Annotated in this window: 54 protein-coding genes (2 of these 54 cut by a window edge); 28 read left to right on the top strand and 26 right to left on the bottom strand. The window is 44.2% G+C overall.

Annotation, left to right across the window (positions count from 1 at the left end; genetic code table 11):
* Window positions 1-359, bottom strand: the 5' portion of a protein-coding gene (locus tag J4N23_RS03540) for an outer membrane beta-barrel protein (RefSeq protein ID WP_207425620.1). Its footprint begins 322 nt before the window's first position; only the first 359 of its 681 coding nucleotides appear in the window; it begins with the start codon at window positions 357-359; the stop codon falls past the left edge of the window.
* Window positions 360-495: 136 nt separating this feature from the next.
* On the opposite strand from J4N23_RS03540, the gene J4N23_RS03535 reads away from it, so the two are divergent.
* The 8 genes from J4N23_RS03535 (at window position 496) to J4N23_RS03500 (ending at window position 5,725) form a co-directional block, all read left to right on the top strand.
* Window positions 496-897 carry a hypothetical protein gene (locus tag J4N23_RS03535; RefSeq protein WP_207425619.1) on the top strand — a complete coding sequence of 134 codons (402 nt, stop codon included), beginning with the start codon at window positions 496-498 and terminating at the stop codon, window positions 895-897.
* A gap of 167 nt (window positions 898-1,064) precedes the next feature.
* Window positions 1,065-1,571 (top strand): GbsR/MarR family transcriptional regulator, encoded by a 507-nt coding sequence (locus J4N23_RS03530; protein ID WP_207425618.1) that lies wholly within the window; start codon window positions 1,065-1,067, stop codon window positions 1,569-1,571.
* A gap of 70 nt (window positions 1,572-1,641) precedes the next feature.
* The gene (locus J4N23_RS03525) at window positions 1,642-2,457 is read left to right on the top strand and encodes a DUF393 domain-containing protein (protein WP_207425617.1); all 816 of its coding nucleotides are present in this window, start codon (window positions 1,642-1,644) and stop codon (window positions 2,455-2,457) included.
* Window positions 2,458-2,466: 9 nt separating this feature from the next.
* Complete coding sequence (locus J4N23_RS03520; RefSeq protein WP_207425616.1) at window positions 2,467-3,393, top strand: TIGR01777 family oxidoreductase; 927 nt, start codon at window positions 2,467-2,469, stop codon at window positions 3,391-3,393.
* Window position 3,394: 1 nt separating this feature from the next.
* A complete protein-coding gene (locus tag J4N23_RS03515) occupies window positions 3,395-3,850 on the top strand; it encodes an SRPBCC family protein (protein WP_207425615.1) in 456 nt (151 codons plus the stop codon).
* Between the two features lie 57 nt (window positions 3,851-3,907).
* Window positions 3,908-4,372, top strand: coding sequence for a hypothetical protein (locus J4N23_RS03510; RefSeq protein WP_207425614.1), 465 nt, complete (start codon window positions 3,908-3,910; stop codon window positions 4,370-4,372).
* Complete coding sequence (locus J4N23_RS03505) at window positions 4,365-5,276, top strand: hypothetical protein (RefSeq protein WP_207425613.1); 912 nt, start codon at window positions 4,365-4,367, stop codon at window positions 5,274-5,276. The genes J4N23_RS03510 and J4N23_RS03505 overlap by 8 nt, the downstream gene beginning before the upstream one ends.
* Window positions 5,276-5,725: a luciferase family protein gene (locus J4N23_RS03500; RefSeq protein WP_370527231.1), complete on the top strand. Its 450-nt coding sequence runs from the start codon at window positions 5,276-5,278 to the stop codon at window positions 5,723-5,725. Before J4N23_RS03505 ends, J4N23_RS03500 begins: the two co-directional genes overlap by 1 nt.
* Window positions 5,726-5,791: 66 nt before the next feature.
* Here the strand turns inward: J4N23_RS03500 and J4N23_RS03495 are convergent, their stop codons facing one another.
* From J4N23_RS03495 to J4N23_RS03485, 3 genes are all read right to left on the bottom strand, one after another.
* Complete coding sequence (locus tag J4N23_RS03495; protein WP_207425612.1) at window positions 5,792-7,528, bottom strand: alkaline phosphatase; 1,737 nt, start codon at window positions 7,526-7,528, stop codon at window positions 5,792-5,794.
* A 534-nt stretch (window positions 7,529-8,062) separates the two neighbouring features.
* Window positions 8,063-9,778, bottom strand: a complete 1,716-nt coding sequence (locus J4N23_RS03490; protein ID WP_207425611.1) for a RagB/SusD family nutrient uptake outer membrane protein — start codon at window positions 9,776-9,778, stop codon at window positions 8,063-8,065.
* Window positions 9,779-9,783: 5 nt separating this feature from the next.
* Window positions 9,784-12,903, bottom strand: a complete 3,120-nt coding sequence (locus J4N23_RS03485) for a TonB-dependent receptor (protein ID WP_207425610.1) — start codon at window positions 12,901-12,903, stop codon at window positions 9,784-9,786.
* 553 nt (window positions 12,904-13,456) lie between these two features.
* On the opposite strand from J4N23_RS03485, the gene J4N23_RS03480 reads away from it, so the two are divergent.
* Complete coding sequence (locus tag J4N23_RS03480; protein ID WP_207425609.1) at window positions 13,457-14,371, top strand: alpha/beta hydrolase; 915 nt, start codon at window positions 13,457-13,459, stop codon at window positions 14,369-14,371.
* Window positions 14,372-14,490: 119 nt separating this feature from the next.
* A complete protein-coding gene (locus J4N23_RS03475; RefSeq protein WP_207425608.1) occupies window positions 14,491-16,098 on the top strand; it encodes a family 43 glycosylhydrolase in 1,608 nt (535 codons plus the stop codon).
* Window positions 16,099-16,379: 281 nt separating this feature from the next.
* On the opposite strand, the gene J4N23_RS03470 is transcribed toward J4N23_RS03475, so the two are convergent.
* Entirely contained in the window at window positions 16,380-17,759 is a 1,380-nt protein-coding gene (locus tag J4N23_RS03470; protein ID WP_207425607.1) for a glycosyl hydrolase 53 family protein, read from the bottom strand.
* A gap of 477 nt (window positions 17,760-18,236) precedes the next feature.
* Here J4N23_RS03470 and J4N23_RS03465 point away from each other — a divergent pair, with 477 nt between their 5' ends.
* The 3 genes from J4N23_RS03465 to J4N23_RS03455 all read left to right on the top strand — a co-directional run bounded on the left by J4N23_RS03465 (window position 18,237) and on the right by J4N23_RS03455 (window position 22,988).
* The gene (locus tag J4N23_RS03465; protein ID WP_207425606.1) at window positions 18,237-20,660 is read left to right on the top strand and encodes a DUF4982 domain-containing protein; all 2,424 of its coding nucleotides are present in this window, start codon (window positions 18,237-18,239) and stop codon (window positions 20,658-20,660) included.
* A gap of 454 nt (window positions 20,661-21,114) precedes the next feature.
* The gene (locus J4N23_RS03460) at window positions 21,115-21,708 is read left to right on the top strand and encodes a TetR/AcrR family transcriptional regulator (protein WP_207425605.1); all 594 of its coding nucleotides are present in this window, start codon (window positions 21,115-21,117) and stop codon (window positions 21,706-21,708) included.
* Between the two features lie 20 nt (window positions 21,709-21,728).
* Window positions 21,729-22,988, top strand: coding sequence for an MFS transporter (locus J4N23_RS03455; RefSeq protein WP_207425604.1), 1,260 nt, complete (start codon window positions 21,729-21,731; stop codon window positions 22,986-22,988).
* Window positions 22,989-23,044: 56 nt separating this feature from the next.
* On the opposite strand, the gene J4N23_RS03450 is transcribed toward J4N23_RS03455, so the two are convergent.
* From J4N23_RS03450 to J4N23_RS03430, 5 genes are all read right to left on the bottom strand, one after another.
* Complete coding sequence (locus J4N23_RS03450; protein ID WP_207425603.1) at window positions 23,045-24,220, bottom strand: hypothetical protein; 1,176 nt, start codon at window positions 24,218-24,220, stop codon at window positions 23,045-23,047.
* Between the two features lie 14 nt (window positions 24,221-24,234).
* Entirely contained in the window at window positions 24,235-24,456 is a 222-nt protein-coding gene (locus J4N23_RS03445) for a hypothetical protein (RefSeq protein ID WP_207425602.1), read from the bottom strand.
* Window positions 24,457-24,480: 24 nt separating this feature from the next.
* Window positions 24,481-25,269 carry an SDR family oxidoreductase gene (locus J4N23_RS03440; protein WP_207425601.1) on the bottom strand — a complete coding sequence of 263 codons (789 nt, stop codon included), beginning with the start codon at window positions 25,267-25,269 and terminating at the stop codon, window positions 24,481-24,483.
* A gap of 133 nt (window positions 25,270-25,402) precedes the next feature.
* Complete coding sequence (locus tag J4N23_RS21185) at window positions 25,403-26,281, bottom strand: diacylglycerol kinase family protein (RefSeq protein WP_207425600.1); 879 nt, start codon at window positions 26,279-26,281, stop codon at window positions 25,403-25,405.
* A gap of 16 nt (window positions 26,282-26,297) precedes the next feature.
* Entirely contained in the window at window positions 26,298-26,633 is a 336-nt protein-coding gene (locus J4N23_RS03430) for a MerR family transcriptional regulator (protein WP_207425599.1), read from the bottom strand.
* Window positions 26,634-26,774: 141 nt separating this feature from the next.
* On the opposite strand from J4N23_RS03430, the gene J4N23_RS03425 reads away from it, so the two are divergent.
* Window positions 26,775-28,166: an exonuclease domain-containing protein gene (locus tag J4N23_RS03425; protein WP_207425598.1), complete on the top strand. Its 1,392-nt coding sequence runs from the start codon at window positions 26,775-26,777 to the stop codon at window positions 28,164-28,166.
* Between the two features lie 74 nt (window positions 28,167-28,240).
* Window positions 28,241-29,302 (top strand): metallophosphoesterase, encoded by a 1,062-nt coding sequence (locus tag J4N23_RS03420; protein WP_207425597.1) that lies wholly within the window; start codon window positions 28,241-28,243, stop codon window positions 29,300-29,302.
* 54 nt (window positions 29,303-29,356) lie between these two features.
* Here J4N23_RS03420 and J4N23_RS03415 read toward each other — a convergent pair whose 3' ends face one another.
* Entirely contained in the window at window positions 29,357-30,973 is a 1,617-nt protein-coding gene (locus J4N23_RS03415) for a catalase (RefSeq protein WP_207425596.1), read from the bottom strand.
* A gap of 439 nt (window positions 30,974-31,412) precedes the next feature.
* Here J4N23_RS03415 and J4N23_RS03410 point away from each other — a divergent pair, with 439 nt between their 5' ends.
* The 3 genes from J4N23_RS03410 (at window position 31,413) to J4N23_RS03400 (ending at window position 36,915) form a co-directional block, all read left to right on the top strand.
* The gene (locus J4N23_RS03410) at window positions 31,413-32,912 is read left to right on the top strand and encodes an FAD-dependent oxidoreductase (protein ID WP_207425595.1); all 1,500 of its coding nucleotides are present in this window, start codon (window positions 31,413-31,415) and stop codon (window positions 32,910-32,912) included.
* Between the two features lie 184 nt (window positions 32,913-33,096).
* Entirely contained in the window at window positions 33,097-33,396 is a 300-nt protein-coding gene (locus J4N23_RS03405; protein WP_207425594.1) for a hypothetical protein, read from the top strand.
* A gap of 117 nt (window positions 33,397-33,513) precedes the next feature.
* Window positions 33,514-36,915, top strand: coding sequence for a response regulator (locus tag J4N23_RS03400; protein ID WP_207425593.1), 3,402 nt, complete (start codon window positions 33,514-33,516; stop codon window positions 36,913-36,915).
* 30 nt (window positions 36,916-36,945) lie between these two features.
* On the opposite strand, the gene J4N23_RS03395 is transcribed toward J4N23_RS03400, so the two are convergent.
* The 3 genes from J4N23_RS03395 to J4N23_RS03385 form a co-directional block, all read right to left on the bottom strand.
* Window positions 36,946-37,182 (bottom strand): hypothetical protein, encoded by a 237-nt coding sequence (locus J4N23_RS03395; protein WP_207425592.1) that lies wholly within the window; start codon window positions 37,180-37,182, stop codon window positions 36,946-36,948.
* A gap of 135 nt (window positions 37,183-37,317) precedes the next feature.
* Window positions 37,318-38,061, bottom strand: coding sequence for a metallophosphoesterase (locus J4N23_RS03390; RefSeq protein WP_207425591.1), 744 nt, complete (start codon window positions 38,059-38,061; stop codon window positions 37,318-37,320).
* A gap of 3 nt (window positions 38,062-38,064) precedes the next feature.
* Complete coding sequence (locus J4N23_RS03385) at window positions 38,065-38,808, bottom strand: nucleotidyltransferase (protein WP_207425590.1); 744 nt, start codon at window positions 38,806-38,808, stop codon at window positions 38,065-38,067.
* A gap of 167 nt (window positions 38,809-38,975) precedes the next feature.
* Between J4N23_RS03385 and J4N23_RS03380 the strand changes: the two genes are divergently transcribed.
* From J4N23_RS03380 to J4N23_RS03360, 5 genes are all read left to right on the top strand, one after another.
* On the top strand, window positions 38,976-39,488 hold the full coding sequence (locus J4N23_RS03380; protein ID WP_207425589.1) for a YdeI/OmpD-associated family protein: 513 nt from the start codon (window positions 38,976-38,978) through the stop codon (window positions 39,486-39,488).
* A gap of 54 nt (window positions 39,489-39,542) precedes the next feature.
* The gene (locus J4N23_RS03375) at window positions 39,543-39,923 is read left to right on the top strand and encodes an SRPBCC domain-containing protein (protein WP_207425588.1); all 381 of its coding nucleotides are present in this window, start codon (window positions 39,543-39,545) and stop codon (window positions 39,921-39,923) included.
* A gap of 436 nt (window positions 39,924-40,359) precedes the next feature.
* Window positions 40,360-40,707 carry a hypothetical protein gene (locus J4N23_RS03370; RefSeq protein WP_207425587.1) on the top strand — a complete coding sequence of 116 codons (348 nt, stop codon included), beginning with the start codon at window positions 40,360-40,362 and terminating at the stop codon, window positions 40,705-40,707.
* Between the two features lie 307 nt (window positions 40,708-41,014).
* On the top strand, window positions 41,015-42,127 hold the full coding sequence (ald, locus tag J4N23_RS03365; protein ID WP_207425586.1) for an alanine dehydrogenase: 1,113 nt from the start codon (window positions 41,015-41,017) through the stop codon (window positions 42,125-42,127).
* Between the two features lie 11 nt (window positions 42,128-42,138).
* Window positions 42,139-42,618 carry a cytochrome c gene (locus J4N23_RS03360; protein ID WP_207425585.1) on the top strand — a complete coding sequence of 160 codons (480 nt, stop codon included), beginning with the start codon at window positions 42,139-42,141 and terminating at the stop codon, window positions 42,616-42,618.
* A gap of 2 nt (window positions 42,619-42,620) precedes the next feature.
* Here the strand turns inward: J4N23_RS03360 and J4N23_RS03355 are convergent, their stop codons facing one another.
* The 4 genes from J4N23_RS03355 to J4N23_RS03340 form a co-directional block, all read right to left on the bottom strand.
* On the bottom strand, window positions 42,621-43,097 hold the full coding sequence (locus J4N23_RS03355) for a BLUF domain-containing protein (protein WP_207425584.1): 477 nt from the start codon (window positions 43,095-43,097) through the stop codon (window positions 42,621-42,623).
* Between the two features lie 99 nt (window positions 43,098-43,196).
* Window positions 43,197-43,553, bottom strand: coding sequence for a LiaI-LiaF-like domain-containing protein (locus J4N23_RS03350; RefSeq protein ID WP_207425583.1), 357 nt, complete (start codon window positions 43,551-43,553; stop codon window positions 43,197-43,199).
* Between the two features lie 473 nt (window positions 43,554-44,026).
* Window positions 44,027-44,560: a DinB family protein gene (locus J4N23_RS03345; protein WP_207425582.1), complete on the bottom strand. Its 534-nt coding sequence runs from the start codon at window positions 44,558-44,560 to the stop codon at window positions 44,027-44,029.
* Window positions 44,561-44,648: 88 nt separating this feature from the next.
* Window positions 44,649-45,086 carry a DUF2147 domain-containing protein gene (locus tag J4N23_RS03340; protein ID WP_207425581.1) on the bottom strand — a complete coding sequence of 146 codons (438 nt, stop codon included), beginning with the start codon at window positions 45,084-45,086 and terminating at the stop codon, window positions 44,649-44,651.
* A gap of 228 nt (window positions 45,087-45,314) precedes the next feature.
* On the opposite strand from J4N23_RS03340, the gene J4N23_RS03335 reads away from it, so the two are divergent.
* On the top strand, window positions 45,315-45,755 hold the full coding sequence (locus J4N23_RS03335) for a PepSY-like domain-containing protein (RefSeq protein WP_207425580.1): 441 nt from the start codon (window positions 45,315-45,317) through the stop codon (window positions 45,753-45,755).
* Window positions 45,756-45,815: 60 nt separating this feature from the next.
* A complete protein-coding gene (locus J4N23_RS03330; protein WP_207425579.1) occupies window positions 45,816-46,628 on the top strand; it encodes a hypothetical protein in 813 nt (270 codons plus the stop codon).
* Here J4N23_RS03330 and J4N23_RS03325 read toward each other — a convergent pair.
* The 3 genes from J4N23_RS03325 to J4N23_RS03315 are packed head-to-tail and all read right to left on the bottom strand — an operon-like array spanning window position 46,625 to window position 48,908.
* Window positions 46,625-47,023: a hypothetical protein gene (locus J4N23_RS03325; protein WP_207425578.1), complete on the bottom strand. Its 399-nt coding sequence runs from the start codon at window positions 47,021-47,023 to the stop codon at window positions 46,625-46,627. The genes J4N23_RS03330 and J4N23_RS03325 overlap by 4 nt on opposite strands.
* Before the next feature lie 31 nt (window positions 47,024-47,054).
* Window positions 47,055-47,516 (bottom strand): DUF4268 domain-containing protein, encoded by a 462-nt coding sequence (locus J4N23_RS03320; RefSeq protein ID WP_207425577.1) that lies wholly within the window; start codon window positions 47,514-47,516, stop codon window positions 47,055-47,057.
* Between the two features lie 21 nt (window positions 47,517-47,537).
* A complete protein-coding gene (locus J4N23_RS03315) occupies window positions 47,538-48,908 on the bottom strand; it encodes an APC family permease (RefSeq protein ID WP_207425576.1) in 1,371 nt (456 codons plus the stop codon).
* 212 nt (window positions 48,909-49,120) lie between these two features.
* On the opposite strand from J4N23_RS03315, the gene J4N23_RS03310 reads away from it, so the two are divergent.
* Window positions 49,121-50,185 carry an endonuclease/exonuclease/phosphatase family protein gene (locus J4N23_RS03310; protein ID WP_207425575.1) on the top strand — a complete coding sequence of 355 codons (1,065 nt, stop codon included), beginning with the start codon at window positions 49,121-49,123 and terminating at the stop codon, window positions 50,183-50,185.
* Window positions 50,186-50,258: 73 nt separating this feature from the next.
* Here J4N23_RS03310 and J4N23_RS03305 read toward each other — a convergent pair whose 3' ends face one another.
* Entirely contained in the window at window positions 50,259-50,456 is a 198-nt protein-coding gene (locus J4N23_RS03305) for a DUF3606 domain-containing protein (RefSeq protein ID WP_207425574.1), read from the bottom strand.
* Between the two features lie 287 nt (window positions 50,457-50,743).
* Between J4N23_RS03305 and J4N23_RS03300 the strand changes: the two genes are divergently transcribed.
* Entirely contained in the window at window positions 50,744-52,054 is a 1,311-nt protein-coding gene (locus J4N23_RS03300; protein WP_207425573.1) for an aspartate kinase, read from the top strand.
* A 63-nt stretch (window positions 52,055-52,117) separates the two neighbouring features.
* The gene (gene lysA, locus J4N23_RS03295; protein ID WP_207425572.1) at window positions 52,118-53,275 is read left to right on the top strand and encodes a diaminopimelate decarboxylase; all 1,158 of its coding nucleotides are present in this window, start codon (window positions 52,118-52,120) and stop codon (window positions 53,273-53,275) included.
* Here lysA and J4N23_RS03290 read toward each other — a convergent pair.
* The 4 genes in view from J4N23_RS03290 to J4N23_RS03275 are tightly spaced (at most 5 nt apart) and all read right to left on the bottom strand, a layout consistent with a single transcriptional unit that may run on beyond the window.
* Window positions 53,253-53,864: a chemotaxis protein CheB gene (locus tag J4N23_RS03290; RefSeq protein ID WP_207425571.1), complete on the bottom strand. Its 612-nt coding sequence runs from the start codon at window positions 53,862-53,864 to the stop codon at window positions 53,253-53,255. The two genes, lysA and J4N23_RS03290, sit on opposite strands and share 23 nt — an antisense overlap.
* The gene (locus J4N23_RS03285) at window positions 53,846-54,670 is read right to left on the bottom strand and encodes a protein-glutamate O-methyltransferase CheR (protein ID WP_207425570.1); all 825 of its coding nucleotides are present in this window, start codon (window positions 54,668-54,670) and stop codon (window positions 53,846-53,848) included. Before J4N23_RS03285 ends, J4N23_RS03290 begins: the two co-directional genes overlap by 19 nt.
* Window positions 54,671-54,673: 3 nt before the next feature.
* Window positions 54,674-55,042 (bottom strand): response regulator, encoded by a 369-nt coding sequence (locus tag J4N23_RS03280; protein ID WP_207425569.1) that lies wholly within the window; start codon window positions 55,040-55,042, stop codon window positions 54,674-54,676.
* 5 nt (window positions 55,043-55,047) lie between these two features.
* Window positions 55,048-57,671, bottom strand: the 3' portion of a protein-coding gene (locus tag J4N23_RS03275; protein WP_207425568.1) for a response regulator. The gene runs 1,411 nt beyond the window's last position; the window shows 2,624 of its 4,035 coding nt (coding positions 1,412-4,035); its start codon lies off the right edge, out of view; its stop codon occupies window positions 55,048-55,050.

The raw sequence follows: 57,671 nt of genomic DNA, 5'->3' as shown, positions 1-57,671 counted from the left end.
TGTACATTGATGAATTGGTTGCGTAAGACCGTATTCCCTTGTTCCTCAATAATCATGTCATCAATTATGATTTCGTTGATCTTTATATTACTTGCCAGCGACTCGTAGCCCAGCTGAATTCCCAAAATTTGGTTTCTCCTGGTAGCCTTTTTTAGCTCAGCAGCCAGGCCATAAGAGAGTCCGCTTCCTTTGCCGTAGGGATTATTTGTACGTGTATTGTATATAAAACTGACTCTTTCGGCTGATTCACCACCAAAGGAAAACAGGCCAGTGTTTGCTTGTAACGATAGTTCTGTGTGTTGAGCGCATGCAGTTGATGCAGCAATACAGGTAAAAGCAAGTAAGGCATAGATTTTCATACCGGCTATTTTACAAAATAGGACCTGACATAACAAGACCGGGTTTGTTAAATTATTGATTTTCTGTTAAGACGACTTCCGCGGGCGACGCTGCAAAAGAGCTAAAAAGAGTATATTCACACGTAAAATAAACTCGATGAAAAAATCTATACTCTTTGCCTTTCTATTATCGTTTTCGATGATCTCTTTCGCTCAGAAAAAATTTAACGGAACTTTCTCTAATGGATATAAAGGAGCCAAAATCTCTTTTGAGCTTTCTAAAGATGGAAAAACGATTAAAAATCTCACCTTTAATGGTTACTGGCGATGTGGTTCAAGTACAGAACAGATAACTGCTGGTCCGGAAAAACCAATATCCGTAGCGAATGGAGTGATAAAATCAGTAATTACTGATCCCGAAAACGGAGGAGCTTCCGCATTCAGATTTGATATTCAGGGAACGGTGAAAGGCAACACAGCTAGTGGGACCTTCAGGATGAGCATAGCGGGACTGAGCTGCGATACCTACCTACTGAACTGGACAGCGACGGGGAAGTGATGAAGGTGGGAGTATAAAGACCGTTTTTCTGATCAAGTTTCGTCGTCAGGTAGGCTTTTGCTTCCTTTTTACCTATGCGTTTCAGACCTTTCCATTAGTATAAACGTTTTCGTTATTAAACTTTCAATATATTTTGAAAGTTTAATAACTTTTCATAGGTTTGTTGCATGGAGTTAGCAGAAGCAAAACAAAAATTCATAGAGGCTTGGGGTAAGTTAGGATCAGAGTGGGGGATAAACCGCACTATGGCACAGGTGCATGCACTGCTATTGATATCACCCGAGGCTCTTACCACAGAAGAGATTATGGAAGCGCTGAGCATCTCCAGAGGAAATGCCAACATGACTTTAAGAGATCTTATTGGCTGGGGACTGGTAGAGAAGCAACATAAAGCAGGTGAACGGAAGGAATATTTCTACGCGGACAAGGATACATGGAACATTGCCCGGCAAGTGGCGAAAGAGCGTAGGAAGAGAGAACTAGATCCAGTATTGAAGGTGCTGGACGAGCTATCGAAGGTAGATGGAGATGTAAATGACCCGGAATACAAAACTTTTAACAAATCAGTAACGGATATCAATATGCTGGCAAAGAATGTCGACAAGACCTTAGATACCATGCTGAAAGCCGAAGAGAACTGGTTCTGGGGCTCCTTATTTAAAATATTCAAATAGAATATTTTTTTGAGTAGTATTTTCAATATTTTCTGAAAATTCAGGAATAATAAAAGAAGAACAACAAGCTATGAGCAGGTTAAAAAATCACCTTATCCTTTTCGATGCGGATTGCCCGATGTGCCGGTTGTACACGGAGGCAATGGTAAAAGGAGGCATGCTAGACCCAGACGGGAGAGCGCCTTACCAGGACCTTACAGAACAAGCTTGTCCTATGGTTGACAGGCAGCGGGCAGCAAACGAGATAGCGCTTGTAAGCTTGGAAAGCGGAGAGGTAAGTTATGGCATACAAAGCCTTTTCAAAGTTTTTGCTTCATCTTTTCCTGTGTTAAAGCCCTTATTTCTCTTTAAGCCTTTCGTTTGGGGGATGACGAAGCTCTACGCTTTTATATCTTTCAACAGACGGGTGATCATTCCAGCACCTCTCGCCACCGGGACCTTTCAAATCCAGCCCTCCTTGAGATTAGAGTATCGGATAGCTTACCTGATTTTTAGCTGGTTTATTACTGCCAGTATTCATTCTGCTTACTCGCCATTGTTAAAGGGACTGGCCCCAGCAGGAAGTGCGGTGATGGAATACCTGATATGCGGAGGCCAGGTATTTTTTCAGGGAGCAATCATTGGACTTATTGACAGGAGTAAACGCTGGGATTACCTCGGAAATATGATGTCCATCTCGCTGGCAGGGGCGCTCCTGTTATTGCCGGCGGTGTTTAAGGCCAATTGGCTTCATCTTCCCGCCGGGTTCTACGCCGCATGGTTTTTGGCGATAGCCGGAGCTATGCTGCTGGAGCATATCCGAAGGACGAGGCTGCTGCAGCTTGGCTGGACACTTAGTGCCAGCTGGGTCTTATATCGAATTCTTGTGCTTTTATTTATCCTTTAGTTACCTGTTATGAAATACGAAAAGATCATACTTGCCGGAGGTAGCGGCTACCCGGGTGGCGTGTTAGCTAACCATTTCAAGCCTTTGGCAAAGGAGGTGATTATTTTGAGTCGTAAACCAGCACCTGCAGATCATAACATACGGACGCTAGTATGGGATGCTAGAACAGAAGGAAAATGGTGCGAAAGCCTGGATGACGCGGAGCTTCTTGTGAACCTTTGCGGAAAGAACGTCAACTGCCGCTATAACAGCCGTAACAGGGCAGCTATTATTCAATCCCGGGTAGATCCGACTCAGCTGTTGGGCAGGGTCATCGGAAAGATGAAACAGCCTCCGCAACTCTGGATCAACGTGACTTCCGCCACCATTTACCGGCATGCTGAAGACTGGCCGCAGGACGAGGAAAGCGGTGAAGCAGGCTATGGATTTTCCGTAGATGTTTGTCGCCAATGGGAAGAAACGTTCTTCAACAGCCATACTCCTCAAACCAGGAAAATTGCATTGCGTATGGGAATTGTATTGGGACAAAAAGATGGGGTGTTTCCGCGCCTATTGAACCTCGTTAAGCTGGGTCTGGGGGGAAAGCAGGGAGACGGCAAACAATATGTTTCCTGGATTCATGAGCAAGATGTTGCCAGGTGTACGGAGTGGCTGATCGGTCAACGGGAATTAGAGGGGGTGATCAACTGTACTGCTCCGGAACCTCTGAAAAACGACGAATTGATGGATCCCCTTCGCAGCGCCTACGGGATCCCCTTTGGCTTACCTGCTCCTGCCTGGCTATTAGAAATTGGAGCAAGGCTTATCGGGACGGAGACGGAACTGATCCTTAAGAGCAGGTGGGTTTTACCCAAGCGACTGATCGACGATGGTTTTACTTTCTCTTTCCCTACAGCAGGTTTTGCTATTAAAGACATTCTAAGTACCCGAATTTGATATGCCCCGATTTATCTTAACTACCCGAATTAAAGCCCCTGCTGCACACTGCTTTGATCTTGCCAGAAGCATCGACCTTCACCTGGAGACCATGCAGCATAGCGAAGAGAAGGCTATTGCCGGCGTCACCAGCGGACTGATTGGACTGGGAGAAACGGTGACCTGGGAAGCAAGGCATTTCGGAATCAAAATGAAGTTGATCAGCAAAATTACTATCTGCGAGTTTCCTGTACTTTTTTGTGATGAAATGCTGGAAGGGCCCTTTAAAAGCCTGATCCACCGGCATTTCTTCGCGGAAAGGGGTGCATTTACGTTGATGATAGATGAGTTTGCGTATGAGTCGCCTCTTGGGATACTTGGCTGTTTGGCCGACCTGGTCTTTCTGGAAAAGTATATGCGAAAGCTCATCCTACACAGAAACGCAGTAATTAAACAAAAAGCAGAATTGCCAACCTAAAAAAACTCAACAATGAAAACCGAAGAAGCACAACTAAAAAGTAAAATCAGGAGATAGATGATCTTCTTTATTACAGCCCTTATCCTGAGTGGAATTACTGCCTTCCCAATTGAGAGCCAGCTGGCCATAGCTGTGCAGTTAAAAGATTTCTTTCCTTTATCCCTGGCCAATTGGTTCGATACCATTTACACGGCCGTCAAAACTACCAACGATCGGTTTCCTTACCTCGCTTACGGAACAGACTGGCTGGCCTTTGCTCATATCGTCATCGCTACGGCCTTTATTGGTCCCCTTCGTGATCCTGTTCGGAATATCTGGGTCGTTCAATTTGGGATGATTGCCTGTGCGATGGTTATCCCCCTTGCCTTTATCGCTGGAAGGATTAGAGAAATCCCATTTTTCTGGCAGCTAATTGACTGCTCATTCGGCTTGTTTGGGATGATCCCGCTTTATATCTGCCACAGCCATATCAAGAAGTTAGAAGTCATCCACTTTAATACCTTATCAAAAAAATATGAATAACAAGATTTATAATTTTAAAGTACTTAAAGGGATTCTCCTTTCCAATCTTTTCGCTTTTGTATTGATTGGAATTACCCGCTATCTCGAATTGCATCCGGGGGTGTTTGTGTATGCTGAGTTTGTTATTATTCCACTGGTGATGGGAATAATAAGTACCTGGTGCTGGAGAGATCTGCAGTTGAAAAGTAGAAGCTTGACGGGCTTGTCTTGCGTTAACGGCCTCTTAGCCATTGTCCTTAGTTCAGTTTTTTTAGGCGAAGGAATGATCTGTCTCCTAATCGTTTCGCCCCTGATTCTGGGTTTTGTAATCACCGGCACTGTTATCGGGAAAGCGATGTTTAAAAGGGATAACAAGAATCTAAATATGAGCGTTCTTTCCCTGCTTTTGGTTCTTTTTGTTGCAGATTCGGTCTCTGATCATCAGCATGAGCGCATGGTTTCCGACATCGTCGTCATCGATGCTCCTACAAAAGAGGTCTGGAAACATGTAGTCGCGTTCGAGCGGATCGATGAAGAAAACAAGTATTGGCTATTTCAGATCGGAATGCCGAGCCCTGTAGCTGCCACGGTCGAGGGTCACCGAGAAGGAGCAGGTAGGAAGTGTATCTTTAGTAATGGTTATGTTTTCGATGAACGAATCGCGGTATATAACCGGGAGCGGGATTTAACATTCGACATTGTCAGCCAGCCGAAGGATCCGGAGATTATGGGGCATATTGACATTCTCCGTGGACAATTTCTTTTAAAGGACAATGGTGATGGAACCACTACGCTGACCGGAAACAGTTGGTATCGACTATACGTCTTCCCGCTCTGGTACTATGATATCTGGGCGGAAAGTATTACCAGGAATGTCCATTTACGAGTGATGGACCACATCAAGTCCCTAAGCGAGAAAAAATAGTGTTTGCTTTTACCGTAAAGTGGCTTGGCTTTCTCAAGGGAATTCCCGGATTAGCCTTATTCTTTGATGCATTATTAAAATTGCAGCTTTTTTTGCTTAGGCCCCAACTGCTATCGATGCTGGATGAGATAGAGTTGGAGGTTACGAGTTGGGAGGGAATAAGCGCAAGGACGCATAAATACGGGGGACTGCAGTTTGATTACCTTGATAAAGAAATAGGGCATCTTCACAGTAACGGCCTATTGGATATTCTTTTCAGCTTCAAAATTAAGGAACAATTGCGCGAAGAAGGACGGATCCAGGATCATCATGTATTTGTGAACACCGGTTGGATAACGTTTGGCATTCGATCAAAGCAAGATATCCCTTATGCGTTATGTCTGTTGAAGCGGAGCTATTTACAAAAGATTAATGGTCGCCCAGCCCAGGGTTATCGCAGCGACCATTAATCTTAACGTGTAGCGGATTCTCTTCGACTCGCCTTCCGAAGCGGAGTTTAGGAGCAAAAGTACAGCTTAACTTTCTGTAACTCTTTTTCCGGTAGTTGTGCTTGTATTGGGAGTACTAATTGTGCTGACATATCGCCATTCAGCTTTTGCTTCATTGTTTGTAAAGGAGACCAGCACATAACCTCTTTGAGATGCGTTGAGATAGTTTAGGTCGTCAATTAGAAGTTGGTTAGCTTGTTCGAAGGCTGCTATGGTTGCCGGATTTGCGCCGAAAATGGCTTCGAAGCCTGGAGAGGACACAGAAGCAGTTGCAAATTCGGTCCCTACCTTATTTCCGTTAGCATCTTTTAAATCAGAATGCCATGCATTGTGAGTATCTCCGGCAAGGGACACCAGTTTTTTTCCTGCAGCAGAGGCGTAGATCCTCTCTCGCTCCGCCGGGTAGCCATCCCAGGAATCCAGGTTGTAAGGAAGCACATTCTGTACTCGTGCTTTTTCTGCAGCCGTTAATGTAGGGTCGTTCTGTAGAATTCTGCTTTTTATGGCAACCAACTGGGTAACAGATGCCTGGTATTCGGCTAAAAGGGAAGGGTCGTTGACTCCGGCAGCTATCCGGGCGGTAATTAGTAGTAGTTCAGCCGGCATGTACATTTTTCCCATCAACACCTGACTGCCCAAAACTTGCCATTTTAGATTACTGTTGCTAATCATCCCCGTCAACCAGTTCCTTTGTTCCTGGCCAAGAATCGTCCGTTGCGGACTAGTCCATGCCGTAAGAAACCCCTGCGCATTTAAACCTGCCTGGGTAAAATAATCAGCATAAGAGATCTGCTTATCACGACCCACAATTCGAGTGTCAAGCATAATGAGGTTCACCATACCGGCAATTTCAAAGTTGCGGTAAATCTTTGCATTGTCAGTTACTCTTGCCGGCAGATACTCGTGCCAAACCTGGATAGCACTCAGCTTCCGGGTTTCAAAATTGCCTTCGTTCGGCTGATGGTTTTCTGCACCGTCTTTCCAGGCATCGTTAGTTATTTCGTGGTCATCCCATACACAAATAAACGGCTTCAACTGATGAGCTTTTTGAAGTTGCTCATCACTCCGGTATTGGCGGTATCTTTCACGGTAATTTTCGAGGGTCACGATTTCCCCTGCTGGCTGATGGAGTCGGTTCAAACTTGCTGTATTGTCATTGGTGCCATAGCCACCCGCTCCATATTCGTAGATATAATCGCCCAGGTGCACTACGACATCGGCATCCGAATTAGCAACAGCGCCATATACATTAAAAAGCCCCGCTTGAAAGTTTGCACAGGATACCACCGCCAGCTTGACTTCACTGGCCTGTCCTGCCGCCGGTAATGTTTTCGTCTCACCAATTACAGAAACGGCATCGGTCGTTTCACTTCTAAAACGGTAGTAGTATTTGGTGTTTGAACTAAGTCCACTTACGTCCACGTGGATAGTATAATCGCTGCCGGTATCGACCTTTACTTTCCGGCTGACAACCACGGTGCTGAAGCCAGCGTCCTTCGATACGTCAAGCAGAATCTCCGGCTGGTTGCTTTCCTGCATTGCAGGAGTATAGCGTGTCCATAATATCACTTTGTCTGTGGTAGGATCGAAGCTCGCTACTCCGTGGTGAAATCCCTGGCCCTCGTAGTCAATGTCATCGCCATTCTTGTTTTTCTTGCAGCTTGTCAAGGCAGAAGGCAAAAGAATAGTGCCTGCCGCGGCGATAACGGTATTGCGGATAAAAGTTCTCCGGCTTAATTTACTGAGTATTTTTTCGTTGCTCATTCGCTTTCTTTTTCTCAAACTTAAAGCCTCTACATTTCCCCTATGTGAAGTTTATATCATAAAAAGGAATGGAAGGAAGAGATTGTCACCACTGGATCAAAGGAAGAGCTATCAGATTCCTGGGAACTACGAGCAAAAGGACAATGGAGGCAGTCATCTGCGGTAGCTAACAAGAGATATTGAGGGGGCGATTAATTGATGTATTCTCGTGCTTTAAGATAACCAAGAATAGTTCTTTGGCCCTCGTTGGGGATAATGTAAAACTTTCAAAGCTCGCTGATTCTGAGAAATAAAACATCGCCTGATTGTTCGAAGAGTGAGAACATTAGTGTATTGATCACATAAGGTACAGTGGCTTAAGCGGAAGCTGAAAGAGGAAGGAGAACGAGAAGGTCAAGTGTAAGTGTTCAAAATTACTACTAATAGGAAAGCCGGGCATTTGCCCGGCTTTCCTATTAGTAGTAATTTTAATTTGTCAGTCTATTTCCCGGGAAACTCCGGATAGACGAACGAACTGGAAGTTCGCTGCCTCTTTTAGTAGCCCGGATTCTGATCTGCTTCCGTCAAGGCATCGTTTCTATCGATCGCTGCCTGCGGGATTGGACGGTAGCGTTTTGCCACATCTCCAGGAAGAACAGCTTCAGCACCACCGTTATCTACCCTGATATCCCAATTATATCTTCCAACAAACTCTTTTAGTTTCTTAGTCCTGCGAAGTTCTGGCCAGCGTAAAAATTCTCCTGCAAACTCTTTCGCACTCTCAATGAGGTAGCTGTCCAGCGCTGCACTCTGACTAGTGAGGTTCGCGATGTTGGTTACCGGAACAAGTGGCGTTCCATTCTTCGAATTTCCGGGACGGCGTGTAACTGTTTCCAGATACGTTTGTGCCTCCCCGAATTGGTTCAAACCGATACAAGCTTCTGCATATAAGAAGTAAGTTTCTGCTCGGCGGGCAAGGACGATATCACGTGCGCTTGCGCGGATTGAGAAGGTTGCCTTAGTAGCAGGACTGTCGAACTTTTTAATTACGGGACCATAGAAGTCCTGAGACCAGGCCCAGCGATAAGCTCTCTCGTTGGATTTGAATGGACGCATTCTGAATGCTAAGCTTCCGTTGGGATTTCTTTTCAAACGGCTTGCATTTTTGGTTACCCATGCAATTGAATCGGCAGAAGAGAAGTCTGCGCCGTTACCTCTTGGGTAGAAGGCGTAGATCGCTTTGGTTGCTGTATCTGCAGGATTGTAATAGTCGTAGTAGTTATTGTAGATAATGGTCATGAAGGTACCCTCATAACGCTTATCATTAAAAGGATAAAAGCTCTGCAGACTCCAGGATGGGTAAACAGTCGTTGCCTGATACTTTCCTAATCCCGTCTCTGTACCGCCGAGGTAAGATCCGAAAAGACTTTGCTGAGAGTTTCCTTCAGTTACAGAAGGCAATGATGCGACATCGTACTGCACAGAGAATAGAAATTCCGCATTATTCTCGTTGGTCGGACTCCAAAGAGTTTCAAACGGAATGGTAATTCCTTTTCCGTTGATCGCTTTCGTTGCATTTTCTTTTGCTTTTGTAAATGAAGCCTGATCGTTCAAATCCCAACCTCTGGTAAGGTACATTTTGGCCAGATAGTGATAACCTGCCTCTTTACCCAGGCGCTTGTTATTATCGCTTAAATTTGCTACTTGCGACTCCATCTCAGAAATAACGAAATTATAGGAGTCGGCGAGTGAGCTGCGTGGAATAGAAGTTATTGCTGACTGCGTTGCCTGGGTATGGAGGACAACTCCGCCGAACTGCTCGATCAACCAAAAATGAAGAATAGCACGAAGACAGGTTAGCTCTGCTTTGTATTGCTTTTTTAGTGCATCGCTGATCTCTGCTGCGTCAACGTAGGCCAAGCCTAAATTCACGTTTTGGATATTTGCATACACGGCAGTATAAAAGCTTGTCACCCGGGCATCCGAAGGGAACAAGCCGTTGTAGGTTAAGATTCCGCGGTCGGCATTGGTATTCCTTGTGGATTCATACATGTCTGTCCCCGCAAAATACACGTAAGGTGCATTGTCTCCATCGCGACCAAAAATGTTGCGGAGTCCGCTATAAGAAGCCGTCATCAACGACTCAAAGCCGGAGGCTGTTTTATAAAACTCGTCGTTCGTTATGCCCGATTTATTATCTTCTTCAAGAAAATCGGAACATCCCGCAAAGAAGACGCAACTTAATATGAGTATACTTAATAGCTTTTTCATCGTAATTAAAATTTAACGTTCATTCCCAACTGATAGATCACTGTGCTAGGTCCATTACCATTTACCAGGGAAGTGGTAGCATATTCAGGATCCCATCCTTTATAGTCTGTAAACGTGAACGGGTTTAACACATTTGCATAAATGCGGAGGTTGCTCAGTTTTGTTCTAGCAAGTACAGCGTTTCCAAAGGTGTACCCTAAGGTGATGTTACGTACTTTAACAAAATCGGCTTTCGTATAACGGCCATTATTTCCCCAGAAAGCTCCTGCATTACGGAACACCGGATAAGCAGCATCTTCATTACCAGCGCCGGTGTTACCCCATACTACTTGTGGAGAACCGCTGGAGGTATCCCAACTGTCCCAATTGATGATTGGCACATTAGCCGGAACAAAGTAATCGATAGCAATTTTTGGACGTCCACGGTCGTTATTGGCCGCAGTACTGTATTCACCCAAGAAATTGTCGCTTACAAAAGTTCCCCACCTGCCATAAAGGTTAAAACCAAAATCCCAGTTTTTAATATTTAGTGAGGATGTAAAGTTCCCCGTCCATTTAGGGTCAACCTGGCCTAATATTGTACGGTCATCCGCATTATATTTTCCATCTGCATTTACATCGTAAGGGATAGCTTGGCCCGGCTGTTGTCCCCTTGCTGCAGCCTCTGCCGCTTGATCTGTTCTCCAGATACCTGCAATTTTGTAATCATAAATCACGTTAATAGGCTGACCTACAAACCATGCATTGCTGACATCGGCCATTGATCCTCCGGTCAGCTTTTCGATGCGGTTTTTGTTATATGCAAAGTTAACAGAAGTCGTCCAGTTTATATTTTTTGAACGGATGTTTACTGTGCTTAGAGCAACTTCCACTCCTTTATTGGATACTGAACCGATGTTGTCTGTCATATTCGCCACACCTGATTCTACCGCGAGGTTCCTCGACATCAGCAATCCTTCAGATAATTTATCATACAGATCTACGGTACCAGAGATTCGTTGGTTGAAAAATCCGAAATCAAGGCCGTAGTTTAACTCGCGAGTCTTTTCCCATGTAATGAAGGGATTCACAGGACGCCCGGTTACAGCTCCGGTAACTACACCGCTACCATAATCATAAAAATTCTGGCTGGTTAAGTTCGGGGTTTGCATGGATCCAAAAGGCGCTATACCACTATTACTTCCTGAATAACCAAAACTAACCCGCGCTTTCAAATCAGATAACCAATCAGTTTTTAGGAATTCTTCCTCGTTAGCTCTCCATGCCAACGCAACAGAAGGGAAGGCTGTCCACTTATCGCGCAGTTTGGAACTTCCGTCAAAGCGCACTGTACCTGTAACTAAGTATTTGTTTTTGTAATCGTAGTTGACACGCCCAGCGTAAGAGATAAGTCCCGTCTCATCATAATAAGAGCCTGTTCCAGATTGAACGATTGTTCCCATTCCCAGGTTGTACCATTCGGAGTTGTAAGGAAGGTTATTTGAGGTGATTCTAGCTCTTTCATAACGGGTTCTGTAAAAGCTATTAATCAACGTGGCATTGATGTTATGATCTCTTCCCAGCGTTTTTCGGTAAGTAATTAAGTTATCGAGTGTCCATTCAAATGATTCTTCATTTTCCTGGAATGCTGTACTTTGGGTACGATCAGGAGTTACACCGTAATAATAACCGTCTCGGGTACGGTTTAAGCGAGGCATGAAAGTAGATCTGATTTCAAGCCCAGGAAACGGAGTAATGGCAGCAAAGGCATTACCGAGAATATCAAAACGACGAATTTCGCGGTTTCCGCTCTGGATCTCAATTAAGGGATTTCCGGAGCTGGTAAAGTTGGCCGCTCCCTCAATTGCTGCCGCTACACCTGGTTGTCTGATTAAATTACCCTGACTGTCATATGCTGCAAGAATCGGAGCCATCCTAAACAAGTCTTGGTATCCGTTCTGACTACCATTGTTAAGGATATTTTGACCCAGATTAACAGAACCGCCTACAGTCACAATTTTGCTCGGCTTACTATTAATAGCAAGTTTCAAATTGTACTTGTCCAAATCTTCACCTTGGAAGTTTCCTTTTTCCCCCTGGTAGCCGATACCCAAGTTGTAAGTAGTGGTACCACTAACTCCATTCACATTAACGAAATGGTTTTGTTGTGCTCCCTGCTTAGTTCCCAAATCGAGCCAGTCTGTGTACGATTGATCGTATAAACGCTGCTGTAAAAGCCGGCTGTTTTGTAGCACAGTAGTTTGGTTCGGACCGGTTAATTCGTATTTCTGTTGTCCGGCATTATATGTATAAAAATTCGATGTTCTGAAATCCACCCAATCTCTTCCGTCTAAAAATTCAGGGATGCGGGTAAGTTCCCGAACGCCGTAGAATCCGTCGTAGGTAACACTGGTTCGATCAATGTTTGCAACATTTGATCCTTTAGTAGATACGAGCACAACGCCGCTGGAGCCACGAGATCCGTAGATAGCTGTCGATGATGCATCCTTCAACACGTCAATTTTGCTGATATCCGCCGGATTAAGCCAGTCAATATTGTCCATAACGATGCCGTCAACTACAAACAAGGGTCTCGCTCCATTGGCATTCAGAGAATTTTGACCGCGGATTTGAATATTAAATGAAGCTCCAGGCTTGGCAGAGGCTGTATTGATATTAACACCTGCTACTGCGCCCTGTAATGCGCCCATTACAGAAGTAGTACCTCTTGCCGCAATCGCTTCTGAGTCAATGGATCCAACAGAGCCGGTAAGGTCTCTCTTCTTCGCGGTTCCATAACCCACTACGACTACCTCTTCCAGGTCGTTTGCAGCAGACTTCAAAACGACACGCAGAACTTTTTGACCGTTAACAGCTATTTCCCGGGTTTCGTAACCGAGATAGCTGAAAACTAAAGTGGCATTCTCACTTACCGTCATCTTGAAATTTCCATCAATGTCGGTCGAGACGCCCTGGTTTGTTCCTTTTACTTTAACTGAAACTCCAATCAGTGCTTCTCCCTGATCATCAACCACCTTTCCTGTCACAACGATGTCCGCAGTTCTAATGGCTTCAACCGGTTTAACACCTAAAGGCGAACTAATTGCCAATGCGGGAATGGCACCCGTAAGCAGGCATGATACCATTAAGGTTTTTTTACTGGTTTGAATTAGTTTTTTGATAGTGTGTTTGGGTACTATCGGATAAAAACATTTCATATTTTAATTGGCTAAGTTTAAAATTGGGGTATTGGTGATACCTTGGTTTGTTATTAAGTAACGTACAATTACAGAATCTAATCCTTGAAAAGAATCTGTTTCCGCCTATAGTTAATACCTATTTGTTTTGCATATCTCGATGAAAAATTTTCCTTTATAATTTGTTAGTTAAAAGTTTACGGTTATAAGGCACAGCATGTGCTGGGGTTTAGTAAGAAAGGATAGTAATACACCCTTCTGCACGCAATTCTACATCTTCAAGAGTTAAGATGCAAGCAAAAACCAAGAACAAACTACGCAATCGTTCCCGGAATTTTTGTCCATCCGATGCTAAAAAAAGAATGCTTTGGAAAAAAATTAAGCAGGGGGATAAATGCTAATTTAAAACCCTTATTTTAACTGAAGAGTTGCTGGAAGCTAAATCGTTGCTTGGAGACTATAAGAAAATTATGCTTGCTTAAATATTAAACTAACAATTTATATGACCAGGGCAGTTTCACTCTTAACCTTTATTACGTTTATTCTTTTAGGCCGACCTGCAACTGCTCTCGCCCAGCACCACGTTGTGTCGAGTCAGCCAGCTTCTCGCATAGTTGAAGATGGTGGAACGGGGCCGTTCAGCGCTGTCATGCTAATGGAACCTTCGCTACCGACCCATACCGTCTTTCGCCCTAAAGACCTTAGTGCCTTCGGCAAAAAGAACCTGTTGCCCATCATAGCATGGGGAAACGGAGCTTGTGCAAATTCTCCTTGGGAGCATGTTAATTTCCTGTCGGAAGTCGCCTCTCATGGATTTCTGGTAGTAGCAATAGGACCGATGCCTCAGGATGGGGAGAAGGGAACCGGCAAATCGACCTCCTCACAGCTTATTGATGCAGTGGATTGGGCAATAGCCGAAAACAAGGATAAAAAGAGTCCTTACTACAATAAGATCGATGTGAAGAAAGTCTCGGTGAGCGGTATGTCGTGTGGTGGTTTACAAACACTTGAAGTTTCCTCCGATCCGCGGATCAGTACTATTGTAGTCTGCAATAGCGGTATTTTCAAGACACCGGGTAATGGCAGAAGTGCAATGCCGAACCTCTCGAAGGAAAATCTCAAAAAGATTCATTCACCCACACTTTATTTACTGGGAGGTGAGAAGGATATCGCTTATGCCAATGGGATGGATGACTACCAGCAAATTAATCACGTGCCGGTTTTTGTGGCGAATATGGATGTAGGCCATGGAGGAACTTATGCTCAGCCCCATGGCGGCGAATTTGCTAAAGTTGCCACTTCCTGGTATAAATGGCAACTGAAAGGCGATACGGAGGCGGCTAAAATGTTTACCGATGAACCTGCTGGTCTTTCCGAAAACACAAACTGGAGATTTGAGAAGAAGAATATGCCTTAGAGAAACAGGAGCAATAACGCAATCTATAAGATCAACGTTACTCCTTTTTTCCCTCAACTTAGTAGCTGATCGTCGAGTAACTAACACTCCTTAGATATATAACTATTCAATTTCTACACATGCATTTATATCCGAAACGTTTACTTATCAAACGAAGTCTATTTTTTCTGGTCACCTTTCTGTTGACTATCACTTTTGCTGACAAAAGCAAGGCTCAAAAGCTGAACATCAAGAACGATGTATTTTGGAATACCAAGGACGGAAGCCCCATCTACAGTCAGGGAGGAGGGATCTTTACATTTAAAGATCCGAAAACAGGTCAGAAGAAATATTACTGGTACGGAGCGCATTATCGGGGAGCTGAAGTATACCGTGCTTCCCCAAACAAAACCTACCCGGGAACCGGTTTCGAGTCAGTTACTTGTTATACCTCTACAGATTTGGTGAACTGGACTTTTGAATCTGACGCCCTGACGAAGGCTGTCGCTGACGAGCAGGGCAGAGCTTTTTGGGTAGGACGCTTGGGCGTGGCCTATATAAAAGAGATCAACCAGTACGCCATGTTTGTACAGCACGGTAACCAGCAAGGTAATCAAGTACTTATAGCTGTTTCTGATCATCCTGCCGGTCCTTTCAAGTGGCATCAGAAAATAAGTATGCAGGATCGGATTGGGACGCCGAATACCGGTGATCAAACTGTTTTTACAGACGAAGACAGCGGGAAGTCGTACCTAATCTATTCGTACGGTCGGGGAAGGAACAAGATCTATGTATCGGAGATCGGCGTTAAGGACGGTAAGGTGGATTTGCTCGACTGTGTCAAAATCTATGAAGGTGCAGGCCGCGAAGGGAACTGCATGTTTAAATATAAGGGGAGGTATTACATGGCCGCCTCCAATCTTTATGGGTGGGATGCCTCGTTAGCATATTACCTGGTAGCAGACGATATTCGTGGACCCTATGAGCCACGTAATAATATGCTGGTGATGGACGGTGCTTCTGATGATTATGCTCATGTTACTCAGACTGGTTTTTTTGTCACGCTACGAGGTACTAAGCAGGAGACCGTAGTTTACTGCGGAGATAGATGGTCTGACTTTGCTGGGAACGGCTTGGGATACAATCAGTGGGTTCCGTTGTCTTTTAACGGAATAAAGCCTTATTTCAATTCGTTAGGATCATGGAATCTCGATGCTAAAACAGGGGAGTGGGACGTTGCTGCCGACAATAATTGGGTAAAGAACGGGAGCTTTGAAGCAGACCGTAAAAGAATGCCTAGTCCGGTTAAACCGGTGCAAACATACATGATCGGGTGGGAAACCGCCGTACTTAAGGGAAACACGATTTCCCTCGACTCGCTAAGCTCCCCTACACTTAACTATGAAAACTCTGAGGAGGACAGGAAAATAGTCATCGGTGAGCGAAGTTTGAATATCAGCGACAAAGTTCCGTTTGAACGAAATGTTTCGCAGGTGATCAGTTCATCTCCGTACGTGCAGTTGAAGGACGGCTTCTACACGTTAAAAGCATCTATCCGAAACACTGGTAACTTCTCCAAGTTGGAAATGTACGCCGTAAGCGCGGGAAAACGGCTGGCACATAAAGTAAAAGGAGAAAATCCGAAGTGGAAAACGGTTGAGCTAAAAAAGATTCCGGTGAAAAATGGGAAAGTAGAAATAGGCTTCCGGGCAGATGGTAAAGCAGGGGGCTGCGTGCCAGGTAGATGAGGTAGCATTCGTTTTAGAACAATAGGACGAAATGCTTTTCCCGATAAACGCTTTGCTTGCGCGATAGCTGAAGCAGACGCGGGGGCTTGGGAGACTTCAAGACCTTATTAAAATCCGAAAGCGCTGATAGCCGGTCAGCGCTTTCGGATTTTGTCATACTTTTCCAAGCTCGGAGGAATACTGTTGCCCCTGTCAGACTCGTTTGTTTTCCTGCTGGTTGTCCATCGTCTGCCGACGGTCCTATGTCCCAGATTCGTCTACGCGGGCGGGGCGATGTTCGCTTACTTCAGATATTTTTCAGCAATTTCCGGGTAGACATCCAGCAGCTCATTCGACTTGCCAGAGCGGTCGAAAACGGCTTCCCAGGTATTCAAGGGTTCCCAGATAAAAGTACCCACGCCTTTGCCACCGGGGACATTAAATGCAATATCGTTCACCTCCTTTTTCAGGTGGGTGTATTCAGCCACCATGATCTGCTTGTTGTATTTCTTTGACAGCCCCGCAATATTAGTCGTAAGGTCTTCCAGGGTTCCATGCCATTTGGGGTAATAGGAAAGACCAATAATGTCATAGGGAACGTTGCGCTTGTGCATAGCGTCGTAAAAAAACTCTGACTCCTCGATTTGCCCACCTAGTGCGACATGAAGCATGATGGCTGCTTTTGGACTTACGGCTTTTACTCCTTTGAATCCTGCATAAAATAGCTGGGCCAGGCTATCCAGGTTGTTCACATGTCCATCCGGCCAGATCATGCCGTGGTTAATTTCATTTCCGATCTGAACCATGTCAGGTTCCGTTCCCTGATCCTTCAGTTGCTGCATTACGTACCGGGTGTAGGTTTCAACAGAGTCTTTGAGCGAGCTAAAGTCTTTGCCCACCCAGGCAGCCGGCTTATTCTGCTGTTGCGGGTCAGCCCAGTAATCGCTGTAATGAAAGTCAAGCAGAAATTTCATTCCGGCTGCCTTCACTCGCTTGGCCATCTGTTTGGTATGCTCTAAGTCGCAAAATCCACGGTTGGGAGAGTAGCCTTTTGGTTGGGCCGGATTGTTAAATATCCGAAGACGGATGTAATTAAAACCATGTTCTTTTAATAGCTGAATAGCATCTTTTTCCGCACCCTGATCTGTAAATTTCATGCCCCGTGCTTCCAGCTGCGGCAGAAAGGAAATGTCCGCCCCTAAAATCTTGTCCTTGATCGTTTTGGCTTTGTATTTGGCATTAGTCACCTTATGGGGTTTGCCTGGTTGAATCGTATGAATTTCAGTGGCTCCTAAGGTAAGGCTATCGACCTTCGCCTCAAATTTAATATTCTCCCGTACTGCCCCGGCTCTTATAATAATGCGACTGATTCCGCTCAAGTCGGTTTGCCAGGTACTATCCGTTTTGCGGTAATTTTGAGGATTTGCACCATTGATACTTACGATATTGGCTCCACCAATCAATTTGTAAGTAACAGACCTGGATATCCCTTCAACCACATTCCCTTTGGCGTCTATCATCTTGGCTGTCAATAGTAGTTCATCCTTACCGTTTGCCAGCATGGTGGTTTTGTACGGCGTTACCTGTACTTCAACCGGCTTTGTGCTTTGAGCTTTTAGTTCTGGCAACGTGAAGATAAGCGCCATTGAGGAGCCTATCAGCAATTTAAATACATGGTGCATTGGCGATTATAATTTTGGTTTATATGATTATTTAAGCGGACTCCCTCTTTGCATCTTTTCCCAAAAGGGTCTTTAGTCTAACAAACATAAGAGGTTTTTTCTCACCATCTTTCATGTAATCCCTGTCTCTTCGTATAAAAGAACAATAGGATAAAAAATATAATAAATAGGACAAATATGTGTAAGCTATGATGCGTTCTTTTGGTGTAGGAAAAGGTAAGCTTATCTATTACTGACTTCCGCAACCAAGACTAATTAGTAAACCACTACACGAATACTTCAATTTAAGGATTAGTGAAGAAAGTGCTAAAGAGATGGCCTCGGGTAAAGGTCTATGGAACGAAAAGGATTTTACTGCGGATCAAACGGTGGCTCTTAAACGTCGGATTTATGCAGGAGAAATTCGGTTTAAAAATGAAAGGTATTACTTTAATGAATAATTTAGACACGCTCGAAAGAAGCGCACTCAGACTCCAGATGAGAAAATTAATTTTATTATCTATTTCAATCCTTTTAGCCAGTATTAGTTTCGCCCAAACCCGCTCGACAATAGAGCTCTCAAAGGGCTGGAAGTTCTACAAGGGAAAGGCAGATGGTGCCCATCAAGTACAATTCAACGACAAGGGCTGGCAGAATGTAACAGTGCCCCACGATTGGGCCATTTACGGACCTTTTGATAAGGAGATTGATAAGCAGGTAGTAGCCATTGTTCAGAACGGTGAAAAGGTGGCAAGTGAAAAAACGGGAAGAACAGGAGCGCTGCCTTACATTGGGGAGGGCTGGTACAGAAATCATTTCGAGGTGCCTGATTATAAGGCTGGACAAAAAGTATTGATCCTTTTTGAAGGCGCAATGAGCGAGCCCAGGGTGTATGTTAATGGGCAGAAGGTAGGAGAGTGGAACTACGGATACAATTACTTTTATTTCGACATCACCAATGCGATTCAGTCGGGTAAAAAGAACACACTTGCGGTGCAACTATCCAACCAGGGGCAGTCGTCACGCTGGTATCCCGGGGCGGGACTTTACAGAAAGGTAAGCCTGATCGTGAAAAACGCGGAGAGCATAGACCAGTGGGGGACGTATATCACAACTCCTTACATCTCCGCTGATCTGGCGAAGGTGAATGTTAAAACGAAGGTGACGGGAGATAACCTGAGGTTGCAAACGCTTATTGTCAATGCGGAAGGTGACACGGTAGCCCGGAATGAAAGCCAAACCCGCTTCGGAAAAGAATTTGAACAGAACATCCCAGTTTCCAATCCACAATTATGGAGCCCTGAAACGCCCTATCTCTACAAAGCAATAACCCGTTTGTATCAGGGTAGTGTATTAAAGGACGAGACGACCACCCGCTTCGGAATAAGAGAGATTAGTTATAAGCCGGGTACTGGTTTTAGCCTCAATGGAAAAGTACGAAAGTTCAAAGGAGTATGTCTGCACCACGATCTGGGGCCGCTTGGTTCGGCTATCAATGTAGCTGCACTCAGGCGACAGCTGCGAATTTTAAAAGACATGGGTTGTGACGCCATCCGCAGTTCTCACAATATGCCTTCGCTTGAACAACTGGAACTGGCCGATGAGATGGGCTTTATGTTTCTGGCAGAAACCTTTGATGAGTGGGCACGGCCTAAAGTTAAAAACGGGTACAACCGTTTCTTCAATACAGATGCTGAAAAGGATGTGGTCAATCTGATCCATGCTACCCGCAACCATCCCTCTATTGTAATGTGGAGTTCTGGGAATGAGGTTCCTGATCAGCATGGCTCAGAAGGTGTAAAAAGAGCAAAATGGCTGCAGGATATTTTTCATCGGGAAGATCCTACCCGGCCGGTTACCGTGGGTATGGATCAGGTGAAAGCTACTATGGCATCAGGTTTTGGAGCGATACTCGATGTTCCCGGACTAAATTATCGTACTCATTTGTATGAGGAAGCCTTCAAACAGTTTCCTCAGGGGTTTATCTTAGGATCTGAAACAGCGTCAACCGTTAGCTCAAGAGGAGTATATAAATTCCCGGTGGTAAAGGCAATCTCGAAGACATACGACGATCACCAGTGCTCATCTTACGACCTGGAATACTGCAGCTGGTCAAACTTACCAGAAGATGATTTTATACTTCAGGATACTAAACCGTGGGTAATAGGAGAGTTCGTTTGGACGGGGTTCGATTATTTAGGAGAACCGACCCCTTACGATGAATTCTGGCCTTCGCGTAGCTCTTATTTTGGTATCAACGACCTTGCAGGCTTACCTAAAGATCGCTACTATCTCTATCGCAGCAGGTGGAATACCTCCGACAATACATTGCATATTCTGCCGCACTGGAACTGGGCGGGAAGGGAAGGTCAGACCACGCCTGTGTTTGTCTACACTAATTTTGACAGTGCAGAGCTCTTTATAAATGGAAAGAGCATGGGAGTGCAGAAAAAGAACGATTCCTCCCCTCAGAGTCGCTATCGCTTGATGTGGATGGATGTGAAATATGAGCCGGGGACGGTTAAGGTGGTTGCCTTTGATAAAAACGGAAAACCAGCGGCCGAAAAGACTATTGTCACCGCGGAAAAACCGTCCCGCCTGGTACTTGAGGCCGATCGGACGACCATCGATGCTGACGGTAAGGACATCTCGTTCGTTACTGTCTCTGTAGTAGATGAAAAAGGAAACCCTTGTCCTACCGTAAATGAGCAGCTCAAGTTTAAAGTGAACGGAAACGGAAAGTTCCGGGCGGCATGCAATGGCGATGCTACCTCCCTCGAACCATTTCATTTGCCTACCATGAAACTATTCAATGGTAAGCTGGTGGTACTCGTACAGTCAAATACTAATCCTGGTGATATTCGGCTTACTGTCGAAGGAAAAGGGCTCAGGAGCGGAGAAATAAAGCTTACGTCAAAATAACTTTGGCTGCACTAGAAACTAGAGTTCGCTAAGATATAATAGAAAATACTCATCATGACGGTTGCGGGTATTCCCTGAACCCGCAGCCGTCGCTAGAAGAGACCTGTCCTTAATTTAAAACTTATAAGCTCCGACGTTATTTTGCTGTTTTAATTTCAAAATTCCCTTGGTCGATTAAGATATTGATTGAATCAGTGGATTGATCTCAGAAAACTCAAGAGCCGTACTAAAGCATGCAGAAGATATTTACAATGTTACGGCGTGCTCAATTTGCTGTTGCAAAGGTCTTGCATGATTCACGAAATCTTTTGAATTCCAGCTGTAGACAGAACGTGTGAAACCTCCGCCCCTTTCAGGTAGAAGTTCCAGCCGGAGAATTTCTGTTTTGTCTTTTATCTATCCCCAAAATTTTATAAACAAATATAAATGAACGTTCGTTCACTTATATTTGTAAATGCGACCAAGAGATGAACATAAAGAAGGATTGATCCGACAGGAAGCAGTGGAGATGATTGTGCGGGAAGGTTTGGAAGGTTTGAGCATGCAAAAACTAGCAAAAGCCGCCGGCGTTTCACCAGCAACTCTTTATATATATTTTAAAGACCGCGATGATCTGATTATCCAGTTGGTGATCGAAGAACATACGAAGATGTCGCGTGAGACATTGAAAGACTTTGATCCGGACATGCACTTCGCCGAGGGCTTAAAGGTACAGTGGAACAACCGGGTTGCCTACTATTTGAAGCATCCTGTCGGCTTAAGCTTTATGGAACATATCAAGCATTCGCCCTATTTCGAGAAGGCAATGCAGCAAACCGGCAATCTTTTCCCTAAAGTAATGGGGGAGTTTCTATCTAAAAATATAGAGCGGCAGGAATTGGTGCGGGTTAGTCCTGAAGTCTACTGGTCGATTGCCTTCGCGCCACTATATCAACTAATTAAATACCACATTAGCGGGCGAGGTCTGCCACCTTCATCCACATTTGTTTTAGATGAGGAAAAGCTCCAGCAAGCTTTGGAACTTGTATTGAAAGCATTAAAACCGTAAAGGTTTCTAACAAAAATCTAATGGAAAATAATCAAAAGAAGGAAGAAAATTTCAGCTCCTATCAGAAGTTCATCGTCGCGGTACTGGCAATTTTACAGTTTACCATAGTATTGGATTTTATGGTACTTTCCCCCTTGGGAGCTTATCTGTTAACCGAAATGAGCATCACACCCTCTCAGTTTGGACTCGTAGTATCCGCTTATGCCTTCAGTGCCGGTGCATCGGGCCTACTTGCTGCAGGTTTTGCTGACCGGTTTGATCGGAAAAAGCTGCTCTTATTTTTTTACACCGGATTTATTATCGGCACCGTACTTTGCGGCTTGGCTCCATCGTATCATTTTCTCTTGATAGCCCGGATCATTACTGGTTTATTCGGAGGCGTGATCTCTTCAATTTCTTTCGCCATCATCACTGACTTATTTGCACTGCAAGTTCGGGGAAGGGTGATGGGAGTGGTTCAAATGGCTTTTGCGGCGAGTCAGGTGCTGGGAATTCCCTTAGGTTTATACCTTGCCGATAAATTTGACTGGCATGCCCCGTTTATCTTGATTGTTGGTGTTTCCATTATTGTTGGATTAGTGATCTGGAGGGTGATGAAACCCGTGAACGACCATCTGAAAATCAGGACTACTAAGAGTCCTTTTCTTCATATGGGACACACCCTTACCAACAAAACATATGCGATCGCCTTTCTTACCACCGGTCTGCTCTCCATTGGAGGCTTTATGTTGATGCCTTTTAGCAGCGCCTTTTTGGTCCATAACGTTCACATTCCCGAAACCAATCTCTCACTGATATTCTTGGTTACCGGCATCTGCTCCATTACTACCGGCCCTTTTATCGGCAAGTGGAGTGATAAAATAGGAAAGTTCAGAATGTTTGTGATCGGCTCTGTGCTGGCAGCTATTACCGTGGTACTCTACACGAATCTCTCGGTGTCGCCCATTTGGGTCGTAATAGTTATTAATTCGTTCATGTTTGCAGGTATTTCTTCCCGAATGATTTCATCTTCCGCGTTAACCTCGGCAGTCCCGGAACCTCAGGACAGGGGAGCCTTTATGGGGATAAATTCATCCCTGCAGCAAATTTCAGGAGGAGTGGCTTCGGTTCTTTCCGGTTTAATCGTTTTTCAACCCCGCGCTGGCGCTCCTTTACAATACTACGATACAGTCGGTTACATTGTGGTGCTTACCATGGCCGTATGCATCTTTACACTTTACCAGATTCATAAATATGTGCGCAATGTAACCGTTGCCAGAGCTCAAAAAGTAGCGGAATAAAAAACCGCCCTTAGGAAACTCCTTAAGGGCGGCTGCTTTCGCCATGAACGATCTTTCTACATAGCAAACCTTAAAAAGGCGGCTATAGGAGACTGGTCTACCGGCATTTTTTCTTTGTCCAGCATGTGAACTTCTCCTCCATTCATAATCGTTTTGATGATTGCTTTGTTGATCAGGCAGTCGTCGCCTTCCCGCTTCTCATCGTGGATTTCAATCACATTGTCTTTTTCGTTAAACGTTCCCCAGAGATGCTGGTTTTTCTCGACGAATAGGTCAGAAACCTGAGCATAATAAGCTGCCGGAACTACTTCTGAAGGAACAGAAGAACTCAATTGAGTAGTGGAGTTGTTATAAAAGTTCTTCAGGGCGTCATTTACATACTCCTTAAAGTACGGCGCCATGCGTTCTTTAACTTTCAGGTAAATAGACTGTCTGTCTTCGTGTTCGTAGTTTCCAGTCAGCGTTACGTCCGAGATATGCTTATAATTCGAAATCTGGCGGTAAAGGGCCGCTTCATATTCTACTGCCGCAATAACCAGCGGGACATGTTGATTATGCAGTACTTCAGTCCACAGCGTTTGGTCCACTTCTTTAAAGTACTGTTCCAGGTATTCTTCTTCATCGGATAGCCCGGTACCATGCCCGTGGAAGTTTGCACCTACAATCGCTGCGCCGCCGGCTCCGGCACCAGCTCTTCTATGAGTTTGCCGACGTTCCTTTTGTTCAAAAGGCACTACATCATCAATATTGTAAGGCAGACCCTCTACTTCCAGTTTTTTCATTTCAAACTGGTCGCATTCGTAAAACTTACAGTCTTTTTTGCTCAAGACAAGTAAGTAGAACTTATGCCGCCTTTCCATCACCGGTAATAGTGGCGTTAAAAGGAAGGAACTGTTAACAAGCAGTTCTTCTTTAACCGTTAGTGGTAGTTTGAAGATTTTGAAAAACCCTTTGGAAATAAATACTGCTAATCCCTGTAACTGTTGATTCCAAAACTCCTCGTCTCGAACCAGTTCAAAGGCTGGCGCAAGTAGTGTATCTACTTCCCGTGGGTCAATTCCTTTTCCGTTTAGCTCAACTTTAGCTCGCTGGACGTTGTTTTTGAAGACAATGGTGTCGTAGCGTTCATTTACCGCTATCCCCGCGGCATGAGTAGGAATATATATGCTAATGCAAACATCCGATTGGTAGTTCGCAAGTTCTGTGAATTCTTCTTTTGAAATGATCTCCATAAATCTGAATCTGTTTACTCATCGTTATCTTCACCTTTATTAACATTGCGATTCTTGTGTCGCATAGGAACGTTTGCTGAGGGTTGGTCGGGGCCATCCGTGTATTTCTCAGCTAACTCTTTATCTGTTTCAAGATCATTTACTGCGAATGCGTCTTTTAATCCGTGTGTTTCCTTTGGCGAACCTGATGGCCTTCCTTTCGGAGGAAGGTAAGTTCCGTTTTTGTCTTTTCCCATAATTCAATGATTTTCTGTTGATGTCTATTTGTCTTCTTCCATGTACTTACGGGCCATTTTCGTCACGGCCTCGTTTGGTAACACGGTACTCATAGCAACTTGTGCGCCAACTAGTGCGGTGGCAACAGCGTGATGTTCTCCTTTCATCAGCGCTTCGTAACCTTCTTTAGCTACTTTTGCAGGTTCATCAGCCTTGCTCGCAGCCACTGTGTTTTCAGCACCCGCTTTGTTGAAGAAGTCGGTATCTGTAGGCCCCGGAATGAGGGAAGTCACAGTGATGTTAGTATCTTTCAATTCATTGCTAAGCGCATCGCCGAAAGAAAGAACGAAGGCTTTGGAAGCAGCATAAACTGCTAACATCGGCGTGGGCTGGTAGGCAGCAATAGAAGCAAGCTGAAGGATGCGTCCTTCATTTCTGGCCAGCATATCCTTCAAATATAATTTGGTGAGATGAACAAGCGAGATAATATTTAGATTGATAATTTCCAGATCTTTGCTAAAGTCTATCTCCCAGAAATTTCCACGTTGTCCTACGCCGGCATCGTTTACTAAGACATTAATTTCCAGTCCCAAACGCTTGGTTTCCTCGTAGACTTCTGCAGCAGCATTAATATTCGAAAGGTCTTTTGCTATTACGTCTACACGCTTCGTTTTGAATTCACTTCTCAGTTCATCAGCAACTTTATTAAGCTGATCTTCGTTTCTGGCAACCAGTACCAGGTTGTATCCGTCACCGGCAAAAAGCTTCGTTAGCTCGTAACCAATTCCGCTTGATGCACCGGTAATCAGTGCTGTTTTACTTACTGTTTCCATAGAATTAAATTAAGGGTAGACTTTACTTCATATGGTTTTTTTGGCTGGTAGATCTATTTTTATAACTCTATTCAATTGAAAGAGTTTTTAAAAATTGGAGAGGAATAAATGGCGAATTTTGCGGCTTTTCCCGCTAATCTTCTTCAGGAACGATGAGCGTTAACGCTTTGTGAAGAATTTCAACTTTTATTTCTTTTACCTTTCCGATAATTTCACCGTCAACTTGCAAAGTTGTCCTTTTTGATGTACGAATCAGCGCATTACTGCAGCTGATCACATCGACATATTCAGAACTTTCCAAGGTGCCTCTGAACATTTTCCAGCCAATGGATAAGAGCTTTATGCGGGGAAAAGGTTTGATGATTACCAGTTCGAACTTACCGTCGTCCAACTTTCCTACCGGGTTGATTACTGCACCGGTACCGTATTTAGAAGCGTTAGCGAAAGTGAGCGACACAGCTTTCCGGATGAACGGCCGCCCCTCTTGTTCTATATAAAACCGGTAATTTTTAATCAGAAATATTTCTCGGAACAGGTGACGGGCATAGGTCCATAGTCCCCGTTTAGGGTCTTGCTCAAATCGTTTCACGATGCGGGCGTTCAGCCCAACGTCCGCCAGGTGAATACAGGTATGCCCATTTATTTTGAGAAGGTCGATCGGGCGTTTTACTCCTTTGGTGATCAGGCTGAAGGCATAATCAAGACGACCGCCGATATTTAATTCTTTCGCCATGCCGTTAGCTGAGCCCAGGGGAATGATCAGTAGCGGGATGTCGCTGCCCTGTAATAGCTTGGCTAGAAAATTAATGGTGCCATCGCCACCGGCACCAGCAATAATATCGGGTGAATAGGCATTAATTTCGTTCCAGATGTGCTTCTCGTTTTCCTCCTTATTCAGACGATAGATCAAAAAGTCGAAGCCTTGTCTTCTCGACTCTTCAGAAATCAGCATTTCTACGGTAGATCCTTCGCCTCTTCCAGATTTAGGATTAACAATAAAGAGTACTTTCACAGGTCGTCTATTAATTTTAGAGGTGTTCTCTCACCTCCAGCAAAAATTGCTTTAGACGTTCCAACGAATCTATCACCTTTTGGTTTTCCTTCACCTCTGATTTATTGGCTTTCAAGTGTTCTTTTGCGCCTTGCAAGGTGAATCCTTTCTCTTTAACTAAGTGAAAGATGATCTTTAAGTTTTCCACATCCTCGGGTGAGAAGAGCCTGTTGCCTTTCTTGTTCTTCTTCGGCTGAAGAATCTCAAACTCTTTTTCATAAAAACGGATCTGCGAGGCATTAACATCAAACATCTCAGTTACCTCACCCATGGTGTAGTAAAGCTTGGTGATTTCGCGTTCTTTATAAGGCATGAACAAAGATAAGTAGGAAATGGAATTTTCTATCAGCAGAGTTGTGATTTAATAGCAATGAAAGTTTAGCCCGGCGATTTTATTCAGGATTAAATGAAAAAAGAGATGACTAATTTTCTTAGCAATCGTTAAGTTTGTACTATGTACGCAGTAGTGGATATTGAGACAACGGGAGGGCACCCATCAGCGAACGGAATTACGGAGATTGCGATTGTTGTTTATGATGGAGAGCAGGTTATTCACCAGTACCAAACGCTGATCAACCCAGGCGTACCTATTCCGATCTATATCAGTGCCCTTACAGGGATTAGCAACGAGATGGTGCAAAGCGCACCCACTTTCAACGACGTTGCTCAGGAGGTATTCCTGCTACTGCACGATAAAATTTTTGTTGCTCATAACGTTAACTTCGATTACTCATTTCTTAAATACCACCTGGGTTTGGCGGGTTACGATTTGCAGTGTAAAAAGTTGTGTACCGTTCGTCTTGGGCGCAAGATATTTCCGGGCTTGCTTTCTTACAGTCTCGGTAAGTTCTGTAGCCAGATGAATATAAAAATTGAGAATCGCCATCGGGCTGGGGGAGATGCGCTCGCCACCTCTACACTTTTTGCAATGATGTTGCAGAATGATATGGAGGGGCACATTGCTGCGTCCTTGAAATATAGCTCCAAAGAACAGGTGCTGCCACCTAATCTGGATCGTAAGGACTTTGACTCACTTCCAAAATGTGCTGGTGTATATTATTTCCTCGATCAAAAAGGCAAAGTCATTTATGTGGGCAAGGCAAAAAATTTGCGGAAGCGGGTTGCCTCTCATTTCAGCGGCAATAATGCCGGCAAGCAGCGGCAGGACTTTTTGAAGCATATTCATGGGATTAGATTCGAAGCCTGCGCTACCGAACTGATGTCGTTTATTTTGGAAGCTGTAGAGATAAAACGATTGTGGCCACAAAATAACCGGGCATTGAAGCGTTTTGATCAAGCTTATGGCATTTATCTCTATGAAGATCAAAAGGGATATCAACGACTTGTACTTGATAAAAGAAGGAAGTATTCTGCCCCCGTTTATAGCTTCAATAGTATTTTGGAAGGCCATAACCTTATCGTTCAGCTCATGAAAACCCACCAGCTGTGTCCCAAGTTGTGTTTTGTTCAAAAAAATAATGATGCCTGCATCGGTCTAGCCGAGGCACATTGTTTCGGGGCCTGTGAAGGACGGGAGGATCCGGCAACTTACAACCTCCGGACAGCTGCAGCCCTCCAATATTTAAAGTCGAGTCTTCCTTCTCTCCTGATTCAGGATGACGGTCAGCATCCCGGCGAGCAAAGTGTGGTGTTGATGGAGGAAGGGAAGTTGACTGGTATGGGCTGTGTACCCATCGATTTTTCGCTGCATAATATTACGGAGTTGAAAAATTACCTGCGCCCGTATCCGTCCAACGATTACATTCGCAATATCATTCTTAGCCATGCATCCCGATATCCACATAAGGTGACTGTTCTTAATTCTTCAATCGCAGATTCTGCGTAAAACCTCTTTCTCTGGAAACAGGAGGAGGGTAGATCTTGCCAACAAAGTCATCAAAAGCGCTGTTTAAGCTAGATATGCTTAATCAACCTTTGCAAGAACCTTTCGAACTATTTCTAATTGGCGACACCGGAGACATTTCACCCACCCGTCCGGATCCGGTACTTGAAACATTAAAGGCTCACCTGCAACCCAGTCAAGAATCTGCGGTTATCTTTTTGGGAGATAATATTTATCCACGTGGAATGCCTGCAAAAGGGAATATTTTAAGAAAGAATGCAGAAAATACGCTCAAAAGACATTACGAGGCGCTTAAGGATTACGAGGGACAGGTGGTTTTTATAGCAGGCAATCACGACTGGAATAAGGGGAGGAAAGACGGTTATGAGTATATATTAAGACAGGAGAAATACATCCAGCAATTGTTTGAGGGGAAAAATGTATTCCTACCATCCAATGGTTGTCCGGGGCCCGTGGAGGTGGACATAAATCCTCATCTTACTATCGTTGCTATTGATACCCAGTGGTGGCTGCAGACTGGATTGAGGCCTATCGGTAAGCAATATAGATGCTCAGTATCAACGGAAGAGGAATTCTTTGAAAGGCTGATCGCTATCCTTGATAAAAACAAGCACAAGCATTTATTGGTAGCCGGGCACCACCCCGTGTATAGCTATGCTATTCATGGTGGCAGGTTTAAACTGAAGCATCACATTTTTCCCCTCACCATCTACGACCCCTATGCTTACCTGCCTTTACCCGGCCTAGGTTCTCTATTACCGTTATACAGAAAGTTTTTAGGAGCACGTGAGGATATGGCGCATCCACGCTACCGGCGGCTGCGTAAGAAGCTGAAGGAAATACTGTCGGGCTATCCCAATCTGATTTATGCTGCCGGCCACGAACACAATTTGCAATATATCTTTAAGGATCGGAACCATTTTATAGTAAGCGGTTCAGGTTCAAAAGTAAAATATGTAGTTCGCGATGGTAAATACCTTCAGTTTGGGGAAAAGGCAAAGGGTTTTGTGAAGTTGCGTTTTGAAAATGACGGTTCTGTTTTTTTATCTGCCTGGGCGATGGATACCAGCAGGCGTCTTTTAAAGGGGAAACTGTTGTATGAGAAACAGATTATTTAGTTCCCGGACTCTTTACAAGAAATAGAGCCTCTGTGTAAGAGGCTCTATCTGTTTTTAATAGGGTTTCGCTTCGTGCGATTTCTCTTCCGCTTGCTTAACCGCTTCCTGAGATTGTGTGGTACCTATCGGTCCTGCCTGGATAGAGTCCGGCGCCATTTCCAAACCTTCGGCAACTCTTCTCCCGTAGTCTTCATCGCATTGCGTTAGCATTTCAACCATCTTATCCTGAATCCGTTTGTCGCATGGCTTCAAAGTTTGAACAAGGTTGTTGATCAACTCTTCCCGTTCCCAGTCTTCAAAGCTCCGGTAACGTTCACCCGCCTGCTTAAAATCGTTGGTTCGGTCAATCTTTTGGCGAACAAGTTTTGCGTTATAATGAGGAGTGTATTCTGTGCCTGACTTAGGCGCCTCCTGTAAGCCTCCTGTAGTTGAAGGTTCGTAGTTGATATGAGGATTTTGACCTGCCCCAATTTCTCTTCTGTATGACATCTGGCCTCCATGATAATTATTTGCAACATGCGTTTTAGCTGCGTTAATAGGTAGTTGGAGGTAATTGGTGCCCACCCGGTAGCGTTGGGTATCAGAATAGGCGAAAGTTCTTCCCTGCAACATCTTATCGTCCGAGAAGTCCAGGCCGTCAACTAAAACGCCGGTACCAAAGGCTGATTGTTCTACCTCGTTGAAATAATCTTCCGGATTTCTGTCGAGCACCATCTTTCCAACCGGCAACCATGGGAATTGATCCTGCGGCCATATTTTGGTATCGTCCAGCGGATCAAAGTCAAGCTCTGGATGATCGTCGTCGCTCATCATCTGAATACAAAGTTCCCACTCTGGATATTCTCCGCGCTCAATGGCTTCGTACAAATCCTGTGTAGCGTGGTTAAAGTTCTTTGCCTGGATAGACTCAGCCTCTGCCTGGGTAAGATTCTTGATTCCCTGCAATGGCTCCCAATGGTATTTTATCAGTACTGCCTGGCCCTCCTGGTTCACCCATTTATAGGTGTTCACGCCCGAGCCCTGCATTTGGCGGTAGTTCGCCGGAATTCCCCAGGGAGAAAACAGGAAGGTGATCATATGCATTGCCTCGGGAGTACTGCTGATGAAATCAAATATTCTGCGGCCATCCTGAATGTTGGTTACAGGGTCAGGCTTAAACGCGTGGATCAGGTCAGGGAACTTCATCGCATCACGAATGAAGAAGATTTTTAAGTTATTTCCTACCAAATCCCAGTTACCATCTTCGGTATAAAATTTAACTGCGAATCCACGCGGGTCTCTGAGCGTTTCCGGGGAATGCATACCGTGAGTTACCGTGGAAAAGCGAACAAATACAGGCGTTCTTTTGCCCTTTTCCTGAAATAATTTAGCACGGGTATATTTAGAAACAGGTTCATCTCCAACAGTTCCGTATGCTTCGAAATAGCCGTGAGCTCCGGCTCCGCGGGCATGTACTACTCGTTCGGGAACTCTTTCGCGGTCGAAATGAGTCATCTTCTCCAGGAAATGGTAGTTCTCCATCGTGACTGGTCCGCGATTTCCCACAGTTCGAACATTTTGATTGTCAGTAACAGGGTGCCCCTGTCTGGTGGTAAGAATGTTTGAAGCAGCGTGTACAGTGCTGGAACCGTTGCTGTTAGTCTGGTTTTGATTTGAATTTTCCTGATTCATAATTTTTGGAGTTTGATGATTGAACAGATGGATGTTTTTTCTACAGCATGAACTACTTTAAGATGAAATAGCCAACAAAAAGCCAGGCAAGTCCCTTTACCAGGAAAAATAGAATACTAATTACAGCTGCATTTTTGAACCACCCGGAAATGGGAGATTTTTTAGATAGGAGCGTTTTGTATTTCATAGACCTCAGTTAGCGGCTTGGTAGCTAATCAATCAACAAGCCTTAAACCCTGAAGTTTTCTTAATTATCCAAATCTTAGATAGAAAAAAACTATTAAGGATAGAGTGTTTCTATATAAGGGTGCGGCCTACGGGAAGTGATCATATTCTTCTGACTTGCGCTGGGGGCATTCGACGTCTGCGGTTATGGGAAATTGATGAAATTAAAAACTTTTAACCTGCTCTTTCATTTTACACTTAAAGCTTTAAAACTATGGGCAATCTTTCAGTTTGGCGACACGAAGTTGATCCAACTTCCTATCCTCAGTTAACGGGCGATGTGCAGGCAGACGTTGCTGTCATCGGCGGAGGAATCACAGGTATCACAGCAGCCTATCTTCTGGCAAAGGCAGGTAAATCTGTAGTAGTGTTGGAAGCGCGGAAGATAGCGGAGGGCTCTACCGGCTACTCCACCGGAAATCTTTATGCAACAATAGGAGGGGACGGCATGCATTCCATTGCGTCCAAGTTCAGCGAGGAAAAGCTCAGGGAAGTAGTGGAATCGAGAGCTGCTGCGGTAAATCTTATTGAAGAATTGGTACAAACGAACCAAATCGATTGCGACTTTAAGCGCGTGCCCTGGTCCTTGTTCAACGTAGAAGGCCAGAATGAATCTTACATAGAAGACGAAAGGGAAGCCGCTGAAAAGGCAGGCCTGACGGTGTTATCAAATGTTCCCTACCATATCTCCGTTAACGACGGATTTACTGTTCCGAATCAAGCTCAGTTTAACCCTCTGAAATATACCGTTTCCCTGGCATCCAAAATTGACCAGGCGAATTGCCGTATTTATGAAAATACACGTGTAACGGAAGTTGAAGAGGGACCGGTCTGCCGCGTCCAGACAACCGGCGGGACAGTCTCAGCCACCCATGTGATCATGGCCACACATACTCCAAAGGGCTTGTACGCCGTACACGCCAACATGGGGCCTTACCGGGAGTACGCTGTCGGAGCAATCCTTAACGGGAAGTATCCGGAGGCGGGGATCTACTGGGAGATGCAAACGTCAGAGCATTATTCTCTCAGAACTTACGATTCGCCGGAAGGCCGTATCGTCATGGTGTTGGGCGAAATGCATAAAGTGGGACAAAAGGAAGAGAACCTGGAGTGTTTTGAACGATTGGAAGCCTTCTTAAGAAAGCGATTTGACGTTGCTTCCATTGTTTATAAATGGTCAGCGCAGCAATATAAACCTTCCGATGTAATCCCCTACATCGGCATCAGTACCGGAGATTCTAAAACTTACATTGCTACGGGTTTCTCAGCCGACGGGCTTACATACGGTACCCTGGCTGCGATGATTATCAGCGATCACATACTTGGTATCCCAAACAAATGGAGTAAGACCTACGAAGCGTCACGGATTACACCTCTTGCTTCTGCTCCAAAGTTTATCAAAGAGAATGCAAACGTGGCCTTCGAATTAGTGAAGGACTATCTCACTACAAACGAGGAAAGTTTGCAGGATGTAAAGACCTATGAGGGCAAGGTGATGGAAATTGAAGGCTCCAAATGTGCCGTTCACCGCGATGGGAACAATCAACTGCATGTCGTTTCCGCCGTTTGTCCACATATGGGCTGTCTGGTACATTGGAACACGGCAGAACAATCCTGGGATTGCCCATGCCACGGTAGCCGCTTCGACAAAAATGGAGAAGTGTTGGAGGGGCCGGCCATAAATCCGCTACACCGAGTTGATTTAAGTAAATAATATAAAAAGCCGGGGAAGAGGCGTAAAGTGCTCGGCTCTCCCTCGGTTACTTTTCCTATCCCTCCTAAACCTCTGGAAGCGCTATCCTAACTTGCCTCCCATCTTAGCCTTATACTGGATTTATTTAAACTTAACATTCAGATAACATTTCTTGCGATAATTTTGGTCCGTTGATTTGTGAATAATGGAACACACTTTTAAGAATTCATCCTTCCTTTTTCTTTGTAAAGAAAATTTCTGCTTCGGTATTTATCCAAACTGTGAAACCTCAAGGGAAACAGATGGTTACAAAGCGATCGTGCAGCTGGCCAGGTCTTTTTTTGATGCTGGTTTGTTGAATGAATTTGCTGAATACCTGGAGGAGGGACCGTATTTGTCGCAGCTTTGGGCTGCTACTCTCATTCTTGATTATGGGCAGCCGTCAGAAGATTTGAAACAGCAATGCCTTCAACTGATCGAGAAAAATGAGTTGAAGTACGCCTGAGGGCGGCTCGATATCTCTTGTTAATATTAAATCTATCTTAACATTGAGATAACCTCTCCGAAGTACTTTCGCTGCTGAAATACACCTGCTCAAGGTGATGAGTTAAAATTTAATTACGTGTCAAAATTTTCATTTCAGCAGCAGGTACTTGCCGGCTTCGTGCTTACCCTGTTAATCGTGTTTTCTGGCGTTTTTGCCGCCTATCAGCGAATTACTGAATTACAGAACGGAAACAGCTCCGTTGACAAAACCCAGGAGGTAATTAAGTTTACCAACCAGGTTTTAATCAATGTGACGGAGGCAGAAAGCAGTGTCAGGGGATACCTGGCTACGGGTAAATCGTCCTACCTGGATAACTACAACGAATCTCTAAGTAAAATCAACCCTTCCCTGGACCGCCTCACCTTCCTCGTTCAAAATGAGCCGGGCCAGTTGAATCTAGCGGACACCCTAAGTGCGAATGTCTCTCAGAAGCTATTTGCATTGAGTAAAGTATTGTGGACAGCCAACAGCGATGGAATTTCAGCAGCGCAAGTAGAACTCCAGGAAGACGTTACCTTGAAACGGGTTCAAAACGTTATTGACTCAATCAAGGTTAAGGAGAGTCACCTCCTGGCAGAAAGACGTAGAAGCAGCGAGGAGAATGCCGAGAAGACTATTTTCATTTTCTATGTAGGAAGCGGACTCATTTTATTATTGGTTTTTCTGCTTTTCCGTTACATCAGGAAAAGCTTTAAAAAGCAGAAACAGATAGAGGAACGGCTGCTTAGCACCAACGAGCAGCTTGAGAAAGTGTCTCAGGAAAATGAATCTCAGAATTGGATGTTAAGAGGAAACTCGGAATTAGATGACGTAATGCGGGGAGATCATTCGCTGGAGGAATTAACTGCAACAGTGATCCGTAAAATCTGCAGTTTTACTACTGCTCATTCTGGAGCCTGTTATATTTATGAGGAAGAAAATGAACGCCTGGTGTTGGCAGCTAGTTATGCTTCACACATTCTTTACAAGAAGGAGATTCAACTGCTTGACGGGTTAGTGGGGCAGGCAGCAGCTGATCAGAAAGGAATAGTAGTTTCTGATATTCCGGCTGGTCATATACTGATAAGCTCCGGTAGTTCTGATATTCTGCCTTCTTCCATTGTCATCCAACCGTTCTCCTTTGCGGGAAATCTTAAAGGGGTAATTGAGCTTTGTTTCGCTAGTCCGGTGAAAGAGGTGCAGCAACAATTTATTAGTAGGGTTAGCGACAGCATCGGGATTGCGGTGCATACTTCTCAAGCACGGGTAAAAATGCAAAGGCTATTTGATCATGCGCGAGAACAGGCGCTGGAGTTGGAAAGCAGGCATGAAGAGCTTCGCCTCACTAACGAGGAGTTGAGTAAGAGAACCGATCAATTGCAGGCATCAGAGGAGGAGCTGCGGGTTCAGCAGGAAGAGCTCTACCAGATGAACAGTGATTTGAAGGAGCAAGCCACGCTGCTGGTGGAGAAAAATCAGGCGATAAATGAAGCGCGGCTAGCAATTGCGCGCAAGGCGGAAGAGCTGGAACTCGCCAGCAAATATAAATCAGAATTCCTGGCGAACATGAGTCACGAACTGCGCACTCCGCTGAACAGCATCCTCATTTTGGCTAAGATCTTATCGGACAATAAACATGGGCGACTGGGCACAGACGAAGTAAAATATGCCTCGGTCATTCATACTGCGGGATCGGATTTACTAAATCTTATTAACGATATTTTGGATCTTTCGAAAGTGGAGGCTGGTCAGATTGACCTATCCCTCGAGGAGGTATCGATGCGGGATGTGAAACATCATCTCGAAGCCTTGTTTTCGCAGCTCGCCAAGAGCAAAGAAATAGAGTTTTCCTATCAAATAGCCGAAGAAACACCATCAAGTCTTGTGACGGACAAGTCACGCGTGGAGCAGATCTTGAAAAACCTGTTGTCTAACGCGTTTAAATTCACACCTAAGGGGGGAAAGGTAAGCGTAAATGTTAGGCCTGTGATGAATCGCTTTTCATCTGCGGGCTCCATAGAGTTGGAGAAAGGAGTTGCCATCTCCGTAAAGGATACAGGAATTGGAATTCCGGATGATAAACAGGAGCTGATCTTCGAGGCCTTTAAGCAGGCTGATGGCTCAACCAGCCGGACATTTGGAGGGACAGGGCTCGGCCTTTCGATTTGCAGGGAATTAACGGCCTTATTGGGCGGTAAGTTGCAACTGCAAAGTAAGCCCGGTGAAGGAAGTGAATTTACCCTCTTTTTACCGCAGACTGAGTCTTCCGCTCCGTCTGTCAGCCCAAACGAGGCTGCTCCTCAGGTAGAGAAAAAGCGGACGGTACTCGTTATTGAAGATGATGTGCATTTTGCTGCCGTGCTGGAAAATTTGTTACTGGAAAGAGGGATGCTTGCCTTGCATGCCCCCGACGGAGCTAAGGGAATGGATATGGCGCTTACCGAAATCCCCGATGCAATTCTATTGGACATTATGCTTCCCGGAAAGGATGGCTGGGAGGTGTTGAAAGAACTCAAGGCACATCCTGCTACCAACGCAATTCCGGTTCACCTTATGTCGGCAGCGCCGGGAAGTTCTGTTAAGGCAGTAGAGGCGGGTGCGAAAGGCTTTTTGAACAAATCGGGAGAAATTGACAGGATAGAGGAAGCCCTTAGTTTCTTAACCGCTGGTGATAGCCCTGCAAAAAGAGTGCTGGTGATAGAGGATCATGAGATTCAAAGCAACGATTTGCGAGGCCAGTTTTTGGAAGGGAATGTAGATGTGGAGCAGGCTTTTACAGGGGAGGAAGCCTTAGATATACTGAGTCAGGGCCGGAATTTCGATTGCATCATACTTGATCTAAATCTTCCGGATATCTCGGGCTTTGATTTGCTGGATCAGATAAAGTTGATAGAGGAATTCGCCCAAACCCCGGTTGTTGTCAATACTGCTATGGAACTGGACCAGTCAAGAATGGCCAGGATCATGAAGCATACCAACTCCATGGTGTTTAAGACAAACAAGTCAAATAACAGGTTGCTGCAGGAGGTGAATTTGTTCATCGATAAGGTTAAATCAGGGAAGATTTCTGTCACCACGAAGCCGGAAGTGTCAAGTCCTGCTTCCGAGATTAATGATGGTTTTGGACTTAGTCAGAAGTCAATTTTAATAGTAGACGACGACATGCGGAACATTTTTGCCTTAACCAGTGCTCTTCAGGAGTACAACATCAATTTTGATGTTGCTTATAACGGCCGTGAAGCCCTGTCGAAGCTGGCCGATAAGCCCGACTTTGATCTTGTGTTAATGGACATCATGATGCCTGAGATGAATGGTTACGAAGCCATGCAGGAGATCAGAAAGAACGAGCGGTTTAGGGAGCTGCCTATTATCGCCGTAACGGCAAAAGCGATGAAGGATGATAAAGAAAAGTGTATGGATGCGGGGGCTAGTGACTATATTTCAAAACCCATCCAAACAGATCAATTGCTGGGGATGATGCAGTCGTTCCTGAATTAGTATTTGTAGGGCTGCCTCTGGCAGCCTTTTTTATTCCTCTAAATACTGCTTGTCGCTACTTAAAAGTGCGTCCTTAAAATGCTCTTTTTTTGCTTCGTTCTGGAAGTAAAAAGTGACGCTTATGAGCGCTTCATTTTCCTCCTCTTGTTCTCTGTAGCTCGAACAGCCAAAGCTATTTGCCTTATCTCTCATGTACTCGAAGAACTGGTTATATACTCCAGTTCCGTCAAGGGGATGGACGAATTTTACGAAATGGTCGGTAGTCATGAGAAAGCGCCTATTCGAAGATATTACAAGCTAAGGAATTTTAGGTTTTAGAAATGAATAATTTACTTGATTAACGAGGAAGAGAGAAGTCTTCCATTGCGAAAATCTTCTCCCTTTATGATACACTACGACTGATCAAATCTCAAACAAAAAGAACCCATCCTGATACCCTGCTCGAGTAAGGATCGGCTTTGCAACATTGAAAACTTTTACTCCATTGGTAGTTGATCCCTCCAAAGTTCCAATGTGGGCATGTCCATGGAATGCGGCCACCACATTTCTGCGGCTTAACGGTTCGGCCAGGCGAGATGAACCAAGGAAAGGAAAGATAGCTTCCGGCTCTCCCACCACCGTGGCTTTGATAGGAGAGTAATGAAGTACGGCTACTTTTTTTATGTCCTCGTAGTCCTGGTCCAGTCGGGCTAAAGCCCGGTCAAGATGCAGCGCTTCATCTACCGCCTCTTGAACGAAAGCTTTCATCGCACCTTCGCCGAACATGGAAAGCATTTGTGCGTCAAAGCCTCCACCAAATCCTTTTACTCCTGCAAAGCCAACGCCAGCCACAACAACCGCCTCTCCGTCAAGTACATGAACGTGGTCGTTCTGGATGATCTGACGGATCAGCTTGTGCCGGCCTTTCTCAAAATCATGATTTCCCAGCACGGTTATTACCGGGATAGTACAGGCCTTTAACTCGTCTGCAAGCACCTGCGCTTCCACCTCGTCTCCCGTGTCTGTTAAATCCCCCGCAATAACCAGCACGTCTGCCTCAGCCGAGATTTTCTTAAAATATTCAGTCCATTTTCCTTTGTCAGTATCTCTAACGTGGATATCGCCTACGGCCGCTATTCTGGTTTTTCTGTTCGTTTCGTCGGTCATACCTTAGGTGGTTTTTATTGTACTTACCTTATAGTTCCACTCTTTGATATCTACTTCGTACTGGGTTTGATCAATTACCGGTCCTCTACAAACCTTTTCAACTGCAGGCGGAATGGCGTATTGATCTTTCGCCCGGTCCATCAATTCATCAAAAAGCCATTGAGGGATTATCTCGTGATATTCCGACGGGTAAACAAATTGGAAGATCAAAATTTGCGATAGCAGCAGGTGCCAGTGTTGATCCAATCTGAACAAAATTCGTTTCCAGTCCAGCTGTTTTCCGTATCGCAGGATAAGGTGATTTACATCTGCTCCATCAAAGCGTTCGCGGTTTTGTACGTAGATTTTGCACCATAGTAGTTCTTCGGCAGGTAAAAATTTAACTTTTTCTCCGGCAAATTCGCCCTCTGTAGCATGCTCGTACCAGCTATCGTCCACCCGGCAAATGTTATTGACCGTATCAAAAATGATATCAATAAAGTATTCTCCTTTGAAAACTTTGGCCAGCCATCTTGCATCTGTCAGTTCTGTTTTATAACCCCTTTCAGCAAAATGCTTCATTATTTTCGGATACTCGCTAGGTTTACAGAATATGTCCAGATCCTTAGTGTCCCGATACAACCCAGTATATTTATATAATGCAAATCCTCCACCCAGCATAAAACTTGATCCACTTTCATGCAGCAATTCAAGAGCTTCTTTGTAAAATGCTGCAGCTTCTCTTTTTTGTTCTTCAGTTTCTATCATATAGTTTTGTCTCCTGGTTATAAAACAGGTCTTCTTATAACTCGCAGATCAATATTTCTGTTTGGTTCCTGCGGTAAATCTTGATCTGCTTCCTAAATTTGGAGGCGTATTTGTCCTCTTGTTGAGAGATTTCAGAAGGGGTACTGCAAGCTTCTATTACTTCAACTATGGTCGATTTTTCCACTATCATTCAGAAGTTCGCTGAACATGGCGACAAAACCGGCTGGAGCTATATTGAAGTTCCTGCGGATGTGGCAGAGTCATTAAACCCGGGGGTTAAAAAGACCTATCGGGTGAAAGGTAAGCTAGATTCGTTTGAGTTTTCTGGACTCGCTCTGTTGCCAACGGGAGGTGGAGGTTTTATCCTTCCTTTAAATGCCCGGATCAGACGAGGAATAAAGAAAGAAGAAGGGGCTATCCTGCAAGTTCGGATGGAAGTTGATACCGATTTTGAGATCAAAGTACCTGATGAGCTGACGGAGTGCCTGGAGGAAGATGCGGAGGCGCTTGCCTATTTTAATAGTCTCAGGAAATCTCATCGTGACTACTTCATCAAGTGGATTGATAGTGCAAAAACTTACGAGACGAGAGTAAGGCGAATCGTCAATACAGTGAATGCGATGGTGCAGAAGCAAGACTATGGGCAAATGATCCGGTCGTTGCGCGGAAGCAGAACTTAGAATATAAAACAGCTTTTTCAGTAGAATGTAGTATCCTTGTTAAGATTTTGATAGATGAAAGACTTTAAGAAATATTACATGCTTCCTGCTAGTCCGGAGGAAGTTTACCTTGCTCTCACTAATCCCGCCACTTTGCAATTATGGACAGGGGAGGAGGCGGAAATGTCAACTGTCCCCGGTTCAGAATTCTCTTTATGGGATGGAAGCATTGTCGGCAGGAATTTGGAATTTGAAGAAGGTAAAAAGATCGTGCAGGAGTGGTATTTTGGCGATCAGTCTGAACCTTCGGTTGTAACTATCAAGCTTCACCCACATAAGGACGGAACCTCGGTAGAACTAAGGCATACAAACATTCCGGACCAGGATTATGACGACATTGTAGAAGGTTGGAATGATACTTACTTTGGCTCATTGGAGGAGTTTTACGGGGAATAAATCGAGTAACCAAAAGAGATGTTTATAAAAAGGCGGGTATCCCCGCCTTTTTTCGTTTTCAGTAAGCATTTCTATCAAGTCCCGTCGTCCCGTCTAGAGTTGGCAAGACCAATAAGGAACAGTCCGGTACTTTGCAGTATCGAAAACAAAAACAGTAAAATGAAAACTCGTTTTGTTGCTGCACCGCTCATTCGATGGTTTATCCTAACCGCTGTTTGAAAATATTTAAACCAAATAGAACTCGCACTAACTCAGGAAGTCGAGTGTAAAAAAATTAACATGATTTAATGACATTCTTGCTACCATTTATGGATTAACAAAATCCTCATCGACGTAACATCGTATTAATAAATACGTAGAAGTAGTATTGCCGCTCTCAAAATTGTTAGGATAGGTGGTGAGGTGAATGTTTAGGTGAGAATTAGTTTATAAGAACATGCATTTTGGAAAGATTGTAAAAGGAGTAGCACACGCTCAGGGTTTATCAGCTAACGAGTTTTCTGCATTATTTGGCCGCACTGAACGAGAAGTTCTCGAGCTGTACGAGCAAGAAGATTGGAAATCGAGCGATATCAAGGCTGCTTCTGTTGCACTAGAACATAATTTTGGTAAGTATTTGGATAATACACTTCCTTTCGATTTTTTGAATACTTCTTCTACACAAGATAAAAGTGAGTACTTGTTTACCGTGAAGTATCCCAAAGGAAAAGAACAGTTATTGAAAACCTGGCTTAGCAAAATGGCTATGATTGCTAAGGCGATCGGCCTTGAAATTGGGCGATAGGTCCATCAACTTGTAGTTAAACAACAACAGGCGGGAATTAGTCCCGCCTGTTGTTGTTTACAGGCATTGCGTTAGCGTGCAGAAAGTTAGATAAAGGGTTGGAACATATATTTCTTTTTCTAATTTTGATCGTTCCCCTACTGAGTCGCACTCGTAACTGCCGACTTTCTGGGTCTTGGAGTTTCTGCTTAAAAACGTCCGTCCGGACTGTCTATAATTAGGCGGAGGTAGAAAAATAGTTTTGCAAATGTTTAAAGAAAAACATTAGCTATCTGAACTTGTAATATCAACACACATCACTTAAAGTATGCGAATCGGCGTCCCCTCGGAAATCAAGAACAACGAAAACAGAGTTGCGATAACACCGGCCGGCGTGTTGCAATTTATAAAAAATGGCCATCAGGTTTTTGTTCAGGAGGGGGCGGGCTTAGGATCGGGATTTTCTGATGAATCCTTTACCCTGGCGGGCGCAGTAATTTTGGAAGCTGCAGATGAAGTGTGGGAAATGGACATGGTGATGAAAGTGAAAGAGCCTTTGCCCGTCGAATATAAATATTTTCGACCCGGCCTGATTCTTTTTACCTATCTGCACCTTGCTCCTGAGCCTGAACTAACGAAAGCCCTGATCAATAAACGGGTAGTAGGCATTGCATATGAAACGGTGCAGCTTCCAAATGGTTCCTTGCCGTTGCTTACTCCGATGAGCGAGGTTGCAGGACGAATGGCCGCCCAGATCGGAGCACACTTTTTGGAAAAGCCTGAAGGAGGAAAAGGCGTTCTGCTGGCCGGGGTACCTGGTGTAAAAAGAGCGAAGGTGACCATAATTGGCGGAGGAGTTGCCGGTACCAATGCGGCTAGGATAGCCGTAGGACTGGGGGCGGAAGTGACAATTATAGATTCAAACCCCGATAGATTACGACAACTGGATGATATCTTCAGTTATCAAATATCAACCCTGATGTCTAATCCACTTAATATTGCTGAAGCGGTCCGGGAATCTGATCTTATTATCGGTGCAGTACTTATTCCGGGAGCCAGGGCGCCTAAGCTGGTTACCGAAGAAATGGTGAGGACAATGGAACCAGGTTCTGTGTTAGTGGATGTAGCTATTGACCAGGGAGGGATTTTTGAAACAACTGATAGGATTACCACCCATGATAAGCCCACTTATGTAAAGCATGGAGTTGTGCATTACGCTGTTGCAAATATGCCCGGAGCCGTTCCCCGTACTTCTACGATCGCACTTACTAATGTCACAGTACCCTATGCCCTCCAAATTGCAAATAAAGGGTATCGTAGGGCCTGCTCAGAGAATGGAGCTTTGTATAAGGGGATAAACACCCTCGAGGGCTATGTAACTTATCGGGCGGTAGCGGAAGCAAATGGGTTTGCCTACGCCGATATAGCTGAACTTCTTTAATAGCTGTTTCTATGGATTTAATTGCAATGAAAAAACTTTTTATTCCTCTGTTTTTCCTAAATGGCTTAGTAATAACGATGCTTTCTTGTCAGAATCAAAATCAGAATGAGCGTGACCAGACATCAAGCAATGCAAGTGCTTCAATAGAGGATTCCGGCAAGGGAATAGGCCGTTTTACTACTGTGGAACTTGGTGAAATCCAGCCTGAGATGGCAGAAAAGGGGAAAGCTTTATTTACTTCCAGATGTGTGGTTTGTCATACCGTTAAAACCGAGCGACTTATTGGGCCTGGCTTAGCTGGTGTTACAGAGAGGAGGGATCCGGTATGGATTATGAATATGATGGTGAATTCGCAGGAGATGGGGGAAAAGGACCCTATAGCTAAAAAGTTATTGGCTGAATATGCTGTTCCGATGCCTGACCAGAACCTGACAGACGAAGAAGTTCGGCAGTTGCTTGAGTATCTTCGTCAAAATGATTCGCAGCGATAGAATTAGGAGGAAGAAGGGTCGTCAGGATCCCTGTAGTCAATATGTAAGCTATAAAAGCCCTTGAGCAGTTCCAGGGGCTTGTTTTTGGACTCGTCAGGTTTGAACTCCAGAAAACTATCATCTAATTTAAACAGTTGGGGCACACCGTTTAGGTCCTCCAGCTCCAAACTTTTGAACCCCATCGTCCAGGTCTCAAAGTTTCTTTTCTCTAAAAAATTTTCTTCCAGAACAATGAGATTGCGATGGCGGTCGTCATGTTCAATTTTCTCATAGATATATCTTACATCTTCTTCCATGCCTTCCAACACCTGAATAAACCGACCTTCTTTCTCGTTCACAAATACCCCCTGAACGTATAGCAACATTCCAGTTATGCTGTATAGCCGATTATTTTTGCGAGATTGCTCTAGCAAAATCAAAATCTCTTGTTCATCAAAAAGCTTGACGGACTTGCTGAAGTAAACAAGGTAGAAAAACATGTTGAAGTATATTAAATTGTGACTGATGTTTAATTATAATAGGGTTTATTATGTTGGAATAACTTGCTTATAATCATTTAGTTTTAAGTATTGCAAAACTTAATATTGCGGTTCTTGACCTAATTTGTTGCAGCCTTGATTCCGTTTAATAATAAGGTAAAAACCAATGGCGGTGAAGATCAATGGAACCACAACTTGATGAAACTCTACTGAGTTGGAAATTCGATCCGTTAGCAATGCTAATCCCACAGAAATAAACAGATAAGAATTCAATCTACTGAACCTATGCCTTATTCCGCTTACTACCCCCAATAAAGTAATTAGCATTGGCCAACTTAGAATCCAGTTGGGTATGTAGATGCCTGCGTTCTGCATGAGCAGGAGTGATCCTGCCGTAATTAACAATAATCCTGTTAATTTTTTTTCGCTCAGTTCACTGGTGTTTTCTGGTGTCATAATTAACTTTTTTTCCAAAGTTAGTGAGAGACTAGAGGCGCATATACAGGAATTAGGTAGACATTCAGAAAAGTTCGGTGAGTATCTCGGATAAATCGGTAAAGTTGAAAATGAAGCTTCCGAACCGGTTCGGAGTCTTTTGTCTCAGACTTGATGATTCCTTTGAATGCACGGCTGGTTAGGTTTGTTTATAAAGATAAGTAGAAAAACAAAATACTGCTAACTGCTATTTATTGATTTATAGTACTTTATAAACGCTATACTCCTTCTGCCACTTATAAATCTCTAATACTATGAAAACAGATACTATTGTTACTGGCCTCACCAAATTTATAATTCTGCTCGAAGCATTAGCCATCTTGTTAATTCTGGGTCTGGTCTTTAAATTACTAGCGGGGTAATTGGAGTAGATAGTTAACAAGTCGCAAGAAGAAAAAGGACTCACCATTTAGGGTGAGTCAATTTTTCTTTGATTAAGCTTCTGCTGTTTGGCTCGAACTCTCCGGCTGAAACTCTGATTCATCATCGGCACTCGGACCATAACTTCCCGGAATAGGTACGTTCAGCAATCTCAGGTAGACGCCCAGTTGGGCTCTATGGTGGATGATTTGTGAAAGCGTCATCCTGATCATATCGTATTTGCTCGTTTTGCTGTAAACTACGTCACCTTCTCTGAGGATCCATTCATCGTCGAGTGGGGCTTCGGAGGCTTTTTTAAGTTCCTCTATGCCTTCTGACAATGACTTCTCGAAGTAAGAAAGCAATTCCTGATTATTAGCTATTGGAACCGGAGTGTAAGGACTTGTAGCAAAATCAAGTTCAGTAGTATTAAGTACCATGCCCACCCATGAAGGCAACTCCGCTACGTGTGTAGCGAGTTGAATGAGTTTCATGCTCTTAGGATGAGGTTGCCAATTGTACTTGTCTTCCGGTAATCTGCCCAGCATTTTTCTCGTGGTCAGAGCTTCCTGCTCTAACTCTTTCAGTAATAATTGAATTCTTGCCATCGTTTGTTGTGATTTGTTTAAGCAAAGGAACAACGCATCTATGACAGCCCTATGTCAGCAACGTTTAAGTTTTTAAGATTTTTTGTAATTATTGAACTCGGGTCCAGGTTTCAGTTTTCCCCAGCAGGGTGATCCCGAAAAAAGCTCGGATATCTAGTTTGTCGGGTCCATCTAAAGCCATTTGACAATTGTAGGTGTTGCCTGATTTGGGGTCGTAAACACTTCCTCCAGACCATACTCCGTTTCCGCGGTATTGGAAGTTCCTTAGAACCTCGAGTCCCACGATCGGTTGACCTCTAAGTTTTTCATTGGGATTATTTATATCTACCTTTGGCCGCCCGTTCTCGTCACGCGGTTCTTTGAGCCAGATTAGCTTCCCAAAATATTTGTCACCTTTTTTATAGATCTGTATCCGTCCGCTGCCATGCCCACTTTGCCATTTACCAAGTACGGCGTCTGCGCTTTGAGCAGCCACGCCAAGGGCGGTAAATAACAACAGAACTGTTGCTAAAAAAAATGTTCTCATAAAATAGCTGTTTGTTCTTAAACTAAGATGTTCGGTTCTTAGTATAGCTTATCAAATACTCTGCCATCTGATTTTTGTTTTCAAAAAAGCTGCGTATGAGCTGATTAGTTGTTCCAGTGCCTCTTTTATTGGGTAAACTCAATTTCCTTGAATAAATCAAAAAATCTAAACCCTCATTTGCCGAGGTTGTTAGAAGCATACATCTATGTTTAATCAAATTGATCTACTATGAAAAAGTTATGGTTAGTTTTGACAATGGCAATGGGGTTTGCCGTGTCAGCACAAGCGCAAAATGCAATAGCAATTGATAACCTGCCGACAAGCGTCAGGGCAGCATTCACTAAAGAGTTTAGTCCTGCGGAAGACATGTCCTGGAGTAGTACAGGATCAAATTACTCCGCCACTTTTACAAAGAACAACAGCCGAAACTACGTGGAGTTCAGCGCAGACGGTAAACTTGTAGAGCATCGCGTTGATCTTAAACAAACTGACCTGCCTGCAACTATTACCTCGCTGATAAGTAAAGAGTATGCGAGCCATACCTTTGAGGAAGCTGAAAAAATCGTGAAAAACGGCGTTACTACTTACGAGATAGAGCTAGAGGGTAAGCCAGATTATGAAATTATTTTTGATGCAAAGGGTACAGTTCTAGAACGTAAAGTAGACTAGCCCTGACTGCGGTTTTGCGCCGGGCTGGAGTTCCGGCGCAAACCATTAAATTACCTTGCTATGAGCTTACGTCCCTACATTCTTTTAAATATTGCTATTTTCTTATTTTCCCTGCTGATCTCCTATGGTTCGAACGCTACCTGGTTTAACTCTCAAACAATAGGGGAGGTTTCTTATAAATACGAGACACTTTTTACTCCAGCAGATTTTACCTTTTCTATTTGGGCAGTAATTTATACCAGTTTAGCTGCTTTCATGATTTATCATACCTGGAGAGCCTTTAAAGGAGAAGAAAATTCGGAGGCAAACCGCGACTTCCGGAAAATCGGATGGTGGTTTTTAATCAACAACTTTGCTTCTGCCGCTTGGGTACTGGCCTGGACAAGAGAGTTGCTGCTGGCGTCGGCTGTATTGATGATCATCCAGTTGATATGTTTGATCTTTATTAATATCGAACTGGGTATTTACGATTTGGCCCGTAATCTTTCGGCAAAAGTTTTTACACAATTTCCTTTTGCCATTTATCTGGCTTGGATCAGCATTGCTACCATAGCAAATCTAAGTTCCGTTATCGGTGCCCTGCCCACTGAGAACTTTATCCTATCAGCTGGCACTTGGACCATTCTCCTTATCTGTTTCGCAGCAATACTTAGCTTATTTATGGTACACGTGCGGAAAAATGTGTTTTTTGGAATAGTAGTCATCTGGGCAATTTACGGCGTTGCATCTAACCTAAGCAAGAGCCCTTCCGCCACCACAAATCACATCATAGACACTGTGCTTGCCTGCATGGTTATTACCTGCGTTTCAGTCATCGTGCAGTTGATGCGGAATTTCCGGAAACAGCGCGAAGCACAGCTTGCAAGACTTTAAGGATTTATATTTAGTTCTTTCCCTGTTAGGAAAAGATAGCCATTTTGCAGGTCGTGCAAAAATTCAACTGGAAACTTGCCTATCATTTTCTCCTCGTCATAGAACTGTTTTTGCCCCAAGCCCGAAAAATAGAAATCCATTCGTTTATTTGAATCCCGCCAAAGCTCTCCATTGTTTTCATCCTGAACGAAGCCAGCTTTTTCCAGCCACTTTTCATTCAATGGGATAGGCATTATCTCATAAAATTTGATTCGGAAATGATATCCCTGTCGGGGGACAAGCATCTCGCCAATAATACTTTCTTTGTGGATCTCCTGAATCAGCAAGAGGCCTTCTTCGTTTTCCCTCGGACTGATCTTTATGAGGTTTCCAGGTCTTAATCGTTTAATATCCATTGGTGTATTTGCTAATAAGTGTACCGGCAATCTATTTCAAACTCTCGAAACTGTATTTTGCGTCGCTCCAAAATTCGTCCAGCGCCAGCATTCTCGGTTTCAGAAACGATATCAGCTTATGCCAATCTTCTTTTCTAAAGATATTAACCTCGAAGATCTTTTTGCTAATGGTGCTGATTGTTTTGCCGTTTTCATCTGAAGTATGCAAAATCCATTCCCATTCCTCATCCATATATCCCTGCAAAATATTCTTCAGCTCAAGGAACTGCTCAAAGAATAGCTCCTGTATCCCAAGGTCTGGATGCGTGATTTCGATTGAGATTGAAGCGCTTCGTTTGTCAGCATCCATTCTAAAGTATACATTCTTTAGCCCGGTTTTATAGTTTAGCCAGTTAACTTTGGCGCCTTCAGCGGATTTATAAGGAGCCAGATAATTTCCCAAAGTAGTCCAAAATTCTCTACGTATCTGTGAAGCTTCTTCCCGGGTATACATCCGACAAAAGTAAAATAATTGTTAGTGCTTATCTGTTTTTGCTTCCGCCGAAACGAAATATCTGTAGTAGATAAGCCCCGTTAGGGTGAGACCGATGCCCAGGAGTGAGGGAATAAAAGCGGTGTATAGGGTGGTGAGCATGAAGGCAATTTGTATGAGCAATACGATGATAAGTGTAACGGGATAGCCCCAGGTTTTATAGGGCCGGCTCACGTCTGGATATTTTTGCCTCAGCACAAAGACAGAGGCAAACGTGAGCACGTTGAAAATTGACGAGGTGAACGAAAAGAAGTCGATGACAGCTTCATAAGCGCTCTCTGCAGTGGTAGAAAAAAGAATAAGCACCGTTCCCCAGATAGCTTGTGCAAATAGCGAATAATTGGGGGTTTTATAGGTAGGATGGATCGTTGCGAGCGATTTGAAAAACAGGCCGTCTCGGGCCATCGCGTACCAGGTACGGCTTTTCACCAGGATTTGCGTATTTACGTTTCCAAAGGTACTGATCATTATTGCCGCTGAAACCAGTATAGCACCAATCGATCCGATTGCGACCTGCATAGAATCTATCGCTACCACTTTTGAATTTGCCATGGCTATCGGTCCCAGCAGATTTACGTAGGCCGTGTTGATCAGCAGGTAGAGTAACATCACAAAGCCAATCCCGAGAAATAGTGAAAGAGGTAGGTTTTTCCTGGCATTTTTTACTTCTTCAGCGACATATGTTGCGCCTTCCCAGCCACTGTATGCAAAGAATCCGTATCTCATGGCTGTGAAGATCGAGATCAGCCCGCCCCAAGTCCAGGGATTATCAACGGGATCTGTAAAGTTTTCCTGCTGTAAACCAGACGAAAAACTGATAGCTACGATGGCTACCAGAACTGAAATTTTAAGAAAGCTGAATAGGTTTTGAAGGACGCCACTCAATTTAATACCGAAAGAGTTCGCACAGGTCAGTAGAAATACCAGGCTGATGGCGGCCAGTGCAACCAGGTATTTTGATGTTTGAGGTGCGATCGCGGAAAGCATCGTCTCGGAAAAAAACAAGGCGACGGCAGCAATAGCGCCAGTTTCTGATACGAAAAACATGGCCCATCCGCGCAAAAAAGTAACTACCGGCGGATAGGCTGCTTTCAGAAATACGTAAGGGCCGCCGGCCCGCGGCATCATCGAGACAAGTTCTGCATAGCAAAGGGCGCCGAGGATAGTGGCAATTCCCCCCAGAATCCATACTCCATAAAAAATGCTTACAGAAGCAGTGATGAGCATAATGGGAGCAGGAGTTCGAAAAATTCCCGAGCCGATGATACGGTTGACAACAATCGAAAGAGTTTCTGTTAGCCCAAGCTTTCTCTCCAGTTCGGTTTTTTCTTCGAAGAAGTGTGTATTGCTCATTCTTCTGGTACAACATAGCCGGAGCATCTATGTTTTTAACCGAAGGCGGAGTGTTTTGCTCGGCTCTCCCAGGGTTAATAACTAAGTAGCATCGCTGACGAAAAACCATCATACAGAGTATCAAAAGTACCCCGTACAACTCGTTTCTAGATATAAGGAGGGTTGTAGTCAAAACCAAGCGGGTAAAAATACGTTGTTCCTTTAACACACGCATGTATACTGTAAAGCTAATACTTGAAATACTGAGCTGCCTGGTGGTGCTTATTTCTGTTATTCCTTTCATCAGGAGCGACTACTGGGCCTTCCGTGTCTTTGAGTATCCTCGGTTTCAAAAGTTCTTATTGAGTATCGCTCTTTTTGCAGGTCTGCTCGTCACCTACAAGTATGATCAGGATAAGGACGTTTTAGTGGTGCTAGGGCTACTTTTCATCAATACTGGCTATCTCACCTCCCAGATCTTGCCATTTACTCAGATAGGTAGTAAACAGGTGTTGAAGGCGCGAAATAAAAAGCCAGAAAATTGTATTACCCTGGTGACGGCCAATGTGTACCAGTATAACAGGAAAGGTCAAGAGTTTATTAAGAATATCAATGCTGCAAATCCGGATGTCATCTTATTATTGGAAACCGACACCTGGTGGGTGGATCAAGCCTCCTGGTTTGAACAAGAGTATAAATACTGCGTAAAGGTGCCGCTAGAGAATACTTACGGGATAGCTTTATATTCCCGGCTCGAACTGGTAAGTCATTCCGTTAATTACCTGGTCCAGGACGACGTCCCCTCCATTGAAGCAATTGTCAGGCTGCCAAATAAACAAAAAGTACAGCTGTTTTGTCTGCACCCTACGCCCCCCGTTCCTGGTGAAAATCCGCGATCTACTGAGCGGGACAAAGAGTTGCTGATAGTTGCGGAACGCGCGAGGAGTTGTACTATTCCTGTAATTGTACTCGGCGATCTTAATGATGTCGCCTGGAGCTATACCACCTCACTGTTCTGTAAGATTAGCGGACTTTTAGACCCTCGGCGGGGAAGAGGTTTTTTCAATACTTTTCATGCCCAGCACCCGGTTCTCCGCTTTCCGCTTGATCATGTTTTTTGTTCTGTACATTTCAAGTTGGTAGAGATAAGCAGATTGCCTTCTTCTGGTTCTGATCACTTTCCGATGTATGTTCAGCTACAGTATGAAGAGCTCGCTAAAATGGAACAGAAAGAGCCTTCGCCTGATATAGATGATCTGGAAGTGGCACAGGAGAAGATTGCAAAGGAAACTGAATAGCGGTGGGCTAAATGCGAACAAAAAAGGCCCGTCTTTTAGACAAGGCCACGCAAAAATCAATGTTTTTACTCCTTTAGGTTAGTCTGAGCTTGTTTTTGTCGATGAGGTAATTATAAACGCTTGAAACAGAATTGTTTCCTGAGAACCTCACAGCACTTTTTAAAGTTTCTTTAGTTACTCCCCATTTGGTTGCCCAATAGTTAACTTCGTCTTCTGCAAACATGCTGATAAGCTCTTTGTCGAATTTGTCGATCAGTTTTGTGTTGTTCATAATGCCAGGGGGATTTTAGAGTATAATCAGAAAGAGACAAAATTGTTTTTAAAAAAATAAAATTCTGGCTCGAGGCTTTGTTTTGAGTCCCTTTAATTGCCCCCAAATTAATTTTTCTATAGTATAAAAATCTAAAGCTTTTGACTATTTTTAGCCCCCAAATAAAATCAAGGCGACGTCCTGAAAAACAACAATCAACGCCGTATTAATATAACTTAAGCTGATAAGGCAGAGGGTCTCGTTATGTGACCAAAAAGTTATGCTACAGAAAAAATAAACTTATTCGAATGAAGATTTTAAAATTTGGAGGAACATCAGTAGGTAGCCCGGAGCGGATGAAGAAATTATTAGACATCATCCGTCCTGAAGAAAAACAAATTGTGGTGTTATCGGCGGTTGCCGGTACTACTAACAGCTTGGTTGAAATCTCACAGGCTTATTTAGACGGCGATAAGCGAAAGGCCAAGCAGCTGACTGATGCTCTGCATGACAAGTATAAAACCTTCGTTCAGGAGCTGTTTTCAACTGAAGAAGGACGCCTTAAGGGGAGCGAACTAATTTCTTATCATTTCACCCTGATAGGTTCAATGGGTACCGAGCTTTTCACCCCTGTAGAGGAGAAAGTTGTGCTGGCACAGGGAGAGCTTCTTTCTACCACGTTATATCATTTTTACCTGAGCGAGATCGGTGTACGTTCTGCTTTATTGCCTGCACTTGACTTCATGAAGATTGATGAGGACAATGAGCCAATGGTTGAGTACATTGGGTCGCACCTGCAGCCGTTGTTAGATCAGAAAGCGGATAACACCTTATTCATTACGCAGGGCTACATTTGCCGAAATTCTTTTGGCGAGATCGATAACCTTCGCCGTGGCGGTAGCGACTACACTGCTTCTCTGATTGGTGCTGCAATTCGGGCAGATGAGGTACAGATCTGGACCGATATTGACGGAATGCATAATAACGATCCCCGGATTGTAAAAGGAACAAGTCCAATTGCCCAACTTTCTTTTGACGAGGCAGCAGAGTTAGCGTATTTTGGAGCGAAGATTCTTCATCCTCAAAGTGTTTTCCCAGCTCAGAAGTATAAAATTCCAGTTCGCTTGTTGAATACCATGGAGCCGACTGCTGCTGGAACCTTAATTACTCACGAAAGTGAAAAAGGAAGGATCAAATCCATTGCTGCGAAGGATGGTATCACGGCTATCAAAATCCAGTCGAGCAGAATGCTGCTTGCCTACGGTTTCCTAAGGAGAGTGTTTGAAGTGTTTGAACGATACAAAACACCAATAGATATGATCACCACGTCGGAGGTGGCTGTTTCAGTAACAATTGACGATACGAAATACCTCGATGAGATCTTAAAGGAGTTGCAGGACTTCGGATCGGTAGAGGTAGATCATGATCAAACTATCGTTTGTGTGGTTGGTGACTTTGCCTACGGAACTCATGGCTTTGCCTCCCGCGTTTTTGAAGCATTGAAACATATTTCAATCCGCATGATCTCATACGGGGGAAGCAATTACAATATCTCTCTGCTCGTTAATACAGCGGATAAAACAGAGGCATTAAGAAGCCTGCACAACCGCCTGTTTTAACCGGCGACGTTGTATGATTGTACATTTTCCTCCCCTTTGGGAGGATTTTTATTTAAATGAGTAATGCTTAAAGAACAAATAAACCGTTTCCAGGCTGAGGAAACGCCCTTTTATTTCTATGACCTGCAGCTGCTGCAGCAAACGCTTGACGTCTGTAAAAATGCGGCGGATAAATACAATTTCCATGTGCATTACGCCATGAAGGCGAATTTTAACCAAAAGGTTTTGGAGCGGATTCAGAAAGTAGGATTCGGGGCTGATTGCGTGAGCGGTAACGAGGTTAAAAAGGCTATTGAAATAGGTTTTGACCCACGAAAGGTTGTATTTGCAGGAGTCGGGAAGTCGGACAGGGAGATCACAGAAGCCCTTCAAAATGATATTTTTTGTTTTAACGTTGAATCTGTTCAGGAGCTGGGTGTTATTAACGGACTTGCTGAAGCACAGGGAAAGATTGCTCAGGTAGCTTTAAGAATTAATCCTAATGTAGATGCTCATACTCACCATAACATCACTACAGGTCTGGAAGAGAATAAGTTTGGTATTAACCATTGGGAACTGCATGATTGTGTTGATGCTCTAAAGAAATTACCCCATGTAGCACTTGTAGGTATTCATTTTCATATTGGGTCTCAAATTACCAATCTTACCGTGTTCAAGAGTCTTTGTGTGAAAGTGAATGAAATCCACTCCTGGTTTGAGGAGCGCGGGTTTAACCTGAAAGTATTGAATGTGGGAGGAGGTTTAGGAGTAGACTATCACAATCCAGATGAAAAGCCGATAGCAGACTTTGAGGAATACTTCCGGATTTTCGACCAGTTTTTAGAGCGTAAACATGGACAAGAAGTTCATTTTGAGCTGGGGCGAGCGTTAGTAGCGCATAGTGGAAGCTTGATCAGCAAGGTCCTCTATGTAAAGAATGGGATCAAAAAACACTTTTTGGTACTGGACGCCGGGATGACGGAATTGATGCGGCCAGCTTTATATCAGGCCTATCACCAGATAGAAAGCCTTTCCCTGGGCCAAGCTCAGGAAGGGAATACAGTAAAATATGACATTGTAGGACCAATTTGTGAGTCGACGGATTGTTTTGGTAAGGAGGTAGAGCTGCCTGAATCAAAACGTGGAGATCTTATTGCGATAAGAACAGCCGGTGCATATGGAGAAGTGATGGCTTCAAAATATAACCTTCGGGCAGAAATTAAGAGCCTTTATTCCGAGTAGATCGGGCCTGGGATAAGTCGTTTAAAAACCCGGCTATTTCTTTTGCACTTAAAAGATAGTCGGGTTTCATTTTTGATAAAGCTTGATCTGGCATATAAGAAACCTCCGCATCTTCCGGATCTTGTATCGCTGTTAAACCTCCATTCGCTTTTACCGATCTTAAACCTTCAGCCCCGTCAGAGTTTGCTCCTGAAAGGAGTAATCCGGCAAGGCCGCTTCTATATACCTCAGCAGCTGTTTGAAATGTGGCATCAAGGCTCGGACGTGAGTAGTGGATTTTTTCCGAATAGTCCAGGGAAAAGGTTTTGTCTTTCTCGATTAACAAGTGGTAATCCGCAGGGGCGAGGTAAATCTTCCCTGGTAAGATTGGTTCTTTTTCGTCAGCTTCTTTAACAGGAAGTGTTGTTTTGCCTCCCAGTAAGTTAGCGAGGGAAGAGTCGTACGAGCTTTTTCTATGCAGAACAATAATGATGCTGAGTTTTAGTTGCCTTGTTAATAGGGGCAAGGTATTCAATATTACATTCAAGCTACCGGCTGATCCGCCGATAACTACTGCCTCAATGCCAGATCCTACACCGTTTTCCGCCATATCTTTTCTTTTCCTCCAACTTGTTTGTATTTAGAAGCTATGCCCGAAAAGCGGATAGTTTCTTTGGAGCCAAGAGCTAAAAAGCCCAAATGATCGAGACTATCGTCAAAAAGTTTGAAGACACGGCTCTGCAAGTCCCGGTCGAAATAAATAAGAACATTTCGGCAGAGAATTAGCTGAAACTCATTAAAAGACCGGTCTGATACAAGGTTGTGCGTGGAGAAAATCATCTTACTATTAAGGGAGGCATCAAACTTCGCATGGTCATAAATCGCTGAGTAATAAGATGAAAAATCGTTTTTTCCCCCTGAAAGGATGTAGTTTTCAGAATATTGCTTCATTTGGCTCAGCGGGAATATACCTTTTCTTGCTTTTTCCAAAACTTCCGGATTGATGTCGGTAGCGTAAAGCAGCGATTTATGAAAAAGGTTTGCTTCCTTCAGGAGAATTGCCATCGAATAAACCTCTTCTCCAGTAGAACAGCCGGCATGCCAAATGCGAATGAAGGGATACGTGCCCAGAGTTGGCAGCACTTCCTCTCGTAACGCCCTATAAAAGTTGGGATCTCGAAACATTTCCGTAACCGGAACGGTGATTTGTTCAATGAACCGCCGGATATAAGTAGGGTCGTTTTTTAATCTGAATCTGAATTCCGCAAAGCTTGGAAACCGATCAAGCGAAAAAAGCCGATTTATTCGCCTTTTTAAAGATGCCTTGGAATAATCAGTAAAATCATACCCATGCCTTTCCAACAGATCTAGTAACAGGATATCAATTTCCTCGTCTTGAACAACTGTGTATTCCACTTTTTATTTTAAATATTTTTCCAATACTACTAATAAAGTATCCAGGTTTATCGGCTTTGACATATAATCAGTAGCGCCGGCATTTAGACATTTTTCTTTGTCTCCCACCATGGCCTGCGCTGTAACAGCTATAACAGGGACGTCCCTGGTACTGCCGTTATTCCTGATATGAGACAGCGCTTCGTAACCATCCATTTCGGGCATCATCATATCCATAAGAATAATGCCAATCTTATCTGATTCTGCCGCTAATATCGATAGCCCCGCCGGAGCAGAGCCGGCACTAACGCAGGTGTAGCCTTTCGACTTCAATACTGCTTTCAGCGCAAATATGTTACGCGGATCATCGTCTATGATCAATACTTGCTTCATTTTTGCTAGAAATGTTTATCGTACAACCAAACCCTTAGTAATGAAATCAGTTGATCTACGTCCACCGGTTTCGAAATGTAGTCTGAAGCTCCCGCCCTAATACATTTTTCTCTGTCTCCAATCATTGCCTTTGCAGTAACAGCAAGGACCGGAAGATTTTTGTATTTAGGATTCTGTCTGATTTTTGAAGTTGTCTCGTAGCCGTCCATTTCCGGCATCATCATGTCCATTAATACAATGTCGACCTCCGGATGTTCGTCCAAAATTCGCAGCGCCTCCTTCCCGTCAGTAGCAGACAGAACATTCATTTTATGTTGCTCGAGTGCTTTGGTGAGGGAAAAGATATTTCTAACATCGTCATCCGCTACCAGTACCGTTTTGTTTTTCAAAACTTCGCTCAAAGCCAGCAAGTTCTTTTTTACTCTATTTGGGGTATCTGGCCCTGACTTTTCCTCAACAAGGTGTAAGAACAACGCCACCTCGTCGAGGATTCGCTGATAGGAGTGAGCGGTTTTCATTACAATGCTATCGGCATATTGCTTTAGGCGGCCTTCTTCAGCTTTTGAAAGGTTTTTCCCTGTGAAGATGATGATCGGAAGGTTTTCCAATCCTTTGTTCTTCTTCACAGCCTCAAGGGTTTCGTAAGCTGCATGATCTGGAATACCCATATCCAAAATCACACAGTCTACCTCCTTTTTCATCAGCGTTTCGACGCCTTCATCTACCGATCCTTTGATCTCTGAAATGACGTTGAAAGAGCTGAGGAAGTAGGAAAGCGCCTGAGCGTGTTTAGGATTTTCCTCAACAATCAGTACCTTTTTTGGATGTCTGTTCAGGGCGTCCTCCAACTTCCTGAACATTTCCTGCATTTGCTCAATCGCTATTGGCTTATTGATGAAGTCAACTGCCCCTTTAATCAAGCTTTCTTTCTTCATTTCCAGTGATGACATCATATGGACAGGAATATGCCTGGTAGCGGTGTTCGATTTGAGCTCTTCCATCACTTCCCATCCGTCTTTAACAGGTAGTTGAATATCGAGAAGAATCGCCCTTGGCTTAAATGTTTTCGCCAGTTCTATCCCATCGTCGCCTCTAACAGCTACCAAACACTTGTAGCCACTTTTGCGCGTAAACTCCATCAGCGCTTTTACGAAGTTCGTGTCATCCTCAATGATGAGGATACTTTTATCTGTTTCCGTAATTTGATCGCGGTCATCAGGAACTTGTTGAGGAACCGTAGGTACTATATGTCTTATCGGTAGTGCGGGCGCTGGAGTAGCCGGGTATTCAACAACCTCCTGCTGCCAGTTCGTTTGGGTGGTGACAGATTCCTGGGAAGGTTTGGCCAGGGGAGCAACCGGAATTGTCACTATAAATTCACTTCCTTCCCCTGCTTTGCTTTTTAAAACGATTTCTCCACCGAGCAACTTGGCCAGTTGGCGACTGATGGAAAGGCCGAGGCCTGTCCCGCCGAACCTTCTTTTGGTCGATCCGTCAGCCTGCTGAAAGGCTTCAAAAATATGTTCCTGTTTTTCTTCAGGTATGCCAATTCCGGTGTCTTTAACGCTGAGTTGTATATAGTCCGGATGTTGGGCCGGGTTGATTCTCAGCTCTACATAACCCTTAGGTGTAAATTTGAGCGCGTTCGAGATGAGGTTCTTGAGGATTTGCTCAAGCCGCATTTTATCAGTGACGATACGCCCGGGGACGTCTGCTATTACATTAATTTTAAATTCGAGATTTTTCTCCCTGGCGATAGGAGCGAACAACGCACGAAGATCATCGGTGACATCCTTAATATAGGTATCAGCAAACTCAAGATCCATTTTACCTGCCTCAATCTTTGACAGGTCCAAGATTTCGTCAATGAGCGTAAGCAGTCCGTTGCCGGAGCTCTGAATCACCTTAGCATACTCAATCTGGTCGTCCGTGAGATTCTCTTCCACGTTCTCTGCCATTAACCGGGAAAGCAAAAGTATTGAGTTAAGAGGAGTACGAAGCTCATGAGACATATTAGCCAGGAATTCTGATTTGTAGCGCGTGCTCTGTTCCAGCTCTTCCGCTTTTTTTTGGATGTCGAGGTTTCTTTCCACGATAAGCTGGTTTTTTTCTTCGAGCATCTTGCTGCGTTCTTCCAACTCCTGGTTTGCCTGCAATAGTTCTTCCTGTTGCACTTTCAGTTCTTCCTCTGAAGCCTGCAGCTTGCTTGATTGCACCTCTAATTCGGTGTTGATGTTTTCCAACTCCGAGTGCTGGGCCTGCAGTTCTTCCGCCTGCGCCTGTGTTTCTTCCAGCAGTTCCTGCACTCGGGCGCGGTTCTTCGCTGTATGTAAGGTGATAGCCAAGGTACGGGAAACTTCCTCCAACAGATCGAGGGTAGAAGGAGGGAATGGCTGGATGGATCCGATTTCAATAATACCTTCAACAGATTGATTTAGAAGTAATGGTACCACATACAGGTGTTGTGGTTTGCTTTCTCCCGAACCTGAACTAATCTTTACAAAATCATCAGGAATTTTTTGAAAGTATTTAATTTGTTGGTGAATAGCTGCTTGTCCTAATAAAGTTTCGCCAGGTGCGATAATGGTAGGAACACGGTGGTTTACCGGAACAGCATATCCTGCCGAGT

The organism is Pedobacter sp. SYSU D00535 (genome assembly GCF_017355855.1).
Lineage (GTDB): Bacteria > Bacteroidota > Bacteroidia > Sphingobacteriales > Sphingobacteriaceae > Desertivirga.
Note: the sequence above shows the minus strand (reverse complement) of the source record. Positions and strands in the feature narration are given on the sequence as shown.

Bases quoted from the DNA above. Each gene is read 5' to 3' on its own strand.
- J4N23_RS03505 (WP_207425613.1), top strand. From the start codon at position 4,365: ATGAATAACAAGATTTATAATTTTAAAGTACTTAAAGGGATTCTCCTT.
- J4N23_RS03300 (WP_207425573.1), top strand. From the start codon at position 50,744: ATGAAGATTTTAAAATTTGGAGGAACATCAGTAGGTAGCCCGGAGCGG.
- J4N23_RS03315 (WP_207425576.1), bottom strand. From the start codon at position 48,908: ATGAGCAATACACACTTCTTCGAAGAAAAAACCGAACTGGAGAGAAAG.
- J4N23_RS03495 (WP_207425612.1), bottom strand. From the start codon at position 7,528: ATGAGCAACGAAAAAATACTCAGTAAATTAAGCCGGAGAACTTTTATC.
- J4N23_RS03440 (WP_207425601.1), bottom strand. From the start codon at position 25,269: ATGGAAACAGTAAGTAAAACAGCACTGATTACCGGTGCATCAAGCGGA.
- lysA (WP_207425572.1), top strand. From the start codon at position 52,118: ATGCTTAAAGAACAAATAAACCGTTTCCAGGCTGAGGAAACGCCCTTT.
- J4N23_RS03330 (WP_207425579.1), top strand. From the start codon at position 45,816: ATGAGCTTACGTCCCTACATTCTTTTAAATATTGCTATTTTCTTATTT.
- ald (WP_207425586.1), top strand. From the start codon at position 41,015: ATGCGAATCGGCGTCCCCTCGGAAATCAAGAACAACGAAAACAGAGTT.
- J4N23_RS03455 (WP_207425604.1), top strand. From the start codon at position 21,729: ATGGAAAATAATCAAAAGAAGGAAGAAAATTTCAGCTCCTATCAGAAG.
- J4N23_RS03305 (WP_207425574.1), bottom strand. From the start codon at position 50,456: ATGAACAACACAAAACTGATCGACAAATTCGACAAAGAGCTTATCAGC.
- J4N23_RS03450 (WP_207425603.1), bottom strand. From the start codon at position 24,220: ATGGAGATCATTTCAAAAGAAGAATTCACAGAACTTGCGAACTACCAA.
- J4N23_RS03460 (WP_207425605.1), top strand. From the start codon at position 21,115: ATGCGACCAAGAGATGAACATAAAGAAGGATTGATCCGACAGGAAGCA.
- J4N23_RS03350 (WP_207425583.1), bottom strand. From the start codon at position 43,553: ATGACACCAGAAAACACCAGTGAACTGAGCGAAAAAAAATTAACAGGA.
- J4N23_RS03525 (WP_207425617.1), top strand. From the start codon at position 1,642: ATGAGCAGGTTAAAAAATCACCTTATCCTTTTCGATGCGGATTGCCCG.
- J4N23_RS03425 (WP_207425598.1), top strand. From the start codon at position 26,775: ATGTACGCAGTAGTGGATATTGAGACAACGGGAGGGCACCCATCAGCG.
- J4N23_RS03490 (WP_207425611.1), bottom strand. From the start codon at position 9,778: ATGAAAAAGCTATTAAGTATACTCATATTAAGTTGCGTCTTCTTTGCG.
- J4N23_RS03290 (WP_207425571.1), bottom strand. From the start codon at position 53,864: ATGGCGGAAAACGGTGTAGGATCTGGCATTGAGGCAGTAGTTATCGGC.
- J4N23_RS03355 (WP_207425584.1), bottom strand. From the start codon at position 43,097: ATGTTTTTCTACCTTGTTTACTTCAGCAAGTCCGTCAAGCTTTTTGAT.
- J4N23_RS03370 (WP_207425587.1), top strand. From the start codon at position 40,360: ATGCATTTTGGAAAGATTGTAAAAGGAGTAGCACACGCTCAGGGTTTA.
- J4N23_RS03535 (WP_207425619.1), top strand. From the start codon at position 496: ATGAAAAAATCTATACTCTTTGCCTTTCTATTATCGTTTTCGATGATC.
- J4N23_RS03430 (WP_207425599.1), bottom strand. From the start codon at position 26,633: ATGCCTTATAAAGAACGCGAAATCACCAAGCTTTACTACACCATGGGT.
- J4N23_RS03530 (WP_207425618.1), top strand. From the start codon at position 1,065: ATGGAGTTAGCAGAAGCAAAACAAAAATTCATAGAGGCTTGGGGTAAG.
- J4N23_RS03470 (WP_207425607.1), bottom strand. From the start codon at position 17,759: ATGCACCATGTATTTAAATTGCTGATAGGCTCCTCAATGGCGCTTATC.
- J4N23_RS03395 (WP_207425592.1), bottom strand. From the start codon at position 37,182: ATGACTACCGACCATTTCGTAAAATTCGTCCATCCCCTTGACGGAACT.
- J4N23_RS03320 (WP_207425577.1), bottom strand. From the start codon at position 47,516: ATGTATACCCGGGAAGAAGCTTCACAGATACGTAGAGAATTTTGGACT.
- J4N23_RS03340 (WP_207425581.1), bottom strand. From the start codon at position 45,086: ATGAGAACATTTTTTTTAGCAACAGTTCTGTTGTTATTTACCGCCCTT.
- J4N23_RS03465 (WP_207425606.1), top strand. From the start codon at position 18,237: ATGAGAAAATTAATTTTATTATCTATTTCAATCCTTTTAGCCAGTATT.
- J4N23_RS03335 (WP_207425580.1), top strand. From the start codon at position 45,315: ATGAAAAAGTTATGGTTAGTTTTGACAATGGCAATGGGGTTTGCCGTG.
- J4N23_RS03280 (WP_207425569.1), bottom strand. From the start codon at position 55,042: ATGAAGCAAGTATTGATCATAGACGATGATCCGCGTAACATATTTGCG.
- J4N23_RS03485 (WP_207425610.1), bottom strand. From the start codon at position 12,903: ATGGTATCATGCCTGCTTACGGGTGCCATTCCCGCATTGGCAATTAGT.
- J4N23_RS03375 (WP_207425588.1), top strand. From the start codon at position 39,543: ATGAAAGACTTTAAGAAATATTACATGCTTCCTGCTAGTCCGGAGGAA.
- J4N23_RS03310 (WP_207425575.1), top strand. From the start codon at position 49,121: ATGTATACTGTAAAGCTAATACTTGAAATACTGAGCTGCCTGGTGGTG.
- J4N23_RS03405 (WP_207425594.1), top strand. From the start codon at position 33,097: ATGGAACACACTTTTAAGAATTCATCCTTCCTTTTTCTTTGTAAAGAA.
- J4N23_RS03480 (WP_207425609.1), top strand. From the start codon at position 13,457: ATGACCAGGGCAGTTTCACTCTTAACCTTTATTACGTTTATTCTTTTA.
- J4N23_RS03520 (WP_207425616.1), top strand. From the start codon at position 2,467: ATGAAATACGAAAAGATCATACTTGCCGGAGGTAGCGGCTACCCGGGT.
- J4N23_RS03410 (WP_207425595.1), top strand. From the start codon at position 31,413: ATGGGCAATCTTTCAGTTTGGCGACACGAAGTTGATCCAACTTCCTAT.
- J4N23_RS03390 (WP_207425591.1), bottom strand. From the start codon at position 38,061: ATGACCGACGAAACGAACAGAAAAACCAGAATAGCGGCCGTAGGCGAT.
- J4N23_RS03415 (WP_207425596.1), bottom strand. From the start codon at position 30,973: ATGAATCAGGAAAATTCAAATCAAAACCAGACTAACAGCAACGGTTCC.
- J4N23_RS03515 (WP_207425615.1), top strand. From the start codon at position 3,395: ATGCCCCGATTTATCTTAACTACCCGAATTAAAGCCCCTGCTGCACAC.
- J4N23_RS03475 (WP_207425608.1), top strand. From the start codon at position 14,491: ATGCATTTATATCCGAAACGTTTACTTATCAAACGAAGTCTATTTTTT.
- J4N23_RS03360 (WP_207425585.1), top strand. From the start codon at position 42,139: ATGGATTTAATTGCAATGAAAAAACTTTTTATTCCTCTGTTTTTCCTA.
- J4N23_RS03380 (WP_207425589.1), top strand. From the start codon at position 38,976: ATGGTCGATTTTTCCACTATCATTCAGAAGTTCGCTGAACATGGCGAC.
- J4N23_RS03325 (WP_207425578.1), bottom strand. From the start codon at position 47,023: ATGGATATTAAACGATTAAGACCTGGAAACCTCATAAAGATCAGTCCG.
- J4N23_RS03510 (WP_207425614.1), top strand. From the start codon at position 3,908: ATGATCTTCTTTATTACAGCCCTTATCCTGAGTGGAATTACTGCCTTC.
- J4N23_RS03385 (WP_207425590.1), bottom strand. From the start codon at position 38,808: ATGATAGAAACTGAAGAACAAAAAAGAGAAGCTGCAGCATTTTACAAA.
- J4N23_RS03445 (WP_207425602.1), bottom strand. From the start codon at position 24,456: ATGGGAAAAGACAAAAACGGAACTTACCTTCCTCCGAAAGGAAGGCCA.
- J4N23_RS03345 (WP_207425582.1), bottom strand. From the start codon at position 44,560: ATGGCAAGAATTCAATTATTACTGAAAGAGTTAGAGCAGGAAGCTCTG.
- J4N23_RS03420 (WP_207425597.1), top strand. From the start codon at position 28,241: ATGCTTAATCAACCTTTGCAAGAACCTTTCGAACTATTTCTAATTGGC.